The 56,065-nt window shown below is 47.7% G+C and carries 58 protein-coding genes and 2 tRNA genes (1 of these 60 running past the window's edge); 36 read left to right on the forward strand and 24 right to left on the reverse strand.

Annotated features, from left to right (window positions below; all coding sequences use genetic code 11):
- Positions 1 to 1,021 carry the 5' portion of a methyltransferase gene (locus L4D79_RS23630; RefSeq protein ID WP_428655038.1) on the reverse strand. Its footprint begins 110 nt before the window's first position, so only the first 1,021 of its 1,131 coding nucleotides appear in the window; its start codon is at positions 1,019 to 1,021; its stop codon lies beyond the left edge, outside the window.
- Positions 1,022 to 1,170: 149 nt separating this feature from the next.
- Here L4D79_RS23630 and bolA point away from each other — a divergent pair, with 149 nt between their 5' ends.
- The 10 genes from bolA (at position 1,171) to dinB (ending at position 10,780) form a co-directional block, all read left to right on the forward strand.
- Entirely contained in the window at positions 1,171 to 1,485 is a 315-nt protein-coding gene (gene bolA, locus L4D79_RS23635; protein ID WP_428655040.1) for a transcriptional regulator BolA, read from the forward strand.
- Positions 1,486 to 2,314: 829 nt separating this feature from the next.
- Positions 2,315 to 3,655 carry a Na(+)-translocating NADH-quinone reductase subunit A gene (locus L4D79_RS23640; RefSeq protein ID WP_428655042.1) on the forward strand — a complete coding sequence of 447 codons (1,341 nt, stop codon included), beginning with the start codon at positions 2,315 to 2,317 and terminating at the stop codon, positions 3,653 to 3,655.
- Between the two features lie 3 nt (positions 3,656 to 3,658).
- Entirely contained in the window at positions 3,659 to 4,903 is a 1,245-nt protein-coding gene (locus L4D79_RS23645; RefSeq protein WP_428655044.1) for an NADH:ubiquinone reductase (Na(+)-transporting) subunit B, read from the forward strand.
- A complete protein-coding gene (locus L4D79_RS23650; RefSeq protein WP_428655046.1) occupies positions 4,893 to 5,687 on the forward strand; it encodes a Na(+)-translocating NADH-quinone reductase subunit C in 795 nt (264 codons plus the stop codon). Before L4D79_RS23645 ends, L4D79_RS23650 begins: the two co-directional genes overlap by 11 nt.
- Complete coding sequence (locus L4D79_RS23655; protein WP_428655048.1) at positions 5,680 to 6,312, forward strand: NADH:ubiquinone reductase (Na(+)-transporting) subunit D; 633 nt, start codon at positions 5,680 to 5,682, stop codon at positions 6,310 to 6,312. The genes L4D79_RS23650 and L4D79_RS23655 overlap by 8 nt, the downstream gene beginning before the upstream one ends.
- A gap of 7 nt (positions 6,313 to 6,319) precedes the next feature.
- Positions 6,320 to 6,916, forward strand: a complete 597-nt coding sequence (gene nqrE, locus L4D79_RS23660) for an NADH:ubiquinone reductase (Na(+)-transporting) subunit E (RefSeq protein WP_039460611.1) — start codon at positions 6,320 to 6,322, stop codon at positions 6,914 to 6,916.
- 24 nt (positions 6,917 to 6,940) lie between these two features.
- Entirely contained in the window at positions 6,941 to 8,164 is a 1,224-nt protein-coding gene (gene nqrF, locus L4D79_RS23665) for an NADH:ubiquinone reductase (Na(+)-transporting) subunit F (protein ID WP_428655050.1), read from the forward strand.
- A gap of 140 nt (positions 8,165 to 8,304) precedes the next feature.
- Positions 8,305 to 9,327, forward strand: a complete 1,023-nt coding sequence (locus L4D79_RS23670; protein WP_428655052.1) for an FAD:protein FMN transferase — start codon at positions 8,305 to 8,307, stop codon at positions 9,325 to 9,327.
- Between the two features lie 10 nt (positions 9,328 to 9,337).
- Positions 9,338 to 9,559: a (Na+)-NQR maturation NqrM gene (gene nqrM, locus L4D79_RS23675; protein ID WP_428655054.1), complete on the forward strand. Its 222-nt coding sequence runs from the start codon at positions 9,338 to 9,340 to the stop codon at positions 9,557 to 9,559.
- Positions 9,560 to 9,694: 135 nt separating this feature from the next.
- On the forward strand, positions 9,695 to 10,780 hold the full coding sequence (gene dinB / locus L4D79_RS23680) for a DNA polymerase IV (RefSeq protein WP_428655056.1): 1,086 nt from the start codon (positions 9,695 to 9,697) through the stop codon (positions 10,778 to 10,780).
- Positions 10,781 to 11,016: 236 nt separating this feature from the next.
- Here dinB and L4D79_RS23685 read toward each other — a convergent pair whose 3' ends face one another.
- Together L4D79_RS23685 and L4D79_RS23690 are read right to left on the reverse strand one after the other, a co-directional pair.
- Entirely contained in the window at positions 11,017 to 12,477 is a 1,461-nt protein-coding gene (locus L4D79_RS23685) for an aminoacyl-histidine dipeptidase (RefSeq protein ID WP_428655058.1), read from the reverse strand.
- A gap of 132 nt (positions 12,478 to 12,609) precedes the next feature.
- A complete protein-coding gene (locus tag L4D79_RS23690) occupies positions 12,610 to 14,253 on the reverse strand; it encodes a methyl-accepting chemotaxis protein (RefSeq protein WP_428655061.1) in 1,644 nt (547 codons plus the stop codon).
- 380 nt (positions 14,254 to 14,633) lie between these two features.
- Between L4D79_RS23690 and vcdP the strand changes: the two genes are divergently transcribed.
- The 3 genes from vcdP (at position 14,634) to gpt (ending at position 17,118) form a co-directional block, all read left to right on the forward strand.
- On the forward strand, positions 14,634 to 14,723 hold the full coding sequence (vcdP, locus tag L4D79_RS29925; protein WP_489685944.1) for a small protein VcdP: 90 nt from the start codon (positions 14,634 to 14,636) through the stop codon (positions 14,721 to 14,723).
- A gap of 593 nt (positions 14,724 to 15,316) precedes the next feature.
- Entirely contained in the window at positions 15,317 to 16,606 is a 1,290-nt protein-coding gene (locus tag L4D79_RS23695) for an NCS2 family permease (RefSeq protein WP_428456020.1), read from the forward strand.
- Positions 16,607 to 16,659: 53 nt separating this feature from the next.
- Positions 16,660 to 17,118, forward strand: a complete 459-nt coding sequence (gene gpt, locus L4D79_RS23700; RefSeq protein WP_428655065.1) for a xanthine phosphoribosyltransferase — start codon at positions 16,660 to 16,662, stop codon at positions 17,116 to 17,118.
- A gap of 115 nt (positions 17,119 to 17,233) precedes the next feature.
- Here the strand turns inward: gpt and L4D79_RS23705 are convergent, their stop codons facing one another.
- Positions 17,234 to 17,536: a hypothetical protein gene (locus L4D79_RS23705; protein WP_428655067.1), complete on the reverse strand. Its 303-nt coding sequence runs from the start codon at positions 17,534 to 17,536 to the stop codon at positions 17,234 to 17,236.
- A 252-nt stretch (positions 17,537 to 17,788) separates the two neighbouring features.
- Between L4D79_RS23705 and frsA the strand changes: the two genes are divergently transcribed.
- The 4 genes from frsA to L4D79_RS23725 all read left to right on the forward strand — a co-directional run bounded on the left by frsA (position 17,789) and on the right by L4D79_RS23725 (position 22,162).
- Entirely contained in the window at positions 17,789 to 19,048 is a 1,260-nt protein-coding gene (gene frsA, locus L4D79_RS23710; protein WP_428655069.1) for an esterase FrsA, read from the forward strand.
- Between the two features lie 119 nt (positions 19,049 to 19,167).
- Positions 19,168 to 19,572, forward strand: coding sequence for a sigma factor-binding protein Crl (crl, locus tag L4D79_RS23715; RefSeq protein WP_428655071.1), 405 nt, complete (start codon positions 19,168 to 19,170; stop codon positions 19,570 to 19,572).
- Between the two features lie 114 nt (positions 19,573 to 19,686).
- Positions 19,687 to 20,877: a glutamate 5-kinase gene (gene proB / locus L4D79_RS23720; RefSeq protein WP_428655074.1), complete on the forward strand. Its 1,191-nt coding sequence runs from the start codon at positions 19,687 to 19,689 to the stop codon at positions 20,875 to 20,877.
- 28 nt (positions 20,878 to 20,905) lie between these two features.
- The gene (locus tag L4D79_RS23725) at positions 20,906 to 22,162 is read left to right on the forward strand and encodes a glutamate-5-semialdehyde dehydrogenase (RefSeq protein WP_428655076.1); all 1,257 of its coding nucleotides are present in this window, start codon (positions 20,906 to 20,908) and stop codon (positions 22,160 to 22,162) included.
- 309 nt (positions 22,163 to 22,471) lie between these two features.
- Here L4D79_RS23725 and L4D79_RS23730 read toward each other — a convergent pair whose 3' ends face one another.
- From L4D79_RS23730 to L4D79_RS23750, 5 genes are all read right to left on the reverse strand, one after another.
- Complete coding sequence (locus tag L4D79_RS23730) at positions 22,472 to 22,699, reverse strand: DUF2897 family protein (RefSeq protein WP_428655078.1); 228 nt, start codon at positions 22,697 to 22,699, stop codon at positions 22,472 to 22,474.
- The gene (locus L4D79_RS23735) at positions 22,700 to 23,410 is read right to left on the reverse strand and encodes a M15 family metallopeptidase (RefSeq protein ID WP_428655080.1); all 711 of its coding nucleotides are present in this window, start codon (positions 23,408 to 23,410) and stop codon (positions 22,700 to 22,702) included.
- Positions 23,410 to 24,540: a succinyl-diaminopimelate desuccinylase gene (gene dapE, locus L4D79_RS23740; RefSeq protein WP_428655083.1), complete on the reverse strand. Its 1,131-nt coding sequence runs from the start codon at positions 24,538 to 24,540 to the stop codon at positions 23,410 to 23,412. The genes L4D79_RS23735 and dapE overlap by 1 nt, the downstream gene beginning before the upstream one ends.
- A 14-nt stretch (positions 24,541 to 24,554) precedes the next feature.
- The gene (locus L4D79_RS23745) at positions 24,555 to 24,908 is read right to left on the reverse strand and encodes an ArsC family reductase (protein ID WP_428655085.1); all 354 of its coding nucleotides are present in this window, start codon (positions 24,906 to 24,908) and stop codon (positions 24,555 to 24,557) included.
- Positions 24,909 to 24,981: 73 nt separating this feature from the next.
- Positions 24,982 to 25,380 (reverse strand): MAPEG family protein, encoded by a 399-nt coding sequence (locus L4D79_RS23750; RefSeq protein ID WP_428655088.1) that lies wholly within the window; start codon positions 25,378 to 25,380, stop codon positions 24,982 to 24,984.
- Between the two features lie 408 nt (positions 25,381 to 25,788).
- Here L4D79_RS23750 and ompW point away from each other — a divergent pair, with 408 nt between their 5' ends.
- Together ompW and L4D79_RS23760 are read left to right on the forward strand one after the other, a co-directional pair.
- On the forward strand, positions 25,789 to 26,427 hold the full coding sequence (gene ompW, locus L4D79_RS23755) for an outer membrane protein OmpW (protein ID WP_428655090.1): 639 nt from the start codon (positions 25,789 to 25,791) through the stop codon (positions 26,425 to 26,427).
- 261 nt (positions 26,428 to 26,688) lie between these two features.
- Entirely contained in the window at positions 26,689 to 26,970 is a 282-nt protein-coding gene (locus L4D79_RS23760) for a winged helix-turn-helix domain-containing protein (RefSeq protein WP_107350603.1), read from the forward strand.
- A 30-nt stretch (positions 26,971 to 27,000) separates the two neighbouring features.
- Here L4D79_RS23760 and L4D79_RS23765 read toward each other — a convergent pair whose 3' ends face one another.
- The 3 genes from L4D79_RS23765 to narQ are packed head-to-tail and all read right to left on the reverse strand — an operon-like array spanning position 27,001 to position 29,670.
- Complete coding sequence (locus L4D79_RS23765; protein ID WP_428655093.1) at positions 27,001 to 27,342, reverse strand: DUF4156 domain-containing protein; 342 nt, start codon at positions 27,340 to 27,342, stop codon at positions 27,001 to 27,003.
- On the reverse strand, positions 27,342 to 27,968 hold the full coding sequence (locus tag L4D79_RS23770) for a response regulator (protein ID WP_428655095.1): 627 nt from the start codon (positions 27,966 to 27,968) through the stop codon (positions 27,342 to 27,344). Before L4D79_RS23770 ends, L4D79_RS23765 begins: the two co-directional genes overlap by 1 nt.
- A gap of 4 nt (positions 27,969 to 27,972) precedes the next feature.
- Positions 27,973 to 29,670, reverse strand: coding sequence for a nitrate/nitrite two-component system sensor histidine kinase NarQ (narQ, locus tag L4D79_RS23775; RefSeq protein WP_428655097.1), 1,698 nt, complete (start codon positions 29,668 to 29,670; stop codon positions 27,973 to 27,975).
- A 383-nt stretch (positions 29,671 to 30,053) separates the two neighbouring features.
- On the opposite strand from narQ, the gene napF reads away from it, so the two are divergent.
- The 6 genes from napF (at position 30,054) to L4D79_RS23805 (ending at position 34,615) form a co-directional block, all read left to right on the forward strand.
- Positions 30,054 to 30,545, forward strand: coding sequence for a ferredoxin-type protein NapF (napF, locus tag L4D79_RS23780; protein WP_428655099.1), 492 nt, complete (start codon positions 30,054 to 30,056; stop codon positions 30,543 to 30,545).
- A gap of 2 nt (positions 30,546 to 30,547) precedes the next feature.
- Positions 30,548 to 30,820: a chaperone NapD gene (locus tag L4D79_RS23785; RefSeq protein ID WP_428655102.1), complete on the forward strand. Its 273-nt coding sequence runs from the start codon at positions 30,548 to 30,550 to the stop codon at positions 30,818 to 30,820.
- Positions 30,817 to 33,303, forward strand: coding sequence for a periplasmic nitrate reductase subunit alpha (napA, locus tag L4D79_RS23790; protein WP_428655104.1), 2,487 nt, complete (start codon positions 30,817 to 30,819; stop codon positions 33,301 to 33,303). The genes L4D79_RS23785 and napA overlap by 4 nt, the downstream gene beginning before the upstream one ends.
- 87 nt (positions 33,304 to 33,390) lie before the next feature.
- Positions 33,391 to 33,858 (forward strand): nitrate reductase cytochrome c-type subunit, encoded by a 468-nt coding sequence (locus L4D79_RS23795; protein ID WP_428655106.1) that lies wholly within the window; start codon positions 33,391 to 33,393, stop codon positions 33,856 to 33,858.
- Between the two features lie 26 nt (positions 33,859 to 33,884).
- Complete coding sequence (locus tag L4D79_RS23800; RefSeq protein ID WP_428655108.1) at positions 33,885 to 34,460, forward strand: NapC/NirT family cytochrome c; 576 nt, start codon at positions 33,885 to 33,887, stop codon at positions 34,458 to 34,460.
- Positions 34,461 to 34,480: 20 nt separating this feature from the next.
- A complete protein-coding gene (locus L4D79_RS23805) occupies positions 34,481 to 34,615 on the forward strand; it encodes a TIGR02808 family protein (RefSeq protein ID WP_107350611.1) in 135 nt (44 codons plus the stop codon).
- A 35-nt stretch (positions 34,616 to 34,650) separates the two neighbouring features.
- On the opposite strand, the gene L4D79_RS23810 is transcribed toward L4D79_RS23805, so the two are convergent.
- From L4D79_RS23810 to L4D79_RS23820, 3 genes are all read right to left on the reverse strand, one after another.
- Complete coding sequence (locus tag L4D79_RS23810) at positions 34,651 to 34,866, reverse strand: hypothetical protein (protein WP_428655110.1); 216 nt, start codon at positions 34,864 to 34,866, stop codon at positions 34,651 to 34,653.
- Positions 34,867 to 34,972: 106 nt separating this feature from the next.
- On the reverse strand, positions 34,973 to 35,395 hold the full coding sequence (locus tag L4D79_RS23815) for a DUF1499 domain-containing protein (RefSeq protein WP_428655196.1): 423 nt from the start codon (positions 35,393 to 35,395) through the stop codon (positions 34,973 to 34,975).
- Between the two features lie 61 nt (positions 35,396 to 35,456).
- The gene (locus L4D79_RS23820) at positions 35,457 to 35,804 is read right to left on the reverse strand and encodes a DUF2956 domain-containing protein (protein ID WP_428655112.1); all 348 of its coding nucleotides are present in this window, start codon (positions 35,802 to 35,804) and stop codon (positions 35,457 to 35,459) included.
- A 498-nt stretch (positions 35,805 to 36,302) separates the two neighbouring features.
- Here L4D79_RS23820 and L4D79_RS23825 point away from each other — a divergent pair, with 498 nt between their 5' ends.
- Both L4D79_RS23825 and L4D79_RS23830 read left to right on the forward strand, forming a co-directional pair.
- On the forward strand, positions 36,303 to 36,764 hold the full coding sequence (locus L4D79_RS23825; RefSeq protein ID WP_428655114.1) for a DUF2919 domain-containing protein: 462 nt from the start codon (positions 36,303 to 36,305) through the stop codon (positions 36,762 to 36,764).
- 5 nt (positions 36,765 to 36,769) lie between these two features.
- Positions 36,770 to 37,180 carry a hypothetical protein gene (locus L4D79_RS23830; protein ID WP_428655116.1) on the forward strand — a complete coding sequence of 137 codons (411 nt, stop codon included), beginning with the start codon at positions 36,770 to 36,772 and terminating at the stop codon, positions 37,178 to 37,180.
- A 74-nt stretch (positions 37,181 to 37,254) separates the two neighbouring features.
- Here L4D79_RS23830 and L4D79_RS23835 read toward each other — a convergent pair whose 3' ends face one another.
- A complete protein-coding gene (locus L4D79_RS23835; RefSeq protein WP_428655119.1) occupies positions 37,255 to 37,569 on the reverse strand; it encodes a hypothetical protein in 315 nt (104 codons plus the stop codon).
- Between the two features lie 334 nt (positions 37,570 to 37,903).
- Here L4D79_RS23835 and L4D79_RS23840 point away from each other — a divergent pair, with 334 nt between their 5' ends.
- Complete coding sequence (locus L4D79_RS23840) at positions 37,904 to 38,800, forward strand: Dyp-type peroxidase (RefSeq protein ID WP_428655121.1); 897 nt, start codon at positions 37,904 to 37,906, stop codon at positions 38,798 to 38,800.
- 349 nt (positions 38,801 to 39,149) lie between these two features.
- Here the strand turns inward: L4D79_RS23840 and crr are convergent, their stop codons facing one another.
- From crr to cysZ, 5 genes are all read right to left on the reverse strand, one after another.
- Complete coding sequence (crr, locus tag L4D79_RS23845) at positions 39,150 to 39,659, reverse strand: PTS glucose transporter subunit IIA (protein ID WP_428655123.1); 510 nt, start codon at positions 39,657 to 39,659, stop codon at positions 39,150 to 39,152.
- 40 nt (positions 39,660 to 39,699) lie between these two features.
- The gene (gene ptsI, locus L4D79_RS23850) at positions 39,700 to 41,427 is read right to left on the reverse strand and encodes a phosphoenolpyruvate-protein phosphotransferase PtsI (protein ID WP_428655125.1); all 1,728 of its coding nucleotides are present in this window, start codon (positions 41,425 to 41,427) and stop codon (positions 39,700 to 39,702) included.
- Between the two features lie 54 nt (positions 41,428 to 41,481).
- The gene (locus L4D79_RS23855; protein WP_107350620.1) at positions 41,482 to 41,739 is read right to left on the reverse strand and encodes an HPr family phosphocarrier protein; all 258 of its coding nucleotides are present in this window, start codon (positions 41,737 to 41,739) and stop codon (positions 41,482 to 41,484) included.
- 313 nt (positions 41,740 to 42,052) lie between these two features.
- A complete protein-coding gene (gene cysK, locus L4D79_RS23860) occupies positions 42,053 to 43,021 on the reverse strand; it encodes a cysteine synthase A (RefSeq protein ID WP_428655127.1) in 969 nt (322 codons plus the stop codon).
- 360 nt (positions 43,022 to 43,381) lie between these two features.
- The gene (gene cysZ / locus L4D79_RS23865) at positions 43,382 to 44,155 is read right to left on the reverse strand and encodes a sulfate transporter CysZ (protein WP_428655129.1); all 774 of its coding nucleotides are present in this window, start codon (positions 44,153 to 44,155) and stop codon (positions 43,382 to 43,384) included.
- A gap of 431 nt (positions 44,156 to 44,586) precedes the next feature.
- Between cysZ and zipA the strand changes: the two genes are divergently transcribed.
- The 4 genes from zipA (at position 44,587) to L4D79_RS23885 (ending at position 50,317) form a co-directional block, all read left to right on the forward strand.
- Positions 44,587 to 45,825, forward strand: coding sequence for a cell division protein ZipA (gene zipA / locus L4D79_RS23870; RefSeq protein WP_428655131.1), 1,239 nt, complete (start codon positions 44,587 to 44,589; stop codon positions 45,823 to 45,825).
- 140 nt (positions 45,826 to 45,965) lie between these two features.
- Positions 45,966 to 47,981, forward strand: coding sequence for an NAD-dependent DNA ligase LigA (gene ligA / locus L4D79_RS23875; protein WP_428655133.1), 2,016 nt, complete (start codon positions 45,966 to 45,968; stop codon positions 47,979 to 47,981).
- 537 nt (positions 47,982 to 48,518) lie between these two features.
- A complete protein-coding gene (locus L4D79_RS23880) occupies positions 48,519 to 49,565 on the forward strand; it encodes a porin (protein WP_428655135.1) in 1,047 nt (348 codons plus the stop codon).
- A gap of 74 nt (positions 49,566 to 49,639) precedes the next feature.
- The gene (locus tag L4D79_RS23885; RefSeq protein ID WP_428655137.1) at positions 49,640 to 50,317 is read left to right on the forward strand and encodes a DUF2057 family protein; all 678 of its coding nucleotides are present in this window, start codon (positions 49,640 to 49,642) and stop codon (positions 50,315 to 50,317) included.
- Between the two features lie 56 nt (positions 50,318 to 50,373).
- Here the strand turns inward: L4D79_RS23885 and L4D79_RS23890 are convergent, their stop codons facing one another.
- A complete protein-coding gene (locus tag L4D79_RS23890) occupies positions 50,374 to 50,580 on the reverse strand; it encodes a hypothetical protein (protein WP_428655140.1) in 207 nt (68 codons plus the stop codon).
- Positions 50,581 to 51,314: 734 nt separating this feature from the next.
- Between L4D79_RS23890 and gltX the strand changes: the two genes are divergently transcribed.
- From gltX to L4D79_RS23910, 4 genes are all read left to right on the forward strand, one after another.
- Positions 51,315 to 52,739 (forward strand): glutamate--tRNA ligase, encoded by a 1,425-nt coding sequence (gltX, locus tag L4D79_RS23895; RefSeq protein WP_428655142.1) that lies wholly within the window; start codon positions 51,315 to 51,317, stop codon positions 52,737 to 52,739.
- A gap of 194 nt (positions 52,740 to 52,933) precedes the next feature.
- Positions 52,934 to 53,009, forward strand: a tRNA-Ala gene (locus L4D79_RS23900).
- 177 nt (positions 53,010 to 53,186) lie between these two features.
- The gene (locus L4D79_RS23905) at positions 53,187 to 53,690 is read left to right on the forward strand and encodes a hypothetical protein (RefSeq protein WP_428655144.1); all 504 of its coding nucleotides are present in this window, start codon (positions 53,187 to 53,189) and stop codon (positions 53,688 to 53,690) included.
- Positions 53,691 to 53,910: 220 nt separating this feature from the next.
- A complete protein-coding gene (locus tag L4D79_RS23910) occupies positions 53,911 to 54,669 on the forward strand; it encodes a class I SAM-dependent methyltransferase (protein WP_428655146.1) in 759 nt (252 codons plus the stop codon).
- A 50-nt stretch (positions 54,670 to 54,719) separates the two neighbouring features.
- Here the strand turns inward: L4D79_RS23910 and L4D79_RS23915 are convergent.
- Positions 54,720 to 54,796 (reverse strand) — tRNA-Arg (locus L4D79_RS23915).
- A 61-nt stretch (positions 54,797 to 54,857) separates the two neighbouring features.
- Positions 54,858 to 55,994 (reverse strand): flagellar assembly protein FlgT, encoded by a 1,137-nt coding sequence (locus L4D79_RS23920; protein ID WP_428655148.1) that lies wholly within the window; start codon positions 55,992 to 55,994, stop codon positions 54,858 to 54,860.
- Positions 55,995 to 56,065 lie beyond the last annotated feature (71 nt).

A 56,065-nucleotide genomic window follows, 5' to 3' on the forward strand; every position in this document is an offset into this window, starting at 1 on the left:
CAATCAGCTTGCCGCTGTCGCGTAGCACATGCTTGGCGTCGCAAAACATTTGCCAGGCAATATGGTCGGTAATCGCGGCTTGCTGGTGGAAGGGCGGATTACACAAGACTAAATCGGCGCTCTGGGCAGGAAAGTTGTCTAGGCAGTTGTTTACTTTCGCTGTGAGCTGCGATGGATTATCGAGGTTTGTCTCTGCATTCATGCGGGCAGAGGCGGCAGCCATATAGCTCTCATCGACACACACCACATTTGCCTGCGGATTAAGGCGAGCAGCCTTGATGCCGATCACACCATTACCACAACCGAGATCGATGATGTCCTGATACTGATTGCCATTTGGGATGTGTTCGAGCAGCAAGCGGGCACCGATATCCAAACTATCACTGGAAAATACATTGGCATGGTTGGCCAGCGTAATTTTATGCTCTGGGACATCCCACTGCTGCGGTGCAGGCAGTGGCTGAGCAAGCTCAGGGTTAGTCTGGCAGAAAATTAATCGGGCTTTTTTCACCGCGAGTGAGGTTTTGGTTTCACCGAGGTGTTTTTCGAACAGTTTCAAGGTCGAGGAGTGGATGTCTCGGGCCTTGGCTGCTGCAATAACCGTGCAATCAGCAGGCAGCGATTGACAAAGTTGCTGTAGTTGCCATACCAACAAGCGGTTGTTTTTCGGCAGCTTCATCAACACCAATTGTGGATTTTCTGGTAAATCAGCCAAGCAGTCGATGATATTGCTTTCAGGCAGCTGATTCTCCGCAAGGTTGGCCATACAGCCCTGCGCCGAGATGAAAGAGTCAGTGACAGTTGTGACCTTACCGTCATTGGCAAACCAGCAGCTAAGTGCCCCGAAACTGTCGTTCAGGATCAGGATAGGGCGCGCTGGGTCGAGGGTGATATCAGCCTCTTTGACGTGGTTGATCAGGTACTCGTCTGCTGCGTCCCATGCCTGCAGGGTTTCGTTGTTCCTTGCTGGGTATCGCTGCAAGATCAGCGTACGCTCATGAAGGGTTAGCTCTGGTTTCATTAACGGTTACTTTACGGTATGTTTACTCATTGGCTGGTATTTTCGCAAAACCAGCCACTACTTAAAACAAATTTTATGTCAGTCTTTATATTACTACCGCACATAAGTCGCCGTCGCAGTGTTGATATTTCCGTGGGAGAAGGTACATCATGATCCAAGAACGTATAAAAGATAAACTACAGCACGCGTTCTCGCCCCTTCATCTTGAGGTGATCAATGAGAGTTACATGCACAATGTACCGGAAGGCTCAGAGAGCCATTTCAAAGTGATTGTGGTCAGCGAACAGTTTGAGGGAATGCGCCTTATCGGCCGTCATCGTGCCGTGAACACGACCTTGGCTGACGAGCTAGCCAACCATATTCATGCTTTGGCGATCCACACTTATACCGAAAGTGAGTGGCAGAGCCAGCAAGAGGGGGCGCCAGCATCGCCGTCATGCCGTGGTGGCAGTAAGCTAGGCTGACTGCCAGCTGAATTAGAGCAGAAACCGCAACGCTTGCGGTTTTTTTTGCGCTGAAGTTTGAGACTTGGCGCATCATTTCTTTAATCAATTTCGTACTATTGCAGAGATACCACCTATTATACTCAAGCACCTTTAAACCTAAGCACCTTGAAGTTACTTGGGGATATTGGCTTGGTTACGTCATTACGATGATAAATCGGCCCGTAACTTTGCTTTTGGTGTCTATAATTGGGTCTGTCGGTTCGCGAAGCGAAAGGTTGCCACTAAAACATAAAACGAAAACAAATGGCAGCGGTATGGACCAAACCGAATGGGCTGGTGAGCCTAACCTTGAATAAATTTAGGATAATTGTCCTTTTTTATGGTGGAAATGACAGCACCGGCAAGAGGTTACTGAATCTTGAATGTTAACAGTGATTAACATCGCGACATATTTGAAACATATAATAATGGGGCATTTTGCCCCATTGTTGTGACTGTATAGTAGTTGTTGGTTTTTTATTAACTAACTGGTGCTGATGCGAAAAAAATGATAATCGCTTAGGATTGTCACTTTTGTGTGTCAGTTCAAAATAATGACCCAACAATGATATTGCGTTTAAAGAGTTAGCCGATTTTCAGTCCGATTAGCGCTGTTTGCCATGGTAAAATCCAACCAAATAGTGCTAAAATTCCGGCCTCAAAATTACTCGACACCTAAAGTGTGACGGGTGAGTGAATAGGATGTTGCGTTGCTGGTTGCGGATCAACCCGGCTTCGGACGAAGGAAAGTCGTGTCTAAATTGCGCAATAGAAAATTTTTTTTCCCGTTAATGTAGTGCAAGTGCGTATGATTACAATAAAGAAGGGTCTGGATATCCCAATTTCAGGGACTCCTACCCAGGCGATAAATGATGGCAAGGCCATCACACGTGTCGCCTTGCTTGGCGAAGAATATGTTGGTATGCGTCCTACAATGCATACCCGCGTAGGGGATGTAGTGAAAAAAGGTCAGGTTCTTTTTGAAGACAAGAAGAACCCTGGCGTTAAGTTCACTGCTCCAGCCAGCGGCAAGGTTGCAGAAATCAATCGTGGTGCAAAGCGTGTTCTACAATCCGTAGTGATTGACGTAGAAGGCGACGAGCAGATTACATTCAACAGCTATGATGCTGGTCAGATCGCTCAACTTGAGCGTTCGGTACTGGTAGAGCAGCTTGTTGAGTCTGGTATGTGGACAGCGCTTCGTACGCGTCCGTTCAGCAAGGTCCCTGCGATCGATGCTGAAACTCAGGCTATCTTTGTAACGGCTATCGACACCAATCCTCTAGCAGCTAACCCAGAAGTTGTTATCAACGAGCAAAACGATGCATTTACTGCAGGTCTGACAGTATTGTCACGCCTAACAAGCGGTAAAGTATTGGTTTGTAAGTCTGGTGCAAGTCTACCTCGCTGCAGTGAAGCCAATGTGGAAGAGCATGTATTCAACGGTCCGCACCCTGCGGGTCTGGTGGGTACTCACATCCACACGTTGTTCGGTGCAAGCATCGCGAACGTGGCATGGCACATCAACTATCAGGACGTTATCGCATTCGGTAAATTGTTCCTGACTGGTGAGCTATTCACTGATCGTGTGGTATCTCTGGCTGGTCCTGTTGTTAACAACCCTCGTCTAGTTCGTACTCAAATCGGTGCGTCTATCGAGCAGATCACAGACTCTGAAATGATGCCAGGCGAACTGCGTATTCTTTCTGGTTCTGTACTGAACGGTGTGAATGCAGCGGGCCCTCATGGCTACCTTGGTCGCTACCATCTGCAGATTTCTGCCCTTCGCGAAGGTCGTGAAAAAGAATTCTTGGGTTGGATCACACCAGGTAAAAACAAATTCTCTGTTACTCGCTCTTTCTTAAGCCAGTTCTTCCCGGGTCAGTTATTCAACATGACCACGACGACGAACGGTTCTGAGCGTGCGATGGTGCCAATCGGCAACTACGAAAAAGTAATGCCGCTTGATATCGAGCCGACTCTGCTTCTTCGTGACCTGTGTGCAGGTGACGTTGACAGTGCTCAGCAGCTAGGTGCACTAGAGCTGGATGAAGAAGATCTAGCACTATGTACGTTCGTATGCCCAGGTAAGTATGAATTTGGTCCTATGCTACGTCTGTGCCTGGACACAATTGAGAAGGAAGGGTAATTCATGAGTCTCAAGAATTTACTCGAGCAGGTTGAACACCACTTTGAACCAGGTGGTAAGCACGAGAAGTGGTTTGCGCTTTACGAAGCGTTTGCAACTTTGATGTACACACCAGGCCAAGTAACCCGTACAAGCGCACACGTTCGTGATAGCGTTGACCTAAAACGCATCATGATCATGGTGTGGTTTGCGGTTTTCCCAGCAATGTTCTGGGGTATGTACAACACCGGCCACCAGGCTATCACAGCGCTTAACCACATGTACGTGGGTGAGCAGCTAGCAACGCTTGTTGCTGGTGACTGGCACTACTGGCTAACAGAAATGCTAGGCGGCACCATGTCAGCAGACGCTGGCTGGGGTAGCAAAATGCTACTGGGTGCGACCTACTTCCTGCCTATTTACGCGGTTGTATTTGCTGTAGGTGGTTTCTGGGAAGTTCTATTCTGTATGGTGCGTAAGCACGAAGTTAACGAAGGTTTCTTCGTAACCTCGATCCTTTTCGCATTGATCGTACCGCCAACACTACCACTATGGCAGGCAGCACTAGGTATTACCTTCGGTGTTGTTGTTGCGAAGGAAATCTTCGGTGGTACTGGTCGTAACTTCCTTAACCCTGCATTGGCAGGTCGTGCGTTCCTATTCTTCGCATACCCAGCTCAGATCTCTGGTGATCTAGTATGGACTGCGGCAGATGGCTTCTCTGGTGCAACAGCACTAAGCCAGTGGGCACACGGTGGTCAGGCAGCAGTGATGAACACTGTGACAGGCGATGCAGTAAGCTGGATGGACGCGTTCATCGGTCGTATCCCTGGTTCTATCGGTGAAGTGTCAACGCTAGCTATCATCCTTGGTGGCGCAATGATCGTGTTCATGGGCATCGCTTCATGGCGCATCATCGCGGGTACGCTGATTGGTATGATCGCGACAGCGACGCTATTCAACATTATTGGTTCTGACACCAATGCAATGTTCAGCATGCCATGGCACTGGCACCTAGTTCTAGGTGGTTTTGCATTCGGTATGATGTTCATGGCAACCGACCCAGTGTCTGCGTCATTTACCAATAAAGGTAAGTGGTGGTACGGCGCGCTAATCGGTGCAATGGCTGTTATGGTTCGTGTGGTTAACCCTGCGTACCCAGAAGGTATGATGCTAGCAATCCTATTTGCTAACCTATTCGCACCTCTATTTGACAACCTAGTGGTTCAGGGCAACATCAAGCGGAGACTAGCTCGTCATGTCAAGTAATAACGATAGCATTAAAAAGACGCTAATTGTTGTTATCGCACTGAGCCTAGTGTGCTCAATCGTGGTATCAGCAGCGGCGGTTGCTCTGCGTCCACTGCAGCAGAAGAATGCGGTGCTTGATGTTCAGCGCAATATCCTTTCAGTAGCGGGTCTTCTTCAAGATGGCACGAACATTACTGAAGCATATGGCCAGTTCATCGAGCCTAAGCTTGTTAACCTGGAAACCGGTGAGTTCGTTGAGCAGTCTGAAGACGGTGCGTCAGCATCCGAATACAGCCAGCGTAATGCAGCGAAAGATCCAGCTCAGTCTATTCGCCTTAGCGGTGACCAAGATCTAGCGAAGATCATCCGTCGTGCAAACGTTGCAACCGTTTACCTAGTGAAAGATGCGAACGATAACATCGAGAAGCTGATCCTACCTGTACACGGTGGTGGTCTGTGGTCAATGATGTACGCATTTATCGCAGTTGAAACTGACGGCAACACGCTTGCGGGTATCACTTACTACGAGCAGGGCGAAACTCCTGGACTTGGTGGTGAGATCGAGAACGCGAACTGGCGTGCACAGTTCGTTGGTAAAGAATTGTTCGACAGCAACAACAAGCCAGCTATCCGCGTCGTTAAAGGTGGTGCTCCTGAAGGTGACATCCACGGTGTAGATGGTCTGTCTGGTGCTACCCTAACTGCAAATGGTGTTCAGCACACCTTCGACTTCTGGTTGGGTGACATGGGCTTTGGTCCGTTCCTAACTAAAGTTCGTGAAGGAGGCCTAAACAATGGCTGATACTAAAGAAATGAAGAAGATTCTGTTTGCGCCGTTTATCGACAACAACCCGATCGCGCTTCAGATTCTTGGTGTTTGTTCTGCTCTGGCAGTAACCACCAAACTAGAGACTGCATTCGTAATGACCCTTGCGGTAACATTCGTATGTGCGTTCTCTAACTTGTTCGTATCCCTGATCCGTAACCACATTCCAAACAGCGTACGTATCATCGTACAGATGGCGATTATCGCATCACTGGTAATCGTGGTCGACCAGGTACTGAAAGCCTTTGTTTACGATATCTCTAAGCAGCTTTCTGTATTCGTTGGTCTGATCATCACGAACTGTATCGTTATGGGTCGTGCTGAAGCATACGCAATGAAGTCTGCACCACTTCCATCACTTGTTGATGGTATTGGTAACGGTCTTGGTTACGGCTTCGTACTTATCACAGTTGCTTTCTTCCGTGAGCTATTCGGTTCAGGCAAACTATTCGGTGTGGAAATCCTGCCGCTAGTGTCTGACGGTGGTTGGTACCAGCCAAACGGTATGATGATCCTAGCACCATCAGCGTTCTTCCTGATTGGTTTCATGATCTGGGCAATCCGTATCATCCGTCCAGAACAAATCGAAGCGAAGGAGTAAGGGGAACATGGAACATTATCTTAGCCTTCTAGTTCGTTCGATCTTTATCGAGAACTTGGCACTGTCGTTCTTCCTAGGTATGTGTACATTCCTAGCCGTATCGAAAAAAGTGAAAACTTCTTTCGGTCTGGGTGTAGCGGTTATCGTTGTACTAACGATCGCTGTTCCTGTGAACAACCTGATCTACAACCTGTTGCTGAAAGACGGCGCCATTGTTTCTGGTGTTGACCTTAGCTTCCTGAACTTTATTACGTTCATCGGTGTTATCGCGGCACTGGTACAGATCCTGGAAATGGTTCTGGACCGCTTCTTCCCGCCGCTATATAACGCGCTAGGTATTTTCCTACCATTGATCACAGTAAACTGTGCAATCTTCGGTGGTGTATCTTTCATGGTGCAGCGTGATTATAACTTTGCTGAATCTGTAGTATATGGTCTTGGTTCTGGTATCGGTTGGATGCTAGCAATCGTTGCTCTTGCGGGTATCCGTGAGAAGATGAAATACTCAGATGTACCTCCAGGTCTTCGTGGCCTAGGTATCACATTCATCACCGTTGGCCTTATGGCGTTGGGCTTCATGTCCTTCTCCGGCGTTCAGCTGTAATCAGGATAATAAGGAATAAAATCAATGGATATTATTCTTGGCGTAGTCATGTTCACCTTGATTATCCTGGCTCTAGTTTTAGTGATCCTTTTCGCTAAATCTAAGCTGGTACCATCAGGTGACATTACTATCTCAGTAAATGGCGATCCGGAAAAAGCGATTACAACCGCTGCCGGTAGTAAACTGCTTAATGCGCTTTCAGCAAGCGGTATCTTTGTTTCATCTGCTTGTGGTGGCGGTGGCTCTTGTGGCCAGTGTCGCGTTAAAGTTAAATCTGGTGGCGGTGACATCCTGCCAACAGAGCTTGACCACATCACAAAAGGTGAAGCGCGTGAAGGCGAGCGTCTGGCGTGTCAGGTTAACGTGAAATCTGACATGGACATCGAGCTTCCAGAAGAAATCTTCGGTGTTAAGAAGTGGGAATGTGAAGTTCTTTCGAATGATAACGAAGCCACGTTCATTAAAGAACTTGTGCTTAAAATCCCTGAAGGTGAGGAAGTTCCTTTCCGTGCAGGTGGTTACATTCAGATTGAAGCTGAACCGCATCACATTAAATACTCTGACTTCGATATTCCTGAGGAATACCGCGGAGATTGGGACAAGTTCAACTTGTTCCGCTACGAGTCTATCGTGAAAGAGCATTCAATCCGTGCTTACTCTATGGCGTCATACCCAGAAGAGAAAGGCTTGATCAAGCTAAACGTACGTATTGCAACGCCGCCGCCAAACAACCCTGATGTACCACCTGGCATTATGTCATCGTACATCTGGTCACTTAAGTCTGGTGACACGTGTACTATCTCTGGTCCATTCGGTGAGTTCTTCGCGAAAGAAACTGACAACGAAATGGTATTCATCGGTGGTGGTGCAGGTATGGCGCCTATGCGTTCACATATCTTCGACCAGCTTCTACGTCTTAAGTCTAAGCGTAAGATGACTTACTGGTACGGTGCGCGTTCTAAGCGTGAAATGTTCTACATTGAAGATTTCGATACGCTAGCAGCGGACAACGAGAACTTTGACTGGCATGTTGCATTGTCTGATCCACTACCAGAAGATAACTGGGATGGTTACACAGGCTTCATCCACAACGTGATCTACGAGAACTACTTGAAAGATCACGAAGCACCTGAAGATTGTGAGTACTACATGTGTGGTCCACCAATGATGAATGCAGCTGTTATCGGTATGCTGAAAGATCTTGGTGTTGAAGACGAAAACATCCTACTGGATGACTTCGGTGGCTAATTAGCTACACACTGAAAAACTGGCTGATCCTACTTGGGGTCAGCCTTTTTTCGTAATAAGCGCATAATAACGGCATGCAGTTTAAGGTTATTACCTTGCATGCTACAAAAATGACTGTCTTTCATTTGGGGAGTAGTTGGATGAAGACATTGCTACACCGCGCATTGATGATGCTTGCGTTGGTATTTACCTTGTCAGCTTGTAGTGATCAACGTGAGTTGATTCACCTTAACGGTTCGACCATGGGAACCTACTATTCAATTAAGTTGATTAAGCAGGAAGGCTTACCGCCTGCCACGGATATCCAGGCAGAGATTGACCGTCGACTAGAGCTGGTTAACGATCAGATGTCGACTTATCGTAAGCATTCCGAGCTCAGTCAATTTAACCAATTTCGTGCTAACGAGCCGTTCGAGGTATCAGTCGACACGGCTAAGGTCGTGACCGAGGCTATTCGCCTTGCCAAGCTGACTGACGGTGCACTGGATGTAACGGTTGGACCAATTGTAAACCTGTGGAGCTTCGGCCCTGAAGCGCGTCCTGAGAAGACTCCGACCGAGCAAGAGCTGGCGGAGCGCCGCGAGATAGTGGGCATTCACCACTTGAGTGTCGACGGCAATACTCTGACTAAAGATATTCCTGATCTGTACGTTGATCTGTCTTCGATTGCCAAGGGATTTGGGGTTGACGTAGTCGCCGATTACTTCGATGATCTAGGCGTGGCGGATTACCTGGTCGAGATCGGTGGTGAGTTGAGCCTGAAGGGCAATAACTTGGAAGGTGTGCCATGGCGCATCGCAATTGAAAAGCCAACCGAAGACGGTAGCCGAGCTATTCAGGAAGTGATTGAGCCGGGTGATATGGCGGTAGCCACATCAGGTGATTACCGTAATTACTTTGAAGAAGATGGTGTACGTTACTCTCACTTGATCGATCCAAACAGCGGTATGCCGATTGCCAACCATGTGGTATCGGTAACAGTGCTGCACCCATCAAGCATGACGTCTGATGCGCTAGCGACGGCGTTTTCTGTGATGGGTGAGGAAAAGGCACTGGCATTGGCCAACCAAGAGCAGATCCCATTGTTGTTGGTTGTGAAAACAGAGCAGGGCTTCAAGGAATATATCTCTGATGCTTTTGCCCCTTATATGAATCAAAAGTAGAGATTGAACAATGGTTATCTATTTAACTACCTTTGCTGTGTTTTTGCTGGTTATCGCGGCGATGGCTGTCGGTTATATCTTCCAGCGCAAAAGCGTGAGTGGTAGCTGTGGCGGCCTTGACGGGATCGGCATCGCTAAAGAGTGTGATTGCCCTGAGCCTTGTGATGCGCGCCTCAAGCGTGAAGCGCGCGAAGCCCGTGCAGCTGAGTGGAAGAAAAACCAGATCATCTGATAGGGCAAGTCCTAGTCGCTTGTTTGCTCTTATTTGAAGCCCGGCATTGCCGGGCTTTTTGTTATGCTTCACACCGTTTGCTCTAGCCTCTATAATGTTACTGTATAAAAAAACAGTAACCAGGTGTAAGTTCGCATGTCTCCGTCGTCATCCCTCAAGCCAGCCAAGGCGCAGAAAAAGATCATCCACGTCGATATGGATTGCTTTTATGCGGCGGTAGAGATGCGTGACAATCCTGAATTGCGCGATATTCCCATTGCGATCGGTGGGCGCTCCGAGCAGCGAGGGGTGATCAGTACTTGTAATTACCTAGCGCGCAAGTACGGTGTTCGCTCAGCGATGCCGACTGGGAAAGCGATGCAGCTCTGCCCGCACCTGACATTGGTATCTGGCCGGATGGCTGTCTATAAAGAAGTGTCGAGCCAGATCCGCGAAATCTTCCAGCGCTATACCGATAAAATAGAACCACTATCCCTCGATGAAGCCTACCTTGATGTGACCGACTGCGAGCTGTGCCATGGCTCTGCGACCTTGATTGCAGAAGATATCCGCCGCACCATTCGCGAGGAGCTGAATCTCACGGCATCAGCCGGGATCGCGCCGGTTAAGTTCATTGCCAAAATTGCTTCGGATCTCAATAAGCCTGATGGCCAGTATGTCGTGACCCCTGATCAGATCCCTGACTTTGTCGCCGACTTGAAGCTTGAGAAGATCCCCGGTGTGGGCAAGGTCACTATCCAGAAGCTTCATGACAAAGGCCTGTATGTCGGCAAAGATGTCCAGTTGTACGATAGGCATATGTTGTTGCAGCAGTTTGGTAAGTTCGGCCAGTCGTTGTGGTCCCGTGCCCACGGTATTGATGAGCGGGAAGTGGTGGTGGAGCGCGAGCGTAAATCGGTCGGCGTAGAACGAACCTTCACGCAAAATATCAGCAGCTATGAGCAATGCTGGGAAGTGATAGAGCGCTTGTTCCCTGAATTGGAAAAGCGGCTCAAGCGGGTCCGCCCTGAGCTCAATATTGCCAAGCAGGGTGTAAAGGTGAAGTTTGCTGATTTTCAGCAGACCACCGTTGAGCATACCCAGCCCAAGTTAGACAAGGCCCAGTTTGTCGGACTGTTGAAAGAGGCCTTGACCCGCCAGCAGGACCGGGAGATCCGCTTGATTGGGATCAGTGTTGGGTTGGAGCTCGGTACCCGGGCACAGCAGCTGTCGTTGTTTTAAGAACAGGGTGTAGGTGCGGATCCTGGTTCCTAGTGCCTGGGAAGAGCAAAAAGAGAAGCTAGGAAGAGCTGATCCTAGTTCCTGGGAAAAGATAGAAGAGCGAAGAGCAGAAGTAAGTTCCAAGAATCAGAACCGCTCTTTCTAGGAACCCGCACCTAGGATCTAGGAACTTAGTCTTACAAAAAAGCGAACTCACAGGAGTTCGCTTTTCTTATCGGTTACTCAGAGAGCAACGGTTACGCTTTGACCGGAATGTTCTTCAGGATAGCAACCATTTGTTCCCAGAATAGGGCAACGGTGTCGATCTGAACTTTCTCATCCGGCGAGTGCGGGAACTTGATGGTCGGGCCGAAAGAAATCATATCCATGTTCGGGTATGGCTTCTTGAACAGACCACACTCAAGACCGGCGTGGATCACCATGATATTCGGTACACGGCCGTAGATGCTCTCGTACGTTTCGCGGAACAGGTGCATGACTTCAGAATCAGCATCTGGTTTCCAACCTGGGTAAGTACCAGAGAACTCACAGCTTGCTCCTGCAAGAGTAGCGACGGCCTTCAACATACCTTCGACATTGCTACGGCCAGAGTCGATCAGAGAACGGATCAGGCACAGTACCGTGATTTTGTCTGCTTCAGTGGTGATAACACCGACGTTCAGTGACGTTTCAACCACACCTTGGATATCATCGCTCATGCGGATCACACCGTTAGGGCAGGCGTTCAGCATGTTGATGAAGCGCTGCTGGTCTGCGGTTGCAAGCACATCAGCTGGAAGTTCAGTCGCTTCGGTAAATAGGTTGATGTCAGTTTCGACACGGCCAAGCTCTGCCACTAGCAGCTCTTGGTAGTAAGCGAACAGCTCGTTAAGCTTATCAACATTTGCTGCTGGTAGGGTAACAACAGCGCTCGCTTCACGTGGGATCGCGTTACGCAGGCTGCCACCAGTCAGAGATGTTAGGCGCAAGCCTAGCTCTTCGGCGTGACCAAACAGGAAGCGGCCAAGGATCTTGTTGGCATTGCCACGGCCGGTGTGGATATCACAGCCAGAGTGACCGCCTTTCAGACCCTTAACAACCAGTTTTACAGCTTGGTAGCCAGCTGGTGTCGCATCGCGCTGGATATCAACAACAAGCGAGCCGTCAACACCGCCGGCACAGCCCATATAGACTTCGCCTTCTTGCTCTGAATCGGTGTTTAGTAGGATGTCGCCTTCCAGCCAGCCTTCCTCAAGACCGAAGGCACCCGTCATACCGGCTTCTTCATCAATGGTCAGCAGAACTTCTAGCGGGCCGTGTTCGATATCTTTTGACGCCAGTACCGCAAGACAAGCCGCCATGCCCATGCCGTTATCGGCACCAAGGGTTGTGCCTTTGGCCGTAACCCACTCACCATCAATATATGGTTGGATAGGATCTGTTGTGAAGTCGTGGTCAGTATCTTCGTTTTTCTGCGGCACCATATCGATGTGCGCCTGAAGAACAACACCCTTGCGGTCTTCCATGCCCGGTGTCGCCGGCTTTTTGATGAAGACATTACCCACGGCATCGCGGCGCACTTCAAGACCTTCAGCTTCAGCAAATTGAATGATGTGCTGGGCGAGGGCTTCTTCATGCTTAGAAGGGTGTGGGATTGAGCAGATTTGGTCGAAGAATTGCCACACAGGCTGTGGTGACAGTTGACTGATTTCAGACACAGCAGTCTCCTTTATAAACTTTTAGTTATTGGCGAAAAATTGGTGAAAAATTAACTATATTGCAAAGTTATTCAGAACAATTAACTATCGCGGTTAACCTCAAGGATACCACTGTGCCTGAAACGGTAACAGCTAAATCTTAAAGTGGCCGATATGGCTTTCCAAGCTTTGTCCGTTTGCCAGCAATTGGGTACTGGCGGCGGCAATGTGGTCACCATGTTCAACCGTTTGGTGACTGTGTTCGGTTAGCTGGTGAAGGCTCTGGTTGATCTCTTCCGCCGCTTGTGATTGTTGGTCGCTGGCTTCGGCAATATGCTGATTGAGCGCTAATATTGTGGTGATCTGATCGCCGATGGCTGTCAGGGTTTGGGCGACCTCATCAGCATGTTCGGCCGTGCTGGATGATTGCTCCCGGGTTTTGACCAAGGCACCGCTGACACTGTTGGCTTTGCTTTGCAGGCTGGCAATGATGGTTTCAATTTCATTGGTGCTAGACTGGGTTCTGGTGGCTAGGGTGCGAACCTCATCGGCGACAACGGCAAAACCACGGCCTTGCTCTCCGGCCCGTGCAGCTTCTATAGCAGCGTTGAGGGCTAGCAGGTTAGTTTGCTCGGCAATGCCACGGATCACATCTAATACCGAACCGATAGTTTGTGAGTCTCGTTCCAGTGCGTGTGCACTGTGGTTGGCCTCGTCAAGCAAGGTCAGTAGTGCGTGCATCTCTTTGGAGGAGTTAGACACAACGGCAATGCTGTTGTTGCTGTATTGCTGGGCCTGATCGGCAGTGTCGGCCGCTTGTTGCGCTGACTGGGCGACATCTTGATTATTGGCATGGAGCTGGTTCATCGCGGCGGCAACGCTGTCGATACCTCGGTAAGCCTGATTGGCGCTGCTTGTGGTTTGGTTTGCGACACTGTTGAGCTGACTGGCAGCGGCACTGATTTGATCGCTGACCGGGGCTATGTCGCGTAACATTTCGGACAAATGGTTTGAGAAAGTGTTAAACGAACGTGCCAGTTGGCTGAGCTCATCATCGCCCTGGCAGGGTAAACGCTGGGTTAAATCGCCGTCACCTTCGGCGATATCATGCATGGCCTGGGCTGTTTCATAGCATGGGATGGTGATTGAGCGGGTGATGCGCCAAGCAAGCAGCGCACTCACTGCCAATGCGCTGAGCAGGAAGAGGCTGAATTGGCGGATTTCGTTATAGAACAGTGCACTGACATCATCGACATAGATCCCCGAGCCGACAATCCACCCCCACGGTGCAAAGCCTTTAACGAACGATATTTTCTCCACCGGGGTACTGAAGCCGGGTTTTTCCCAATAGTAATCGACAAAGCCTTCGCCCTGCTGGCGAACAGTGTTGGCCATTTCGACAAACAAGGCGGTGCCATTGGGATCTTTAAAACTGTCCAGACGCTGGCCGTTGAGCGAGGGTTTGAAGGGGTGCATCACCATCGATGGGGTCATATCGTTGATCCAGAAATAATCCTTCTGTTCGTAACGTAAAGTGGCCAGTGCTTCAACCGCCTGTTGCTTGGCTTGCACTTGAGTGAGAACACCTTGTTGCTCCAGGGAATAGTAATGACCAAGCAAGCTATGGGCACTTTCCACAAGGTGTCGGGTCTTGAGCCTTTTCTGTTCTATGATATTGGTTTGATAGTTGGCAATAAACACTATCAGTGGCAATAGGGTCAAAGTTGTCACGATAAAGCTCAGTAGATAAAGCCGTTTGCCAATAGATATTTTTCGTAGATATGAAAATGCCACCATCTTTTCCCTCGCCCGCTGCCACCGATATGTGTTTACTTGAATAAGGTATGTTGTATCCATGTTGCTGTTCAAGGGGGCGGGGGTTACACTTTGGTCTCAAAGTGGTGAAAATGTGAACTTGTGCAATGTAATTTAATTACAGAATTTGTTGTCCTATCACTCAATACTGGCAAAAGTGTGATGAACTTAAAGAAAATGCTTGAAAGTTTATTACGTCAAGGTTATAGTTGTCCCATCTTCTGAACGAAGACGAACGACACAAAATTTTGCTCTAGGATGAGCCCGAGATATCGCCTCCAAGGAACCGAGTTGAAGTCAGGCCAAGGTGCCAAGCACACACAAATGTGTGCACTCATTACTTAATAGTTAAGGTGATAAAAATGAAAGTATTTGAATCTGTAAATAAATTTTGGAACAACCGCGCTGTATACACAGGCAACTTTAAATACCCAAGCTCGTTCGGTTATTAATTCTGCGGTTTGTCCGGTTTACACGGCCGGGCAGATCTAAGTGGTCAAATTTTTTGTTCACCCCCTTTGTTTAAGAATCTCTTAAAACCGCACTTCGGTTTGTAGTTACATTCTTGACGCCACTTCTAGTTGAAGTGGCGTTTTTTTTTATCTCTTTGATTCACCTATCACTCTTTCTTTATCCTACTAATACGTGTTTTATATCACCTTATCCCATACCTTTTAGGTGTATTCGATTACATTCGGTGTTAGCTGTTAAATAGAGAACTCTTCCGCTTCATATTAACGATTGCGCATAGGTGTAAAATAGTAATTGAACGAAATGTAATCACGCTGTTAATTTATTAAGCTATTGATTTTGTTCTATTTTATTTGATATTTGTTTGAGGTGGTTGGTTTTTTATTCGGTTGCTCGCATCTATTGATGATAATTGCGTTATTTACTGGAAATTGATAATAATCGAGCATATAATCGCCGTCCAAAATAGGGACGCAATCGTTTTCTATTTCTTGAATGTTCGTGATGTGTGGAATCCGGGATACGGGTTCGGTACGTCCCCAAATTGCTTAATATCTCCAAGGAATCGAGAGCAATGCTTGAGAAACTTTTTAAACTCAAAGAGCACGGTACGGATGTTCGTACAGAGCTGTTGGCTGGTTTAACGACCTTTCTAACCATGGCATACATCATCTTTGTTAATCCGACAATGTTGTCGGCAACAGGGATGGATGCGGGTGCAGTATTTGTTGCAACCTGTTTAGCGGCAGTTGTTGGCTGCTTCATCATGGGTTTTGTGGCTAACTACCCAGTTGCACAAGCTCCAGGTATGGGCTTGAATGCATTCTTTACCTATGGCGTTGTACTCGGTATGGGCCATACCTGGCAGGTAGCACTGGCCGCGGTATTCCTTTCGGGCTTATGCTTTATTCTATTAAGCATTCTCCGTGTGCGAGAGTGGATCATCAATGCGATACCGCTGTCACTTCGCACCGGTATTTCTGCAGGTATTGGCTTATTTCTTGCGTTCATTGGCTTACAGAGTTCGGGTATTGTTGTCGCAAACCCTGCAACACTGGTTCAAGTGGGCGATTTCACCAGCTTCCCGGCGGCAATGGCTGCGTTGGGCTTTTTCCTAACCATTGCGCTGGTGCACCGTGGTTATAAAGCAGCAGTATTGATAGCGATTTTAGCAGTAACCGTGCTTGGTATCCTGTTTGGTGATATCCAATATGGCGGTATCGTGTCTATGCCACCAAGTATTGCACCAACATTTATGCAAATGGACTTTTCAGGTGCGCTTGAAGTGGGGTTAATCTCAGTCGTTTTTGCATTCTTGTTCGTCGATTTGTTCGACACAGCAGGCACATTGGTCGGTGTTGCGAATAAAGCCAACCTAATGGACAAAGACGGTAAGCTTCCTCGCCTTAACCGTGCATTACTTGCAGACAGTACTGCGACATCTGTGGGTGCGGTACTGGGTACATCGAACACGACATCATTTGTTGAAAGTGTTTCAGGTGTGGCCGTCGGTGGCCGTACCGGTCTAACCGCTGTGACGGTTGGCGTTTTGTTCCTGTTGGCATTGTTCTTTGCGCCGCTAGCAGGTATGGTGCCTGCCTATGCGACAGCAGGTGCATTGTTCTACGTAGCCATCTTGATGATGTCAGGATTGGTTAGCATAGATTGGCGCGACCTAACAGAAGCAGCACCAGTAGTTGTAGTTTGCCTGCTGATGCCGTTAACATATTCTATTGCTGAAGGCATCGGCCTTGGCTTTATTACCTATGCTGCTGTCAAAGTAATGAGCGGCAAGGGAAGAGATGTTAATATTAGCGTTTGGGTTATTTCAGCCCTATTTATTGCTAAAATTATTTTCCTATAACAGTTTATAAATCCATCCAGCGGCGATATCGCTGACTCAGAGGTTCATCGGATATGAGTAATAAGTTCATCATCACTTGGGACAACATGCAAATGTATACCCGCCAGCTAGCAGAGAAACTACTTCCTGCAGATCAGTGGAAAGGTATCATTGCCGTTAGTCGCGGTGGCTTGGTTCCATCTGCAATCTTGGCGCGTGAACTTGGTATTCGTTATGTTGATACAGTGTGTATCTCTAGCTACGACCACGATCACCAACGTGAGATGACTGTTCTGAAGCAAGCTGAAGGTGATGGTGAAGGATTCATCGTTATCGATGACCTGGTGGATACTGGCGGTACGGCGGAAATGATCCGTAAGATGTACCCTAAAGCAAAATTTGTGACTGTATGTGCGAAGCCTGCAGGTCAGCACCTGGTTGATGACTACGTGGTAGACATTCCTCAGGAAACTTGGATCGAGCAGCCATGGGACATGGCCGTGACTTTCGTTGATCCAATTGCGAAAAAATAATAGCGCTTGAGCGAGTAAACTTGAGTGAATAAAAAAGGAGCCTTGGGCTCCTTTTTTTATGCCTGAAAACTATCTTCATGACAGCAACTATCTTTTTACTTGAAAGTTATCACGGCTAACTATTACGACTTTTTGCTTTTATGTCCGATAGGGATTCGCCTTTGGGCTTGTTGCGGTAGTAGTTGTTGTAATTGATGAGATCAATCATAGTATTGCCAGTGAGGGTACATTGGCGTTGATATTTAGTTTGGAAGCTATCGGGGATCCGTTCGCCAGATACATCTAGGCATACTGGCGTTTTGGCATTGACGCCACCCGAAGCCTCGCCGGGGTTGCCCCCCAAAGAACCGCCGCTGCCAAAAGCGAGTACTGAAGAAGAGAAAAAAAGCGAAGTACATAGATAAAGGGCATATCGCATACTTACCACCGTATGAAATACTGATAGGTAAGTAAAAGCATAGCTGACTCCTGAAAATTCCCCAGTACCGCTTCTGCATCTGATAGGAATTGTCTGCCGACTCATACAGTAAGTATCTGTTGGGTGGTATACTTTAAAAAGATAAACACTATAAGCACATGCGATAACTGAACTGATATTGGGCGCTGGCGACTATGCTGAGGCTGCCATGTTCGTTTTATGCGGCGTGTGCGAATCAATATGGAGCTGAACGTGTCTGAATCGTCCAATACCAATCTTTCCGAAAAGCTCTTTGCCCCGAGGCAAACCTCCAAAGAAACCTCGAGCTTGGTGAAGTTGGCCAATATCGTCGATACCCCCATCCACAGTGCTCTTGATGGTGACAGTGAAGTCGGGTGGTACCGAGTGATGCGCCGTCCTCAGTGGATCTGGCAGGGGGTCGACCCGATAGAACTGGAAGCGATCCTTGCGCGGATGGCTAAATCTGAAGCGCCACGTACCCGTGATGACTTGCTCGACACTGTCATCGGCTACAAGCCGGGCAACTGGGTGTATGAATGGTGCCAATCGGGGGGGATGTACCACAAGGCTGCGCGAGCGTTACTTGATCAGGGCGAAAAGGAAAAAGCGGCAGAGCTGTTAATCACTGCCAGTATGTATTACAGCATCGGTGCCTACCCACACCTGAAAGGGGATGCTCTGTCTGCTCAAGCCGAGTTGCAAGCCAATCAGGCTTACCGCGATGCAATGGAAAACATGCCGCATCAAATGCGCACCATCGATGTTAAATACGAGAACAAGACCTTCCAGGCCTTCATTCATTTGCCTCGTACCGACAAGCTACTACCAACTGTGATTGTCAGTGGCGGTTTAGATACCCTGCAGTCAGACCTATTGCGCCTGTATCAAAAATACCTCGGGCCTGCGGGCTTTGCGATGATCACCCTGGATATGCCTTCGGTCGGTCACAGTAGCCATTGGTCATTGACCGAAGATACCAGCCGACTTCACCAAGCGCTGCTGCAGCAAGTTATGGATGTGCCATGGGTCGATCATACTCGTGTAGCTATGCTGGGACTGCGTTTTGGTGGCAATGCTGCTATCCGTTTGGGGTTCCTTGAGCCTGCTCGCTTGAAAACCTGTGTCAGCGTCGGCGGGATCATCCACAGTGGATTGGCCGACTCTAAGCGGTTGGATGCCATGCCAAGGATGTATCTAGACATGATTGCCTCTCGGTTGGGGAAAAATGGTGTTTCAAAGAGCAGTTTGGTTTCCCACCTTCCTGCATGGTCACTCAAACATCAGGGCTTATTGGGCCGCCGCAAAATTGATGTGCCGATGTTGGGTATTGGGCTCAAGGGCGATCCTGTGTGTTCGGAGTTCGATAACCAGCTGATTGCGATGTCGAGCCGCGGCGGCAAGGCGGTTACTTTACCGGAGAAGCCGCTGCATGATGGCTACCACCGCGCCATGACCACGGTGGTTGACTGGCTGAAGGAAAAGCTCGACTAGCGAGTCTCATTATCAAGAACTTTTCATCAAGATGTCTGTTTTGTAAATAAATTGTTGCCAAGCGGGCGGTTTATAGCTTAAATGGAATAGGTAAATTATTGCTAGGGATGGAGATGACTATGACGACCGAAAAGACTTTCCCGCCCCATGGGCGTTTGATGACGAAACTGACGGCCTTGGGACCTTATTTACGTCAGCCTCTGTCTTCTGAAGGGCACTTTTTCTTTGATTGCCTTTCAAGCTGTGTGAGTGCCAAAAAGGCGCCTGATGAGCGTGAGTTCTGGGGGTGGTGGTTCATTATTGAGGCCAATGATGAAGGGTTTGACTATCATTATGGTTTCGGTCGTTACGACGGTGCTGGCGAATGGGTGAAGGATCCGGTCCCAGCTAAGCATGAGAAAGCGGTACAGCAAACGTTAGAGGATTTTTATCCAAAATTGGAAGGTTTGTTGCAAAAAGAGTTCGAACTGACTTTATCGCCCTCAAAAGTATTGAAAGAGCCTGAGCTGGGTAGCGTCGCCTGAATATCTACCCTTATCTTAATTGAAGAAAAATGCGCCTAATTGGCGCATTTTTCTTGTGATTTATAAAGGGTATTGATACAACATCATTCTACTTATTCTTTTTGTTTTATCCCCATGGCAGAGACAAATATCCTAAATGTACAAAGCAAGGACTTGGTAACCGTAGGCTCGAAAAACGGGTCTCAAAACCAAGAGGTTAGGCACAGTTCACAGACTATCGTTGTCAAGCTGGGTACCAGCGTATTGACCGGTGGAACACTTAAGCTGGATCGTGCCCATATGGTTGAACTGGTTCGTCAGTGCGCACAGTTGCGCCGTCAGGGCCACAAGGTCATTATCGTGACATCAGGCGCGATTGCCGCCGGCCGTGAACATTTAGGATACCCCGAACTGCCCAAAACCATGGCTAGCAAGCAATTATTGGCAGCTGTTGGTCAGAGCCGCTTGATCCAAGAGTGGGAAAGCCTGTTCGGTATCTATGGCCTGCATGTGGGGCAGATGCTACTAACCCGCGCGGATCTCGATGATCGCGAGCGTTACCTTAATGCCCGCGATATGATTGTTGCCCTGCTGGATAACGGTATTATCCCGGTTGTGAACGAGAATGATGCTGTTGCCACCACGGAGATCAAGGTGGGTGATAACGACAATCTCTCGGCATTGGTCGGTATCTTGGCGGGTGCCGATAAGCTATTGCTGCTTACTGATCAGCCTGGCCTGTTTACAGCCGATCCTCGCAACAACCCTGACGCAGAGTTGATCCGTGAAGTCCATACTATTGATGAAACCTTACGTAAGATCGCTGGTGGCAGTGTAGGTGGTCTTGGTACCGGCGGCATGGCAACTAAACTGCAGGCGGCTGATGTTGCACGTCGTGCGGGTATTGAAGTGATCATCGCTGCCGGCAGCCGTCCTGATGTGGTGGCCGATTTGGCCCAAGGTATTTCCGTTGGCACCCGTTTCTTGCCGCTGGAATCACCGCTGGAAAGCCGTAAACGTTGGATTTTGGCCGGCCCTCCACCCGCTGGAGATATCGTGATCGACCAAGGTGCAGCGGTTGCTGTGCAGCAGCGCGGAAGCAGCCTGCTGTCGAAAGGGATCACCGAGGTGAAAGGCGAGTTCGAGCGCGGAGAAGTGGCGCGGATTTTCAACACCCAAGGCGAACTGCTTGCTCGCGGGATCAGTCGTTACTCCAGCCATGATCTTGCCAAAATTGCCGGCAAGCATAGCCAAGATATTTATCAGGTGTTGGGTTATGAATATGGCCCAGTTGCTGTACACCGTGACGACTTGGTAGTCATCTAACACGTATTGAAACGTAAGGGAAAAGAACATGAATCTTGAACTGATGGGCCAAGCGGCGCAACAGGCGGCCTTTGAACTAGCAACGGCAGCAACAAAACAGAAAAACCGTGCCTTGGCTGTGATTGCCGATGAGCTAGAAGCAAACCAAGACGTGATTTTGGCGGCCAACGCCAAAGATATCGCAGCGGCTAAAGAAGCCGGTATGACTGATGCGCTAGTCGATCGCTTGCTACTCAATGCCGAGCGTTTGGCTGGTATTGCCAATGATGTCCGCAACGTGATCAGCCTAAATGATCCAGTAGGAGCAGAGCTAGACAGCAAAGTGCTGGAAAACGGCATGCGCCTGAGCCGCCGTCGCGTACCGCTAGGTGTGGTGGGTGTTATCTATGAAGCTCGCCCGAATGTGACTATCGATATCGCTGCCCTGTGCCTGAAAACGGGTAACGCCAGTATCCTTCGTGGTGGTCGCGAGACGTTCCACTCCAATATGGAACTGGTTAAAGTGATCCAAATTGCCCTCGAGAAAACGGGCCTGCCAACAGCATCGGTACAGTACATAGAAAAACCAGACCGTGAGTTGGTATCGCAACTTCTGAAGATGGATCAGTATGTCGATATGATCATCCCGCGCGGTGGAGCTGGCCTGCACAAAATGTGTAAGGAAAACAGCACTATCCCTGTGATCATTGGTGGCTTCGGTATCAGCCATGTCTATGTTGATGTTTCGGCTGATCTCTCGCGCACGCTGGATGTGGTAGAAAACGCGAAGGTGCAGCGCCCGTCGGCCTGTAATGCCCTCGATACCCTGCTAGTCCATGAGAAGGTCGCTGAAGCTTTCTTGCCTCGCCTGACTGAGCGCTTGAATGCGAGCAATGTTGACCTGGTCGCTGACGAGAATGCCTACGAGCTACTTGAAGGGAAAGCCGCAAGCCTGCGCCGTGTCGCCGAAGGTGATTACGACACCGAATGGTTGAGCTTCACCCTAGGGATCAAAATCGTCAAAGATGTGGAAGAAGCCATTGCCCACATGCGCAAGCACAACGCCAGCCATTCCGATGCCATCATGACCAATGACCTGATGGCGGCAGAGCGTTTCGTCAATGCCGCAGGTTCTGCAGCGGTTTATGTCAATGCATCGACCCGCTTTACCGACGGCGCGCAGTTTGGCCTAGGCGCAGAGGTTGCCGTGTCGACCCAGAAACTGCACGCCCGTGGCCCGATGGGGCTGGAAGAGCTGACAAGCTATAAGTGGGTTGGTATTGCCGACTACCTCCCACGAGCTTAATTGATTTATCGTCGCCAGTTAATGCGATAACTGCATCGGAAGTGCTCATTTACGTTCGTAAACTCCGCGCTTCCTTTTGGTTCTCACATGAACTGACTTAGATAAAACAACAAGCAATGATGACAGAGTTGAGTAGTGTTCATTTACTATCGTAAACTCCGCGCTTGCTCTTTGTTCTAGCAAGTTTGTCTTAGGTCTCAATGGCATGCTGAATCACATGAAACCAAGTAATTTAGAACTCACTGTTCCAAATAGCTTTGTTTCAGATTGATTAGATATAAAAAACGAGAGCGTGATGCTCTCGTTTTTTTATGTGTGGTTTTTGAGGTTTTTTAGCTCTTGGTTTTTATCGTTGGCGGTTTGTTTTTCGATTAACTCGTCGAGTTCTTGCTCGCGCCGACTTTTATCGTACATGTATTTGACTTTGTCCTTGTAGCCAAATTTCATGTTAGCGGTGTATTTCAGCGCCGCAATGTTACCGACCACCACGCTGACGACAATGATGCTGATAACCCACGGGTTGAGTAGCCATTCCATTTACACCTCACAGATATTCTCTATGTACCTACTATAGAGACTATCAAGGTTTTCCAGTATGTGCGACTTTCCTGCAAGCTCTGATTGGCTAAGTGTGCGCTTGAGCAGGTCTGGCGTGAGCTGTAAAAGTAAATATTTGCTAACTGGGAAGTAGCTGATATGCCAAGGCTCACACGCCACGCCACCGCGATCGTCTGCATAGGGAAGGTAGAATCCGAAGGCGGTCATATTGGCCTTTAGCCACTGGCTAAACTCGGCTTGGTGGCCACCGCTTGCATACTCCCAGGGCTCGAGTTGTAGCTGCGTACCTTCTGGCAGACAGTTTGCTGCGTATACATCGATATCGGTCCCCCAGTGGTGGCGGCTCGCACCGGGTAGGGCTGACCAGCGCATAATCGCATGTATTTTCTCAAGCTCATTGAGGGGAGTGGGATCGAGTGGTTGGCTATTGCTATCGAGCAGTGGTCGCTTGCCGGAAAACTTGTTGTTCCAAATCAGTAACTGGCGCTCAAATGGCCGAAAGGCACTGGCGAGCTGAAGATCAAAGCCAGCCGCGTTGGCAGCCTCTTTTAACGCCTGAAAAGCCGGGAGCATTAGCTGGTGGATATAAGGGTGCCCACCATCAGGGTTCAATGAGACCAGATGGCTGGTTTCTTGCCCGGTAAGTTGCCCGGCGGTATGCTGCCGGGCTTTGCTTGGGTGGTTAACCATTAAAGGGCTTTTTCCATCACTTTTTGGTACATATCGGTGAGTTTTTCCAGATCCGCCACCTTCACACATTCATTCACTTTGTGGATGGTTGCGTTGACTGGGCCTAGCTCGATAACCTGTGCACCGGTGCGGGCAATGAAGCGGCCATCAGAGGTACCGCCAGTGGTCAGCAGCTCTGGTTTTTTGTGGTTTACTTCTTCAATTGCTTCGACCACCGCTTTTAGCAGCGTACCTTCGTCGGTTAGGAACGGGTGACCGCTGAAGGTCCAGGCCAGATCGTAATCAAGCCCGTGGGCATCAAGCACAGAGTGGACCTTGCGCTTGATATCATCGACAGTCAGCTCGGTACTGAACCGGAAGTTGAACTGAACATGGAATTCCCCCGGGATCACATTCGATGCGCCGGTTCCGGCAGATAAGTTGGCGATTTGGAAGCTGGTCGGCGGGAAGTAGGCGTTACCGTTGTCCCACGTTGTCGCAGCCAGCTCGGCCAATGCCGGCATGGCACGGTGAACCGGGTTATCGGCAAGGTGCGGGTAGGCAACGTGGCCTTGGGTGCCTTTGATATTCACATCACCGGTGATCGAGCCACGGCGGCCATTTTTAACCACATCACCCACGGCATGGGTACTTGATGGCTCGCCGACAATGCACATATCGATTTTTTCATTACGGGCTTCCAGCGTATCAATGACACGGGTGGTTCCGTTGATGAAAGGGCCTTCTTCATCTGAAGTGATCAACAGGGCGATAGAGCCTTTGTGATCTGGGTTCTCTGCCAAGAAGCGTTCGATAGCCACAATCATACAGGCCAATGAGCCTTTCATATCGGCCGCTCCTCGGCCGTGGAGGTAACCATCGATAATGGTTGGCTCGAAAGGGGCGGTATGCCATTTGTCGAGGTTGCCCGCTGGTACGACATCGGTGTGGCCGGCAAAGACAAACAGCGGCGCTTCCGTGCCGCGACGTGCCCAAAGGTTGGTGGTATCTTCGAATACCATGGTTTCAATTTTGAAACCGAGCTTTTCCAGGCGTTCAATCATCACGTCCTGGCAGCCAGCATCTTCAGGGGTCACTGACTGACGGCTGATAAAGTCTTTCGCCAGGGCGAGAACCGGGCTATCTGACATCCTTGTATCCTTCCTTAGTTTGTTTGGAAAATTTCTTGGTACTGGGCAGGCTTGAAGCCCAAGTGGTAGCCGCTGTTGTGAACCAGCAGCGGGCGTTTGATCATCGCTGGGTATTCCAGCATCAGCTCAATAGCGCTTTGCTGGTTCAGGCTGGCTTTTTGCTCGTCGCTCAGCTGGCGGTAAGTGGTACCACGCTTGTTGACCATGGCTTCCCAACCTAGCTCGGCTTCAAACTGCTCTAGCATGCCACGGTCCAGGCCGTTGGCGCGGTAGTCATGGAAGGTGTATTCAATATTTTCGGCTTCTAGCCACTTCTTCATTTTCTTGATGGTGTCGCAATTTTTGATGCCGTAAGCAATTGTACTCATAGTTATTCTGGCTGACTTTTTTTGTGAACTTGGTCTCCCTTTATAGCGGGAATAGGCGGGGGGTGCAACGGCTTCAGCTGCCATAGTCGATAGCCAGTTTAATCAGCCACATATTGGCCAAGATCCCAAGCACAAAGACGATGGTGCGCCAGGGGCTGAGCTTGAAGGCGTAGCAAATGAAATAGAGTACCCGGCTGATAATAAATAGATAAGCGGGCAGGGCTGATTCATGGGCCGGGACACCCGCTAGGTGGGCGATAAACACACAGCTGGAGAATACCGATAGGATTTCCCAGCCATTGGCCTGGGCCGCTTTTACCCTAGAAGCAGCCCCGGTGAGTTCACGGTCTTGGAGGCGTGGTTGGTTGATATCGAGCTTACCGGTTTGGCGGACCGTCAGCCATCCTCCGACGCCTGCCAGCAAATAGTTAATCAGTATCATGACGATAATGCACCAGAATGCCGGGGTCATAGCCGCTCCTTATAGCTCGGTACCTTAGAGGTCGAGGCGAATGGGTAGTGGATTGCAAGAGTATAGGAGACAGAGTGGGGGATGAATATGTATAGGCAATAGTGGGCATATTTAGGGCGGGTAAAAAAGTGTTCGTCAGGTTTGTGCAACAGTACCTGCGAGAGCCTTTTTTGTGAGGTATAAATTTCTTTTTGGGTAGGGGGAGTGACATTTTCCGACATCAGAAGGGATCTTTGATGAACGCTATATAAGTAATTGATCTGTATCAAAAGTTATTTGTTGTTGCTAATTTTTATAAATTGATTTCAATCAATACGATTGTGTTTCTAAATGGTTACATTTTGCCCGCTTAACATGAAGCCCAATTTTTCCCCTTACCGGGATTCAAAAGGAATGGAGTCAATAATAATGAAAAAGAATCTATATACCGTCGCTATCCTAGCCGCAATGGTGGCAACCCCTCAGGCTATGGCTCATAAGCAAGGTGACATCTTGTTCCGTGCCGGCACCGCGACAGTCGTACCGAACGAGAGCAGTGATGACGTGCTTGGGCTGGGTGAGTTTGGCATTGGCTCAAACACCCAGTTGGGTATCACCGTGGGTTACATGCTGACAGACAATATCAGTGTTGAACTGCTGGCGGCGACGCCATTCAGGCACAAGGTGTCCTTGAATAGCGCGGGTGATATCGCTGAAGTTGAACACCTGCCACCGACGCTGATGCTGCAGTACTATTTTATGGATAGCAGTAGCAAGTTTCGTCCGTACGTCGGTGCCGGCGTGAACTACACCACGTTCTTCAATGAAGATTTTAATGGCGCAGGAGAGGGGGCTGGTCTGAGTGATTTGAAATTGGAAGATTCGTGGGGTCTCGCAGCCAATGTAGGTATCGATTACCAGGTAAAAGATAACTGGTTCTTCGGTGCTTCTGTCTGGTATGCCGACATCAGCACTGATGTGAAATTTAATGCGGGTGGCGAAGCTCAGAAGATCAGTACCGATATCGACCCATGGGTATTTATGGTCACAGCCGGTTATAGTTTTTAATTCAGCGTGTTAGTGGTGGTTGAGGTGAGGGGCAATGCTGGTTTCGGCTAAGACCCAGAGAGTTTGGTGTTTTTGTGTGATATTTCAAGTTGTTGTTTAAACATGTATTTTTTGTATCTGGAATGACAAGTTCTTAAACTTTGTGACCTCTATCACCGAAAATAACGACCAATACAGGGAAATCCTCCCTCATATTGATCAAACTCAACACCCTGCGGGCAGAAGTCGGAATAATGAAAACCTCAAATTATGGAGGTCTCAATGGAATTGAATCCGGTTTTTGCCCGTCGTCTTTATCTTGCTCTGCTTGTTGAGCAGCTAGATCGTCCCAATGTTCCTAAGCTGATTGAAATTACCGGTTGGCCACGTCGTACTATTCAGGATGTACTTAAAGCCCTACCTGGGTTTGGCATTGAATTGGCTTTTGTCCAAGACGGCAAGCGCCATAACGATGGCTATTACCAGCTCAGTGACTGGGGGCCGTTTGATGTCAGTTGGGTTGAATCGAAAGAAAGGGATATTATCTCTTCTGTATCGTGTTAATAAAAAAACCGCATTCGTGCGGTTTTTTTATTATTTAGCGTCTTCGCAGTAGTAAGCATTACCGATTAATGTCACTGAGGTCGAGAAGTCCGGTGGGCTGTATAACGAGACCCTGTTGGCGCCAAGGTAGTGGGCTTGGTTACGAAGCTGGTTCAATGCACCTTGGGTCAGATCCCTGTCACTGATGAACCAATAGTTGTACCAGCTGCCCTGGGAACCAATTAGCGTTCCCCGTCTTTGGCAGGTGTTGGACACATCATTGCTATCCCAAGTCAGCTCGATATCATTGGCTGTCTCTAACAGTGGCGTTGTACTGCAGCCTGCCAATGCGAGACCGGATAGTAATATGAATAGTGGTCTCGCGTTGCCCATTATTGCCCCTGTGATTCCAGATAAAGCACCGTGGCGGCAGTTCTTGACTTCACTTGGAGTTTTTTCAGCAAACTCTTCATGTGAACCTTAACGGTCGCCTCAGAAATGAACAGGTTATCGGCAATTTGCTTGTTGCGATACCCCTTTGCCACCTCTTTTAGGATCTGCATTTCCCGATCCGTCAGGGTGTCAAGCAGGGAGTCCTGCTCGGTGCTGTCGGCCAAGTACTCGCGGACCAAATCACTAAAGGCCTGACCGCCACACATCGCTTGTTTCAGCAAGGCAATAAGCTGGTCTGGTTCGGTATCTTTAAGCAGGTAGCCATCGGCACCGGCATTGACCAGTGCTTTTACATCTGAGCGACTGTCAGACACCGTCAGCACGACAATACGGGCTTGGATCCCTTCTGCGCGCATGGCATTGAGGGTATCGAGACCTGACATGCCTTTCATATTCAGGTCAAGCAGGATGAGATCGGGCTCTTTTTCCTGAGCAAGTAACACCGCATCAGCCCCGTTGCTTGCTTCGCCAACCATTTCGAAGTCGCTTTCAAAGCTGAGAAGTTGGCTGATCCCCCTACGCATCAAAGGGTGATCATCAACAATCATAATTTTCCAACACGTCATATTATTATCCTTGGAATTCAGGCTGAAACTGAAGAGTGATTTCACAGCCTGTCCCCTTGGTTGTATTGATTTCCAGAGTACCGAATAGGCGCGAAGCCCGTTCGGTCATAATTGCTAGGCCATAATGATTGAGTTTTTCATTGGCCGGGTCAAAGCCTATTCCATCATCGCTGATATTGATCGTTACTGTGTCCAACTCCTGCTGGCAGGTGACGATGATTTCATCTGCCTGTGCATGTTTTATCGCATTAAGTACTGCTTCCCTGATCAATTGCAGCAAGTGTACCTGATGATGGGCATCAAGACTTAGCGATGACAGTTGGTTATCAATGATCAGTAATGCATTACTCTGCTCTTCTAATGGTTTTAGCATTTCTACCAACGCTTCACCAAAGTTTGCTTCTTTGATTGTGAGGCGGAAGGTACTTAGTAGTTCCCTTAACTGGGTATAAGCCCCGGACAGCCCTTTATCTATGTCGCTGATGATGGCCTTGGTCTGGATCTGATCTCCTTGACCTAGCTGCCTTTTTAGCAAGGCCACTTGGATTTTGAGATAAGACAGTGATTGGGCAAGAGAGTCGTGCAACTCACGTGCTATCGTTGCTCGCTCTTCCATCAATAATAATTGTTCCGACTGTTTCTGAGCTCGGTTGTAGTAGATCCCCCGAGCCAACGTATGGGAAAGGTTTTCAATCAAGTTCTTATCTGGACATGGCAGGGTGTCTTGCCACCACAACTGCCCGAGAACTTGGCCGTCGAGTTCTAGATCATGGTAATGCCAGTTATTGCCAGACGGTTTGCCGGAGATGATTTCGGTATTATTGCCACTGCTTTCTTCGATGATCAGCTTGGCGGCGGTCAGGCCTTCAATATCAAGCAGGGTATCGAGCATGACAGCAAAGTTTTTTGTGCTTAGGCGGCTTTGCGATAACTCTTGCGAGCAATCATACAGCACCTGTAGCGAGTCATTGGCTTGGCGCAGGCGGCGGGTTTTTTCATCGACTTTCATTTCCAGGTTGCGGTAAAGCTTGCCGAGCTCTGCCGCCATGGTAGTGAAGGTACCGGCTAAGATCCCCAATTCATTATCACTTTTGACATCGAGGGTGAGGTCGAATTTCCCTTCCTGTATCTGTTCGCTGGCCGTCACCATTTGGTTGAGCGGGGTGACGATTTTGCGCTGGGTAAAATGGATGGTGAACAGGGCGGCAATCAGGATCAAACTCAAGCCAAGACCACCAACGATCGAAAGAACCTGCAATTTGATGATGGAAAACTCTTGTAACTCGTAGACAAATTGGTCGATCCTGTCGACAAAATTGACGACTTCGCTGAGAAATAGCTGCTCATTACCATTTTGTAGCAAGGGGTGTAAATCTTCCCAACGGCCAATCAAGTTGTAGTAGTGCATCTTGATATTGGTTGGTACTGTCCAGTGATCCAGAGCCGCCATGGACGGCGAGAATAACGATTTCTCGAACATATCCAAATGCGCGTTGAGGTGGGGGGATTGGGTCTGGATATCATAGGCTAACCGGTAGCTTTGCATCCTCAATGAACCGGAGACATTCACCGCTTCAGCATCATTCAAGCTTGACGCTAAGGTCAGCAGGGCGAAGCTGGTTGTGACCACAGAAAGAAGCAAGATTGCTAGCATGGCTCTGGCAATCGTTGTGGTGACGGGCTTTAGAGGCCTATTTTTCACAAATTTTCCTTTTAAATCGTTATCTTAAAGATAAAGAGAAAGCGTTTTTCTTTTTATTTCTGGTCTATATTCAATAGATGGGCTGGCGATTTTCAATGCTATTGGAATAAATGTTAGCCGCCCTAAAGAAAACTTGGCTTTTTTATATTGAGAGGGCGCGCATTTGAATTTATTGATCCAAGACAAATTTAGCCCCTAATTAGCCCTTACTAGGTATTTAAGCATTTATTACGGGATTTACACTTGTCGTGTAAAAAAATGACAGCTTGTGATTATTTGTTGTAAATCATTCAAACTGTTTATTGGTACACCTTGCTTTTATAGCCAAGCTGCTGCCCGTAATCACTATTTTTATTAATAATATTTTACGAAGGACTGAGTCAATGTTTGATCGCTCCCGTCGTCGGTTACTGACACGGCGTCGCAAGCCTGACCTGCAGCGAATGCCCTGGGTGGTGGATGAAGAAACATTCACCGATACCTGTACCCGGTGCAACAAGTGTATCAACGCGTGTGAAACACAAATTATTGCCAAAAGCGACGGCGGGTTTCCCGCGGTCGACTTTCAGCATGGTGAATGCACATTCTGTTACCGCTGTGCCGAAGCTTGTCCCGAGCCTTTGTTCCAGCCGAAATCAGAGCAGCCATGGCCTTTGGTGGCGCAAGTTAATGAGGGTTGCCTTGCCTACCAGAATATTGAGTGCCGAAGCTGCGGCGATGCGTGTGAGGTAATGGCTATCCGGTTCAGGCTACAAGTGGGCGGTGTCGCCCGGCCTGAACTGGATACGTCAACCTGCACAGGATGTGGCGCGTGTGTGTCGGTATGCCCGGCATCGGCGATCACCATGGTGAATCACAATAACGAAGAGAATTAGCAATGGCATTACAAGAAGTACACATATCCAGCTTGGTTGTTCATGTAAAGCCGGAGTATCTGGCCTCTGTTAAAGAGCAGATCGAAGCAATGCCGAATGCAGAAATATACGGCGACAGTGAAGAAGGGAAGGTCATCGTGGTTCTGGAAACTGAAAATCAGGGCTATGTGACTGACACAATAGATAAAATAAATAATTTAGAACACGTTTTAACCACTTTTTTGGTGTATCACCAAATCGAACAGTTCGACTCGCAATCTGAGGATGATTCATGAAAATGACAAGACGCGCGTTTGTGAAGGCAAACGCCGCTGCATCGGCAGCAGCTGTGGCGGGGATCTCGCTTCCAGCATCAGCAACTAACTTAATCGTTAGTTCTGACGAAACCAAAATTAAGTGGGATAAAGCGCCTTGTCGTTTTTGTGGTACGGGTTGTTCAGTACTTGTCGGTACGCAGAATGGTCGCGTTGTTGCTACACAGGGTGATCCTGAAGCTCCAGTAAACAAGGGCTTGAACTGTATTAAAGGCTACTTCCTGTCGAAGATCATGTACGGCAAGGATCGTCTGCAAACGCCAATGTTGCGTATGCAGAATGGTAAATATGCTAAAGACGGCGACTTCCAGCCAGTATCTTGGGATCAAGCATTCGATGTAATGGCTGAGAAATGGAAAGAGGCCCTGAAGAAGCAAGGTCCTTCTGGTGTGGGTATGTTTGGTTCTGGTCAGTGGACTGTAATGGAAGGCTACGCAGCATCAAAAATGATGAAAGCGGGTTTCCGTTCTAACAACATTGATCCGAATGCCCGCCACTGTATGGCATCTGCGGTTGTTGGTTTCATGCGTAGCTTTGGTATTGATGAGCCAATGGGTTGTTACGACGACTTCGAAAATGCGGATTCATTCGTGCTTTGGGGTTCAAATATGGCTGAAATGCACCCTGTGCTATGGACGCGTATTACTGACCGTCGTTTAAGTAATCCGCATGTCAAAGTGAATGTGATGTCTACCTATTACCACCGTTCGTTTGAGCTGGCTGATAACGGTATGATTTTCGAACCACAAACTGACCTTGCGATTGCAAACTTCATCGCGAACTACATCATCCAGAATGATGCGGTTAACTGGGAGTTTGTGAACAAGCACACCAACTTCAAGCGTGCTGAAACCGATATCGGCTATGGTCTGCGTGATGAACATCCACTGCAGCAGAAAGCGAAACATGCTAACTCTGGTGCGATGCATGCAATGACATTCGACGAGTATAAAGCCTCTGTTGCTGAATACACGGTCGAAAAAGCCTCTGAGATGTCAGGTGTATCACAAGAGAAGCTGATTGAGTTGGCCAAACAGTACGCCGATCCAAAGACCAAAGTGATGTCACTGTGGACCATGGGCATGAACCAACACACTCGTGGTGTGTGGATGAACAGCCTTGTTTATAACATTCACTTGCTAACCGGTAAGATCTCTCAGCCAGGTAACAGCCCATTCTCGCTAACGGGTCAGCCTTCAGCGTGTGGTACCGCGCGTGAAGTTGGTACGTTTGCCCACCGTCTTCCTGCTGACATGGTGGTTGCTAATCCTAAGCACCGTGCAGTTGCTGAGAAAATCTGGAAATTGCCTGAAGGCACAATTCCACCAAAACCAGGCTACCACGCTGTACTTCAAGATCGCATGTTGAAAGACGGTAAGCTGAATGCTTACTGGGTAATGTGTAATAACAACATGCAAGCAGGCCCGAACATTAACGAAGAACGTTTACCGGGTTACCGTAACCCTGAAAACTTCATTGTATGTTCAGACCCTTACCCAACCGCCACGGCACAGGCTGCTGACCTTATTTTGCCAACCGCAATGTGGGTTGAGAAAGAAGGTGCTTACGGTAACGCCGAGCGCCGTACCCAGGTGTGGTACCAGCAGGTAGAAAGCCAAGGCGAGGCAAAATCTGACTTATGGCAGATCATGGAGTTCTCCAAGCGCTTCACCGTTGAAGAAGTATGGGGTGAAGAGCTGCTAGCGAAAGCACCGCAGTACCGCGGCAAAACTATGTACGATGTGCTGTTCAAGAATGGCCAGGTTGATAAGTTCCCACTGTCTGAAACTCAGCCTTTGAATGACGATGCGCAAGCTCAAGGTTTTTACGTTCAGAAAGGCCTATTTGAAGAGTATGCCGCATTTGGTCGTGGTAAGGCGCACGATTTAGCACCTTACGATACTTACCACAAAGTACGAGGCTTACGCTGGCCGGTGGTTGACGGCAAAGAAACCCAGTGGCGTTTTGCTGAAGGTCATGATCCATATGTACCTAAAGGTGAAGGTTTCCGTTTCTACGGTAAGCCAGACGGCAAGGCGGACATTATTTTTGCACCGTTTGAGCCAGCACCAGAAATGCCTGATAAAGAATACGATATGTGGCTATGTACTGGTCGTGTACTTGAGCACTGGCATACAGGCACCATGACTCGCCGTGTTCCTGAGCTATACAAAGCAGTACCGGATGCGGTGTGTTATATCCACCCTGATGATGCACAGGCGCGTGGCTTACGTCGCGGTGATGAAGTACTGCTTGCCTCTCGCCGTGGTGAAGTACGTTGTCGCGTAGAAACGCGTGGCCGTAACCGTCCACCTGTTGGCTTGGTTTTCGTCCCATTCTTTGATGCGCGTATTTTGGTGAACAAGCTGATTCTGGATGCGACCGATCCGCTGTCAAAGCAGACGGATTTCAAGAAGTGTCCAATTAAGATCACCAAAGTATAAATAGCTGCAAATTGAAGAGGTTGGTTGTCTGGCTGTATGTCGGACAGCCCTACCTTGACCTGATTTAGCCTGTAGGCGGAGAATACAATGAAACGATTAGTTCTAGCAGTAATGGCTGTGGGCATGATGCTGGCCGGTGCTGTTCATAGTGCAGAAGAGCTGCAAAACCCAGGTGGCATCGGTGGCCTAGAGTCATTGCGTGGTGCCAGCGAGCTGGAAGCCACCCGTGCTGCGGATCCAATGAAGCGCTACCCTCGTGACCAAGGTACGATCGATAGCGATTACGTGTACCAGCCACCGCTGGTACCACACACGATCCGTAACTACGAAGTGTCGAAGAATGCGAACAAATGTCTGGCTTGCCATAGCTGGAAAAATGCCAATGAAATGGGCGCTACCAAGATCAGCGTAACGCACTACCAGTCCCCGCGTGAAGGGCAGGTACTGTCCGATGTGTCACCGGCTCGCTACTTCTGTCTTCAGTGCCATGTGCCACAAGCTGACGCTAAGCCGTTGGTTGAGAATGATTTTGAGCGTGTCGACGCACTGCGTTAATTAGCCAGTTTAAAGAGAGGCTATCAATGAAAATGTTAAAAACCTTTTGGCGTAGGTTTTCCTCACCAAGTAAGGTCGCAGTGGGTCTGGTGCTTTTTATGGGCTTTCTGGGCGGCTTGCTGTTCTGGGGCGCGTTCAACACCGGTATGGAAGCAACTAACACTGAAGAGTTCTGTGCTGGCTGTCACGCACCGATCGTGAAAGAGATCCGTGAAACGGTTCACTTCTCAAACCGTTCGGGTGTCCGTGCAATTTGTTCAGACTGTCACGTACCACATAACTGGACAGATAAAATCGTTCGTAAGGTACAGGCATCGAAAGAGCTGGTGGCCCATGCAATCGGTACCATTGACACCCAAGAGAAGTTCGAAGAGCGGCGGGGTCATCTTGCTAACCGGGAATGGCACAGGATGAAAGAAAATGATTCGCAGGAGTGCCGTAACTGTCACGAGTTCGAATACATGGATTTCTCCGAGCAGGGCAGTCGAAGTGCAAAACAGCACTCAACGGCTCTAGCATCAGGTGATAAGACCTGTGTAGATTGTCATAAGGGTATTGCCCATAAACTGCCTGATATGAAAGACATTGAAGGTTGGCAGTAAGCTTCGGATAAGGAGAAACAATGAGTACATTAGAATCCATCTTCTGGCATGTACTGGGCTATGCGGCCATGCCTGTTATTATCCTGTCTGGCTTCGCGGCTGTAGCTGTGATTTGTATCATGCTATTGTCGTTGGGTAAGGATAAAAATATCTAGAGGCGTACCCAGCCCTCGATAAATGAAAGCCATGCTTAATCGCATGGCTTTTTTATTGCTTGCTGGTAGTACAGGCCGATAGCAATCAGGGCTAACCAGATGCTGTCAATGAGCAGCCAAGACGTGAAGTTGCCTATGAGGGCTGAGCAGTCAGCAGAGTCCAGCAATAGCAAGCCGGCTTCAAACCCCTGAACCAATAACATAGTCAGCAAACCTAAAACCCCGAACAACAAGTAACTGGCAATGCTCATTGTGATCCTCCATCAGACTACTGTTTGATTTTAGATCTAAATGAGAATTATTTGCAATGGTATTTTTACCCTATCGATAAAAACCTTGAGGTTCTAGGGATTATTGCTATTTGTTGCTCAGATACCCTTCCTTCTCCAGCATCATCCGAAAGCTATCAGCACGGTCGCGATTCACACCGAAATCGGAATAGCCGGTACGGGACTCGGAGCGGACAACAAGCTGGTTGGCCTGTTTTTTGACCTCGAAATCATCAACAAACCGGAAGATCTTGCTGGTACATTCCACCCGGAAATAATCGTCTGTCTTGCTAGCGAGGGAGGCTCCTGGCAGAGAAAGAGCCAACTGTTCAATGTGTTTCCATTGCTCAAGGCCTTTATGGCTCAGTTCGAACGGTGACAAATTGTGCGCCTCTCGGGTATCGGCAGTACTGACGCAGTTAGGCTTTTCCCCACAGGGCTGGTTTACTCTAATTGTATCGTGATAAGAAGCCGAGTCTGGGCTGCCGCACCCAGACAGCATGCCTAGCATGGCCACTAAGGGAATAAAGCGAAAACGATGTTGTTCAATCATCCGTGAGTCCTTGTCAGATTTAACTGAGTTGAAGGTAACCAATAAAGCCAAGCCAAGAGGCAACCAGCAATAACCAAGGCAACCAAGACTGTTTGTTTGCGACCTCCTGCTGCGGCGCTGTCGGTTCTGCAGTCGTGGGCTCAATGTCTTGGGCTCTATCCCTCGTTTGCTTCTTGCGTAGCTTATCGCGTTCACGCGCTTTGGCTTTTTGTTGTTTTTTGTATTGCTCGATACCGTGCTGGATCCCTTGGGCTATCAGTTTAGTTTGTTCTTTGGTTTGCCCAGGCTTCTGGGTTGAACGAGCGATCTTCATTGCTTCTGCTTGGGTTTCTGGGGACGGGGTCCCTTGGGTTTTCTTGTTTACCATCGTTAGTCCGATCCATCATTTTCTTTGGCGAGATTATACCGTCAGCAACATCAATTCGCACATCTCTGTCATTTTCATCCTTCGAAAGAGGTAGGAATCTTACATCACCTGAATAAAGAATGAACAGGTCTGTTTTTGTTATAATATCCATTAACATGATGAATATTAATAGATATTCCTGTAAATCATTAGAAAGTGAGCATATTTATTCCTGATGTGATTTCTGTAATAAAACTAGAAAATTAGTCTTTCTCATCCCACAAAATGTGATCCTTCCTACAAGATGAACTCCCAAATAGTGCGTTGAACCACAGAAATTACCACTTCGGGTGGTAGTTGTGGGCAGATAGATTAAGGTATCCCTAGTTCTGAACAGTGTTGTTATATCGGCTCCCGAAGATAAAATCATGGCCGTCACAGCCAAAGGTGAAATTGGCTGTTGAAATACCATGGTTAAACCTCCATTGCACACTAAGCAGTGAGAAGCGGGGAAAGTAAGTGTTATATCCGATAGAAGCCTTCGACAAGCATGGCTTGTTGAAACCGTCAGCCATGTTGTGGCTTTGCTGGTTGTTCAGTGCCAAGGGGTGGGTGATTTTTGTGATGGCGGGCGCAAGCCGCCAGCAAGGAGCCCAAGTCTTGGAGATTTTGTATCCGTTGCGAGATAACTTATATCTGGCAATGCTGTTGGGCCTTCCTGCACTTATCTATATGTGGATGGCTGGATACCGACACAAAAATAAAAAATTAATAAATTTAATATGGCAGCACGGGAAAGGGATCCTATTGCTGACTTATACAACAGATTGTGTTTTGCAAATGTATCAGCTGATGTTGACCCATGGGGCCTTCAGCTGGACCCGAGCGGTCAGCCTGCTGCTGACATTCTGGCTTGGAGGGTACCTGCTTAGAAGCTCTAGGGTCAGAAATACATTTGCAGACAAGCCCGTAGAGAGGTAAGTACGATGAATGATTGGGGTAAAGGGTTGGTGCTGTTCAGCGCACTGCTAAGCCCGTTAGCCATGGCCGATTGGCTATTAGATGTGAATTTTGAACTGACTGGTGCCTCTGGTAGCACCCAGTCGGTGAATACTTCGCTGTCATTACTGCCAGGAGAAGAGACTGTCTTCTTTGGTAGCAGCTTTGATAGTGATGAAAGCAGCCGAGAGTTAGTCGGCAGTGCCGAGCTATTGGAAGTCTCCGCGGAAGAAGTCAAGATCGCGTTCAAGGTCCAGGAACGGCTTGATGACGGCGGCTGGCGGACACTGGTGTCGCCAACGTTATCTACCGGCTTGAATGCTCCAACCAAGTTTGAAGGGCTGGATAACAGCGGTGATCAGCAAGTGAAGCTTCAGGTAGAAGTGACATCGGTATAAGTACTAAACGCTATCTTGCCATATTAAAAAGCCCGCGATTTGCGGGCTTTTTGCTGTCTGTAGGTTAAAAAGACTTAAACTGCAGTGTCGAGCACATTGCCGCTGCCAGTCCCCGGATCGGGGGTAATGTTTTGGCTATAGAAGTCAGGCTTGTTGGGGCGGTGATCATCAATAGCATCAGCCACTTTTTTCTTGATGATCAAGCGGTCTTCTTGGGTTTGTGCTTTGTTGTCGGCCGAGATAACAACAGTGTCAGGATCTTTTTTCGGATCGTCTTCAAACTTGTTCGCACTTGACTGGTGGGTATCAATCAGTTTTTGGGTTTGTTTGGCCTGATATAGGGTGCCTGCTACGTCTTTGGTCGGAAATGATGATGAACCCGTTTCCATGATCTTATCCTTATTATTGGTTTTAGCTAATGTGTTGTGCTTGTATAAATTTTACCCCAGCATAGCAGGTCAAAGTAGACACAAATTGAACAATTCAGAGCTTTTCAGCGATTTTATAATCGTTCTATGTGGCGGAAGGGTGAGTAAGAATCTGTAATAGTTGATATAACCGCTGACGATATACACATTTACCCTATTGATTTGTAGCGTGTAATCCCGCTCTGCTGACAATGATCAATTTTTCATGAATTATTCTCGTTATACTTTGAACATCATAATGCTGTATACCTAAGCCGTTTGGGTATCAGTGACGATAATAAGTTAGGAGAAAAATATGGCTACGGCACAACCTTTGATTTTGCCTGAAGCAGGACCATTTGCATTGTATGTTGTCATGAAGGCAACAGGTGACACCAAGGTGCTTGTAGAGCGCTGTCAGCAAGTTCACACTCTGGTTGATGAGATCAACAGCCAGCAGCCGGGTGCTGAGCTGCGGGCGAGTATTGCGTTCGGTAAAGCATTCTGGACGTCGCTGGAAAAAGGTACTCCAGCTGAATTTGATGATTTCGAAGCGTTAGGTGAAGGTCAAGTGACTGCACCAGCTACTGGTGGCGATGTCTTGCTGCACCTTAACTCAAGCCGCCATGACTTGAATTTCTACCTACTGCGCCAGTTTATTTCGCCTATTGCAGAGCATGTCGAGGTCTTGGATGAAACCTACGGTTTCAAGTACCTTGATTCACGTGATATGACCGACTTCGTTGATGGCACCGAGAATCCGAAAACGCTAGAGTCGCGCCAGGATGTTGCACTGATCAAAGAGGGTGACTTTGCTGGTGGTAGCTTTGTGATGCTGCAGCGCTTTGTCCACAACCTACCGGCTTGGAATCGCTTGAATATCCAGGCACAGGAGAAAGTGGTAGGCCGTACCAAGCCTGACTCTATTGAACTGGAAGATGTTCCGGCAGCCTCACACGTTGGTCGTGTTGATATCAAAGAAGAAGGCAAGGGACTGAAGATTGTTCGCCATAGCTTGCCATATGGCTCTGTAAGCGGCGATCACGGCTTGTTGTTCATAGCATACTGCCACACTCAGCATAACTTCAAAGCGATGCTAGAGAGCATGTACGGCCACACAGACGGCAAAACCGATCAGCTATTGCGTTTCACCACCGCCGTAACCGGTGCCTACTTCTTCGCACCATCGGTAGAAGTGCTTAATTCGCTATAGAAACTGAGTTCCTAGGTTCTGGATCCTAGTTCCTGGGAAGAGCAAAAGAAGAACCAGAGAAAATGATAAATCCTCGATCCTTGATCGGGGATTTTTTTGTTTCTAGAAGATTATGAAAGGCGGCCCTAGGAAGAGCAGGTCCTTGGACCGAGGAAAAGCAAAAGAAAGAGCTTGATAGTTATTGAGTGTGTAGTGAGTGCTACCTCCAGGACTCAGGACTCAGGACTCAGGACTCAGGACTCAGGACTCAGGACTCAGGACTCAGGACTCAGGACTCAGGACCCAGGATCTTCCCATAAACAAAAAGCGCCGCCCGAGGGCAGCGCTTTTGGCAAAGATTGAAACAATCTTACTTCTTGATGCGAAGAACTGGAGTTTCACCCACAGTTGTTGCGCCAGAAAGTTTGTTCAGCTCTTTGATTTCGTCCATGTTAGAGATAACAACTGGAGTAAGAGTTGACTTCGCTTTCTCTTCTAGAAGTGCTAGATCGAATTCGATAACAGTGTCACCAACTTTAACAGTCTGGCCTTCCTCTGCGATGCGAGTGAAGCCTTCACCTTTCAGTTCAACAGTGTCGATACCGAAGTGAACGAATAGCTCGATGCCGTCGTCAGACTCGATAGAGAAAGCGTGGTTCGTTTCGAAAATCTTGCCGATAGTACCGTTTACTGGTGCAACCATTTTGTTGCCAGCAGGCTTGATAGCGATACCGTCGCCAACGATTTTTTCTGCGAAAACAACATCTGGCACATCTTCGATGTTTACGATTTCACCAGAAAGTGGTGCGATGATTTCGATAGCACCAGCTTCAGTGTTGTCATCAGAAACCAGCTTCTTCAATTTGTCAAACAGACCCATATCGTTGCTCCTAAGCGTTTTTATTCTATCTGCAGCTATATTAGCAGATGGTCTTTTCTGCGATGAATTTTTCTACGTGAGCTTCAATCTCAGCAGCAGTAGGCATAGCAAGCGCTTGCTCAGCCATTGCTTTAACATCAGCGAAATTAGCGTTGCGGATAATCTTCTTAATGCGTGGAATCGAAATTCCGCTCATGCTGAATTCGTCCAGACCCATACCTAGAAGTAGTAGGGTTGCACGCTCATCACCCGCTAGCTCGCCACACATACCTGTCCACTTGCCTTCTTTGTGAGAAGCATCGATAACTTGCTTGATCACTGTTAGGACTGCAGGTGATAGTGGGTTGTAAAGGTGAGAAATCAGCTCATTACCACGGTCAACAGCAAGAGTATACTGGGTTAAGTCGTTAGTACCAATACTAAAGAACTCAACTTCTTTTGCCAGGTGGTGAGCGATTGCTGCTGCAGCAGGTGTTTCAACCATTACACCGATTTCGATGTTTTCGTCGAATGCCAAGCTTTCAGCACGAAGCTCTGCTTTGTATTCTTCAATCGCAGCTTTCAGTTCACGGATTTCCTCAACAGAGATAATCATCGGGAACATGATGCGGATCTTGCCGTGGGCTGATGCACGTAGGATACCACGTAGCTGGTCACGTAGGATTTCGCGGCGGTCAAGACTGATACGAACCGCACGCCAGCCTAGGAATGGGTTCATTTCTTGTGGCAGATCCATGTACGGTAGATCTTTGTCACCACCGATATCCATAGTACGGATGATCACTGGCTCGCCATGCATTGCTTCTGCAACGTCTTTGTAAGCTGCGTACTGCTCTTCCTCGGTAGGAAGCGCGTCACGGTCCATGAATAGGAACTCGGTACGGTAAAGGCCAACACCTTCACCGCCGTTACGGTTAATACCGTCACAGTCTTTAACTGTACCGATGTTGCCGCAAACTTCTACTTGCTTGCCGTCAAGGGTGATAGCTGGCAGATCTTTCAGTTTTGCTAGCTCTTCTTTCTCGGCAATGTTTGCGTCACGGATCGCTTTGAATTGGGTTACTTCAGCGTCAGATGGGTTGATAACAATCTTGTTGTTGATTGCATCAAGAATCAGCATATCGCCGTTCTTCACCTGAGCTGTAATGTCGTTAGTACCTACGATAGCAGGTAGCTCTAGAGAACGGGCCATGATAGAAGTGTGCGAAGTGCGACCACCGATATCAGTGATGAAGCCAAGTACGTAATCTAGGTTGATTTGCGCCGTTTCAGAAGGTGTCAGGTCGTTAGCAACTAGGATAACTTCTTCATTGATAGCGCTTAGGTTGACGATGCTGATACCCAAAGCGTTTTTCACAAAACGGTTACCGATATCGCGGATGTCGGTTGCACGTTCTTTTAGGTATTCATCATCCAATGACTCAAGCGTTGCCGCTTGCTCTTCGATAATGCTGTAGATAGCAAGATCAGCAGAGGCATTGTTTTCTTTAATGAAGGCTATGATTTCTTCTTCTAGCTCTTCATCTTCCAGCAACATGATGTGGCCTTCAAAGATGGCTTCCTTCTCTTCACCGAAGGTCACACGTGCTTTTTCTTTGATAACTTCTAGTTGCTCAGAAGATTTTTTTCGAGCGTCGAAGAAACGCTGAATTTCGCTCTCAACTTGGTCCGCAGTAATTGGCGCTTTGTTTAGAACAATCGCTTCTTCCTGCAAAAGTAATGCTTTACCAAAAGCAATACCAGGAGACGCCAGGATACCTGAAATCATAGCCTTACCTTAAAATATACTTGAAACTAGGGGAAGTAATAAACAGACTGCGTATTAGTGCAGTTCGTCCATTAGAGCAACTAGGTGGTCAACAGCTTGTTGAGCCTGAGTACCTTCAGCAGCGATAGTTACTACTGTGCCTTTTACTAGACCTAGAGTCTGAAGCTTGAATAGGCTCTTAGCGCTTGCGCTTTTGCCGTTTGAAGTCACTGTGATGTCAGCGTCGAAAGCTTTTGCTTCTTTAACGAACTGAGCCGCTGGACGAGTGTGTAGACCGTTTTCTGCAGTGATCTCAACTTGCTTCTGATACATTTTTCACCCCGATATAGATATTATTTATTTAATATTAACGTAACTGAAAGTAAGCTTAACCTGTTTACGCTAAGCTCGCTAACTGGGATTATAAACTACCCAACAGTTCGGTGTTTGAGATTAATCCAAGTCAATTTTTAGTGACTTTTCTCACTTTTCTAACCTCGGCCAGTTGGTTTTTTGACCTTTTATTTTGAAGCTAGAAATAAAACACACCGGATTTATATTAAAGCTACGGTCAAAATGCAACAAAAAAGCCCCCCAGAGGGAGGCTTTTGGACTGCAATTGGAGTGGTAACACCTAAAAGTGTGATCACTGTTGGGTTTCTTTGTCGGTAAAGATACCGGCAAACAGTGCTGTTGATAGATAACGCTCACCTGAACTTGGTAGCACAACAACAATGTTTTTGCCTGCAAATTCGGGACGTTCGGCGATGCGATTTGCTGCTACTACTGCAGCACCAGAAGAAATACCCGCCAAGATACCTTCTTCTTCCATCAGACGGCGTGCCATATCAATCGCGTCTTCTGAGCTCACACGCTCAACTTCGTCGATTAAATCAAGGTCGAGGTTGCCTGGAATGAAGCCTGCACCAATACCTTGGATTTTGTGAGGAGCCGGTTTGATCTCATCGCCATTAAGCGCTTGGGTGATTACTGGTGACTCGGTTGGTTCGACAGCAACGGTCGTAATTGCTTTGCCTTTCTGTTGCTTGATAAAGCGGCTAACACCAGTCAGCGTACCACCAGTACCCACACCTGAAACGAATACATCAATTTCGCCTTCGGTCGCATCCCAAAGTTCAGGGCCGGTTGTTTTTTCGTGGATTTCAGGGTTGGCAGGGTTATTGAACTGCTGGAGCAGTAGATATTTGTCAGGATTAGAGGCAACAATTTCCTCAGCCTTCTCGATTGCACCTTTCATACCTTTCGGCGCTTCGGTCAGAACAAGGTTTGCTCCCAATGCTTTAAGAAGCTTACGGCGCTCGAGGCTCATGCTTTCCGGCATGGTCAGAGTTAGCTTATAACCACGTGCAGAAGCGACAAACGCAAGAGCAATACCTGTGTTACCACTTGTTGGCTCAACAAGCTCAACACCTTCTTTCAAAATACCTTTCTTTTCGGCGTCCCAAATCATATTGGCACCGATGCGACATTTCACGCTGAAGCTCGGGTTACGGGCTTCAATTTTAGCCAGTACGTTTCCTTTGCTGACTCGGTTTAGGCGAACGAGCGGAGTGTTACCAATTGTCAGGGAGTTATCTTCGTAGATCTTGCTCATTGTTGTCGTTCCTTCGTAGCGCGTTTAAAAACATAAGACACGTTAAGCATAAACCCTAAACGTCGTTTGCAAAGTAATTTGTAGTTATATCTTATTGTTATATGGGACTACTAGGAATGAGAAACTGGTTCCAAGAGTGGGCGGGAAAATGGGGGGCTGGATCCTAGTTCCTAGGAAGATCAAGAGGAGTAAGCCTTCATATGAGCGGGTATAGGCTCAGGGAAGGGTAGAAGCCATAGTTTTATAGAATATGCGGTCTGAAATTCTGCCTGCAGGAACCTAGAACCTAGAACCTAGAACCTAGAACCTAGAACCTAGCTTCAGGAACTAGGAACCAGGATCTAGCCTCTAGGATCTAATTTAATAATTCCGATGCTGCTCGCGGTAATGGTCGACCCACATGGCGGTTGCGCCACAAACGGCAACCGGCATCACGAACAAATTGACGATCGGGGTCATGGTGCACATCAAGACCAAACTGCCAAAGCTCAATGATGTGCCGCGTTTGGTTTTCAGTGCGTCGCGCATTGTCGTGAAAGGAACTTTGTGGTTGTCAAACGGGTAATCGGCGTACTGGATACTCATCATCCAGGCACTGAACAAGAACCACAGTACAGGACCTACAGTTTGGCCAACGGCAGGGATCCACAGCAAAATGAACAGCCCGATAGCCTTAGGCAGGTAATATTTTAGTTTGATCCACTCGCGGTGCATTATCCGCGGAAAATCTTTCATGACGCCTGCGATCCCGGTATCAGGAGCCTTCTGGCCGGTCAGTTTGGCTTCGAGGTGTTCGGCAAGTAGGCCATTGAACGGCGCTGCAATCCAGTTGGCAATCGTACTGAATATGTAAGAGAAAGTGACCAAAGTAGCAATGGCAAGCAATGGCCACAGTAGGTAGGAAAGCCAGTCGAGCCAGCTTGGCAGCTGATTCATCCAACCGTCAATCCATGTACCTAGCTGGCTTAGCACCAAGCCAAAAGCCGTACCGAATAGCACGATATTAATCAGTAAAGGAAATAGCACGAAGCGTCGTGTGCCTGGCTGGGTTGCCAGCGAAATACCACGAAAGAAATAACCGGCACCACTCAACGGGGCTGTAAGTTGGGGGTGGGGCTGCCGGGATGATTGCATATAGGCTCCTTGGCAAGTAATCAGAATACATACATTGGTGATCAGTGTTGGCAATGATAGTAACGGTGATTAATAGCTATAAGCAAATTAACGCCGCTGAGAGTTGGCTGGATGATGGCAAAAACGGTCAAAGCTTGTTCATTTTTGTGCTCGGTAGCACTATCTTGCACGAATATCGACATTCGCCTTCTCATTCTGATTTGAGTTTTGATACATTAGAGTAAAGTTAAGTCCATACTGAATGTTGTAAACGACTTCACTGAAGGGCTGTCGTTGGCTTTTTAATTTGCACTTTATTGTCATAATGCCATGTCAAGTTGTGATAAAAAGTGCCAAGCTAAGTAGTTGAGGTTACACGCTGGCTTGCCAGAGGATGTAATCCAGATGTTGATTTACCCGTTATGGGTTACAAGTAAATTCAGAGTATTCATATGCAGGAATTGCGTCTGGTTCTTATTATTGTTGGTGCGCTCGCTATTGCAGGGTTGTTGCTTCACGGGTTGTGGAGCAGCCGGAAGGAAAAGCCTGCAAAATTTGGTGAGAAGCCACTGGGTAAGTTGAACAAGGCTTCCCGAGATTCGGAAGGTTTTGATAAGGATGGTGTCGGTAGCGTCAGGGTCGTTGGCTCTGAAATCGCGACTGAGGAAGCGCCTCGTCAAGAAAGGAAAGAGCCGGAATTGCACTTTGGCGCAAAGTTGGATGCTGATCCTCTGTTGGATGGGCAAGGTGTAGCGACTCCATCGCCTGCGCAGAGTGAAGCGCCTCCTGTGCCTGAGGTCAAACACATACCGATGGAAGAACCCGCGGTAGAAAATGTGGTGGCACCAACGCCTACAGATATCACTGCGCCTGCTGAACCTCAGCCTCATGTCCAAGCAGAGCCGCAAGCCGTGAAGCAAGAGCCGATCGCGCCGCAGCCTCCTATCCAGCAGCCAGCTAATAAGGCGGCTGAAAAAGTCGAGCCTGTATTAAATGTTGAAAGTGCTGAGCACGTGGCTTTCCATGAAACTGCATCCATCGAGTCAATCGAAAACGCTCAGCAAGCCGCTCAACGCATAGCGAGCCTAAATGAGGCAGAGCAGGCTGTATCAGTCCCGGAGCCAACAAATGTTGTTGAAACTGTTACTCCAGTTGAGACTGCCAATAAAGCTGAAAGGGTAGAACCTGTAGCGTTTGAGCCTGCCGTTGAACCGACCCTCGACGTCGAAGAGCCGGTTGAAGCGCCAGAACAACCCGCGGAGGCCGAAGTGCTTCCTCCTGACTACCTGGTGCTGAATATCCATGCTCGTAATGGTGAGTTATTCCGCGGTAGCCGCTTATTCAATGCCTTTGAGCAAAACCACCTGATTTTTGGTGAAAACTCAGTCTACCATCGTCATGTCGATGCTGCTGGTACCGGGCCCGCTATCTTTAGTGTTACCAATATGGTACATCCGGCACATTTCCCAGAAGGCGGTAGCGATAGCTTTGAAACTCCGGGAGTTGCGTTTTATTTGATGCTCCCTTGTGCGGTTGGTCGGGCAGATCAGAGCTTTAACGTCATGTTGCAAACTGTTCAGCGTATTGCTGATAGCCTTGGTGGTGATGTGCTTGATCATGAGCGTAACCTGATCACCCCGCACCGGATCAGTGGCTATCGAGATAAAGCCCAGCGCTATACTGTTAACTGATCAGTTATCGCCACGTTGAGTGGAACGAATACAAATTGGCCCCTTTATACGTCTTGGTATAAGGGGCCTTGTTTTTTTATATCCTTTTCCGAGCTAACCCATAGAGGGCAAAGCGACTTGGTATTAGAACAGGTACATATATGAGCCACGACATTCAGCAGCAGCTCGATGAGTTGCGTGAACTTCTCGCCTATCACGGTCACCGCTATTACGTAGAAGACAACCCGGAAATTCCTGATGTTGAATACGACCGTATGATGCAGCAGTTGCTGGCGATTGAGGCTGAATCCCCGGAGCTAGTGACCGTGGATTCCCCAAGTCAGCGAGTTGGTGGCAAGCCGCTTGACGGTTTTACCCAGATCACCCATGAAATTCCGATGCTGTCGTTGGACAATGCGTTCAATGATGACGACCTTCACGCGTTTGAAAAGCGAATGTTGGATCGCCTGTTGTCGGAATCCTCGCTGACTTACTGCTGTGAGCCGAAACTGGATGGCTTGGCGGTGAGTTTGATGTATGAAAATGGCGTATTGATCCAGGCTGCTACCCGAGGTGACGGTACGACTGGGGAAAATATTACTGAGAATGTACGTACTATCCGTTCGATACCGCTGAAACTTCGCGGTGAAGGCTGGCCTGCACGACTTGAAGTACGTGGCGAAGTCTTCATGCCGAAAAAAGGCTTTGAAGCGCTGAATGAAAAAGCGTTGAAGAAAGGCGAAAAGGCTTTTGCCAACCCGCGTAATGCAGCAGCAGGTAGTTTGCGTCAGCTTGACTCAAAGATCACCGCGACTCGCCCTTTGAGTTTTTATGCTTACTCCGTCGGTGTGGTGGAAGGTTTGGATCTGGCACCTAGCCAGTATGAGCGCTTGGTCCAGCTTAAAGGCTGGGGGCTACCTATGTGTCCGGAGATCCGCCAGCTGGCCAGTATGGATGACGTGATCACTTACCATCAGATGATCGGTGATAAGCGTGAAGCCCTGCCGTATGAAATAGATGGTGTGGTGATCAAGATTGATGATATTGCCCTTCAGCTGCAGCTGGGTTTCGTCGCTCGTGCCCCTCGCTGGGCAATTGCCTATAAATTCCCGGCTCAGGAAGAGCTCACCATATTGAACAACGTTGAGTTTCAAGTGGGTCGAACCGGTGCGATTACCCCGGTAGCAAAACTTGAACCTGTCTTTGTTGGTGGTGTGACGGTAAGTAATGCAACGCTGCACAATGCCGACGAAATTGCCCGTCTTGGCGTAATGGTTGGTGATACGGTGGTGATCCGCCGCGCCGGTGATGTGATCCCACAAATAGCCTCCGTCATTGAATCCCGCCGCCCAGCCGATGCTAAACCCATTGTTTTTCCTGAGTCATGCCCAGTGTGTGACTCAAAAGTTGAACGAGTTGAAGGTGAAGCGGTTTCTCGTTGCTCTGGCGGTCTGTTTTGCCAAGCACAACGCAAAGAAGCCTTGAAGCACTTTGTTTCTCGTAAAGCATTGGATGTGGATGGCTGTGGTGAAAAAATCATTGAACAGCTCGTTGATCGTGAGATGGTGGCCACACCCGCTGATCTATTCAAGCTATCGGCTGGCGTGGTGACTGTATTGGAAAGAATGGGACCGAAGTCAGCCCAGAAATTGGTTGATTCTTTGTCTTCCTCTAAGCTCACCACACTGCCGCGTTTCTTATATTCACTGGGTATCCGCGAAGTCGGTGAAGCGACAGCGGCTAACTTGGCTGCTCACTTCGAGACCTTGCCAGCGATTGAAGCCGCGAGCAAAGAACAACTGGTTGAAGTCTCAGATGTCGGTGAGATAGTTGCTGCCCATGTCCATAACTTCTTCCGCGAAACACACAACCTGACAGTGATTGAGGATCTTATCGAGGTGGGTATTCACTGGCCGGCGATTGAAAAGCGTGATGATGATGCTGAATTGCCCTTAGAAGGGAAAATTGTTGTTTTGACGGGCAGTTTGTCGCAGCTAACGCGAGCAGATGCCAAGTCAGCACTGCAAAACCTGGGTGCCAAAGTGACGGGAAGTGTTTCTAAGAAGACGGACTTGCTGGTTGCTGGTGAAGCCGCAGGGTCAAAACTGACCAAAGCTCAAGAACTTGGCATCGAAGTTTGGGATGAGCAACAGCTTGTAGATTTTATGGCCCGTTAAAAACGTTAAAATATAATTTATTGACGGAATTAACGTTAAGCAGCTCTAAGGCTATGTCCTTAGAGCTGTTTTTTTATGAGTATGGTATTTTTTTGTAGTTATTTTTTGACTCGAAACCAGCGGGGCCTTTTACCTGTTTTTGGACGGATAAAAGAGATGTAATCAATTACAAAGGAATGTGTCAAAATTATCCCTGCTCAATAAATTACAGGTAAAAATGACATTAAGTGTATAAAACAAAAGGTTTTTTTAGTTGTTTTTAGTTTTAGGTTGGACGGGGTTGATCCGGATCACTAATCGCCCTAAAGTTTGCACTGAGTCATATTTTTCAAACAATAAATTAAGTTCTATTTGATGTTTTTTGCTGTGAAAGTAGTCTTAGGGGTGAAGTTAGACAGCAGTTCAGCTTAAAACGAAAAAATATGAATTGGTCGGGATATCTACCCGGCTAACATATCGGGAGAGTTACTTGTTGCCCACGGCGGCCAACCTTTTGGGCACAAGTAAACACAGCTAGTATTTTTAGGAGTTTATTCCATGGATAAGATGTTCAAACGTTCTCTATTGGGTGCGGCCATTGCAATGACCGCAGTAGCAGGTAACGCAAATGCAGCAATCGAACTTGCTGGTGAGAGCGTAGTGCTTTACGGTCAGGCTGCTGGTAGCTTGCAGTTATGGCAGGCTGATGCAAAAGGTGCGGAAGACAACACTGTTGTTGAAATTGAATCTCGCCTAGGCTTGCGCGGTAAAGTTGCATACGACAACTTTGGCCCTGCTTTCATCTACCAGATTGAGACAGGCAACGCATGGAACCGTGAAGGTAACAGCGATGGCGAAGGTTCTTTCGGTGGCCGTGATACATTCCTTGGTCTTGAGTTTGATAACTTTGGTCAAGTTAAAATCGGTCGTCAGCTAGTTGCTGCTTACGATTACGTTGACTGGCCTCACTCAAACCCAGGCCTTGGTAACGTGTTCGATTGGCACAATGCCATCGGTGCTGGTTTCCAAGACCGTGCTAACGACGTAGTTCGCTACGACTCTGCTAACTGGGGCGGCTTCAAGATGCAAGCAACGCTAAGTGGTATGACAGAGACTAACGATGCACTAGTATCAAGTATCGCAGCAGGCTACACCACAGATATGTTCAATATCCATGCTGGTTACTACAACCAAGCATCATACACGAACAGTGATGGCGAAAAAGCCGGTGATGTGTCTTATGCAATCCTTGGTGGTACGTTGTGGGTAGGTGATTTCCAGTTCACTGCCGCATATAAGCCAATGTGGAATGATTTGACTGACAACAAGCAAGATGCTTACTCTGCAACAGCGCAGTACATCATGAACGATAAGTGGGTGTACAAGCTTGGTTATGCTGCAACAAATGATGCAGACAAGGCTGTAGACCGCGATGATAATGGTGTATTCACCAAAGATACAGCTTCTCAAGCAATCACAGGCCGCCTAGGCTACCTACTACCAAGTACTTACCTATTCTTGGATGTTCGTAACTACGACATGCTTGGAAATAGCGATGAGCATGATGGTACTCGCGTACTGTTGGGTGCTGAATACTACTTCTAAGATTGCTTAGAATGGTATAAACACAACTGCGGGCATCGGGATCAGATGCTCGCTTTTTTCTTCTAGGGGTAGATATGAAAAACACACTGAAAACCTTTATTGCCACTACTGCTTTATTATCTGCCGGAATCGCCAATGCGGCAGTAGAGGTAACATTTGATAAAGACTTGGAATTGCTAGTGGCTAATGGGGAGTCGATGGGACTTCTTGCCAAGAGCCCTGAATCAATAACACTGGATAACGGCGCCAATCAATTAGTGGTCCGAGTGTCGAAGCTTGTGTCATATAGCGGTGAATATAAAAAACTTATCTCAGAGCCCGTTGTACTGACTTTTGACGTCGAAGATACTGAATTGTCAGTCGGCCCAACCAGGCATATTGTTCGTGACCATCAAATCAATGGCTTCGATAAAAATCCAGAGATGAAAATTGATGAAGGTAGTAAGTCTTTGGACACTTTTCATCAAGGTATACTACTTCGTACATCAGGTATGATGCGCGATTATGTCAAAGAGCTTGACGACTATAACCTTACACAGGGATTTGTTGCCAAAGATGCAAGGCCGCAGCTTATCCTAACAAGCGCATCAGAGCCTGCCGCACAGCAAACTGTTGCGACTAAACCGCAGCAAACCCAGCCTCAGATTACGCAAGTGGCGAATGATAATGCCTTGATCCTTATGCAGGCCGATTACCTTCGTCTGACAGTTGAACAGAAACAAACCTTCCTGCGCTGGGCACAGTCTCAGTAACGCCAGAAAAGATTCTATGGGAGTGGGAAATAACGACCACTCCCCGAATCAAAGTGCTATTTAACTTTACCATTTTTCTGAATTTTGCAAATCATCAGCGGCATATATTCAACTTTGCCATCGGGAAGGACACAGTCGATCCACGGACCCGCAGCCGAAGATGCTTTTGCACCGCCAGAACCAGAACTCGAGCTTGAACTCGCCATTGCATTACCTGATATAAATAAGAATGTGGCCATTGCTACAACAATTACACTTTTCATATAAACCTCAGTTGTTCATTCGATAATGAGATAACGCCATCCTTTGCAAATATTCAGATAATTAACTCCGTTGCTTATCACTTCAATTCAGTTTATGTATAGGATAAGGGAAAGGTCAAAAAAATTTCGAAAATTAACCTAAATTTATACAAAGAATTAAGTTTGCTTTTTTGTGTTTGTATATTTTTATATTATTCAATGCTTTATTGGTCTTCTTTGTCGCTTGTGACGGCACCTAAAAATCACGTATCTTATTTTTGAGATGTGAGTTTTTTAGCATTTTAATTTTTCGTGTTTCGCTTACCTTTGATGCTGATATTATTTGTGATGGGAAATTTAGCTAAGAAAAATAATAACTATTTCATACTCTTTCGCTTGTTAAATAAAGTTTTTTGAAAAGTGATTATTATTCTTTGTTTTTGATTTTCTCTAAAAAAGTAAAAAGTTAATACTTTTTCTGTTAGTGATAGCAAAAACGTCTTTATGCGATGAATCCTTGTTGGTGATGCTGTTTTTGGGTGTCTTGATTTGTTCTCGGTAGATCATATCTTCGGGTAGCTTCAAGGTGCTTGGCTAGATATGTGACGCATTGCTGTCTAGCCTTACTTGGCAATTGAGGTGCGTTCAAGAGATAAGATTGTAGATTTGCTTAACAATGATAGAATATCAGCCATCTTTTTTTGCGGCGGTACGCTTTCGGTGCTGCTGCTCCTTCATAAACTAGGTAATGTTCAATGACGGTTAAAACTCGCTTTGCACCGAGTCCAACAGGCTTTTTGCACGTTGGTGGTGCTCGTACGGCTCTATATTCTTGGTTGTTTGCTAAACACATGGGTGGCGAATTTGTTCTTCGTATCGAAGATACTGACCTTGAGCGCTCTACACAGGAAGCGATCGACGCCATTCTTGAAGGTATGGAATGGTTGGGTCTGAATTGGGATGAGGGTCCGTACTACCAGACCAAACGTTTTGATCGTTATAACCAGCTTATTGACCAACTTCTTGCAGAAGACAAAGCATACAAGTGTTACTGCCCGAAAGAGCTGCTGGACGAGCTTCGTGAAGAGCAAATGGCTGCAGGTGTAAAACCTCGTTATGATGCAAACCATCCAAAAATTGTAGCGGCTAACGCAGCAGCAACAGAAGCCTCGCCGTTTGTTATTCGCTTCCGTAACCCGAAAGAGGGCACGGTGGTATTTGATGATCATGTACGTGGTCGTATTGAAATTGCTAACAGCGAGCTTGATGATCTTATCATTCGCCGTACAGATGGCAGCCCGACCTACAACTTCTGTGTAGTTGTTGATGACTGGGATATGGGTATTACCCAAGTAGTACGTGGTGAAGATCACATCAACAACACCCCTCGCCAGATCAACATCTACGAAGCGCTAGGTGCGCCAGTTCCTGAGTTTGCGCATTGTGCGATGATTCTGGGTGATGACGGTGCCAAGCTGTCTAAGCGTCATGGAGCCGTTAGCGTGATGCAATACCGTGACGAAGGTTACTTGCCTCAGGCCCTGCTGAACTACTTGGTTCGCTTGGGCTGGTCACACGGTGATCAGGAAATCTTCTCGCGAGAAGAAATGATCAAGCTATTTAGCCTAGATTCAATCAGCAAGTCTGCTTCTGCATTCAATACTGACAAGCTGTTGTGGTTGAACAACCACTATATCAAGACGGCTGAACCTGAGTACGTAGCAGAGTACCTGCAGTGGCACTTGGATCAAAAAGAAATCGCTATCACAGGCGGTCCAGCAATCACTGACGTGATCAAGTTGGTTGGTGAGCGTTGTAATACGCTTATCGAGCTTGCTGAGCAGTCTCGTTACTTCTACCAAGACTTCAGTGAGTTTGAAGCCGGCGCAGCTAAGAAACACCTACGCCCAGTGGCTAAGGGAGCACTTGAGTTGGCTCTGGCCAAGGTTGAAGCACTTGAAGAGTGGACAACTGAAAACCTTCACAATGTGATCAAAGAAACATGCGAAGAGCTTGAGCTTGGCATGGGTAAAGTGGGGATGCCATTACGTGTATCTGTTACTGGCCAAGGTCAGTCACCATCGGTTGATGCCGTCATGCAGTTGATTGGTAAAGAGCGCGTTGCAGCCCGTATCAAGATGGCGCTGGCATTCATCGCAGAGCGTGAAGCAAACAGCTAATCTTATTTGGCTTATGCGACAAAATAAACGGAAGGGTCATGATCCTTCCGTTTCTATTTTTGGCGTATAGAGTCGTTATGGCTGTTTTGAGGTCTGGTGTGACAAAAGTCACGAAATCATGATAGAAATGACAAACTAAAAAACTCATCTATTGACATGATTTAACTAAGTTTTTATTATCAGTTCCACAATTTGGGGCTATAGCTCAGCTGGGAGAGCGCTTCGCTGGCAGCGAAGAGGTCTGCGGTTCGATCCCGCATAGCTCCACCAAATTTTAAAACCTCGCTTTGGCGAGGTTTTTTCGTTTTAGGCTTTTTTAGTTTATCCGCCTAGCGGCAACACCTCTCCCTTCACTGATCTTTCATATGAATTAACCCTCCTTATGCTTCCTATCAATAGCGGGTTGGTATAGGTTTTTGCTTATAGTTTAAAACGGCGTTTTTTATAATGAGCAAAACAACTTTCCAACAACGTGGGCTAACGGCCCTACTCCTCTCATGCTTTGCGACTGGATCACTTGCAGCGACAGATGATTCAAGGTCCTTTATAGGAATAGGGGTTACGGACGGGACGAAATATGAATCGCCATTGGAATTTGAACCGGTATTTCGCCTAGGGGCAATCTTCGATGAAACCCATCGTTTTACAGCGAATTACTCCCATGGCTTTTCATCGGGAGTCACCAGTGTCCATTTTGCTTATGATTATTTGTACCCGTTTACCGATAGCGGAAACTGGCAGGTTTTCGGTGGTGGTAGCCTAGGGTATAAATTTGGCTTGCATGACAAGAATGACTGGACCTTTGGTGGGCAAACAGGTGTGCGGTATCAGTACAGCCCCGGCACGAGTTTTGATTTTGGCTACCGTGTTTTCGATACGCTTGATGATTGGAAAGAGCATGAGCTAGGGCAGTTGGGGAACCTATACATCAGTATTGATTTTGTCATGTAACGGCTCAAGGCCTAGCTTCATAAGTAAGTAAGACCGTTAGTCGCATTTTCTCGAAAGTTATGCGTATCCTTGTAAGCTCTTAGCCTATTCTTGAGTTGGTCAATTTATGGTTGTATGAGTTGATACCCATTGAGTGTTGGTATTTTCTAAGTCATGGAACGGCTCTATATCATTGATAAATCGCCACTAGAGCGAGCTTTCATGACTGAGAGAATCACTTATGCAGGATCTCAATAAAAAGAACACAAAATTTATTCAGCTATACAAGGATACCGCAGAAGGAAAAAACACCACGCCTGATAGCTACAAAGGCTTACCTATCCATGCTTATAAAGGTTTACATGGTCGGGTTGGAGAGCTTATTGCGGATTATACCGCCGCTGAACAATCAGATGCCTTAGACTTAGCGGCTGGTGCCGGTGCTTTATCATTGCGTATGAAAGACATGGGAGCCAGTGTGACTTCGGTTGATATTGTAGAAGAGAACTTCCGGCTTGATAAGTCACAAATCAATTTCCGCTGTGTAGACTTAAACTCCTCATTTTCAAAGCTGTTTGAAAAGCGCTTTGATGTCATCACCGCTATTGAAATTGTTGAACATTTAGAAAATACCCGGGCGTTTATTCAAAATTGCCAAAGGTTGCTGAAACCGGGTGGGGTGCTGTTTCTTTCGACACCGAATATATCGTCGAATCAAGCCATTGCAGAGCTAATTTGTAAAGGGACATATCCGTACTTCAATGAAGATTATTATGGCCATGGTGGTCATATTACTATGGTGCCGGATTGGTTATTCTCATTAACCTTGGATGATTTTGACCTTGAAGTCACACATAAGGAAAGTTATGGCATTAAGCCTGTTATTTTCTCTGAGTGGCCGATGCTCTACTTGACGTATAATTTAGTTAAGTTATTGAGGCTAAAGCAGAAGGTGCTAGACGGGGCAATCAATATCTATGTCATCAAAAGCAAAAAATAATGGCAATAAAAAAGGTTAGTCGGTACTAACCGGCTAACCTCTATAGAAACTGGCGCTCCCTGCAGGAGTCGAACCTGCGGCCTTCCCCTTAGGAGGGGGACGCTCTATCCAGCTGAGCTAAGGGAGCAACAAGCATTGCTTGATTTGACCATTATACAAAAAAATACCAATAAATTAAGTGATTACTACTAATCCTCAATCTGTTTGGTTAGCAAATCACCAGGTTGGATACTGTTGGCTAGTTCAGCCTGTTCGACGCTTAGCTCTGCCGACTTTTCGTAAACCCGGTCAACCACAAGGGTGATGTCGGTCTGGACCATGCGGTTTCTTGGGATCCCGTTCTGATCAATAAACCCAGCGCTGTGCCACAAGGCGAGTCGATCGCCTTGTTTGACGCCGTGCTTGCGGCCTTGGTTGATATGAACCGTATTACCATAATAACGAACAACTTCCGGCAAGTTGGTACGGCATGCTAAAGAGCTCTCTAGATCGAGCATCATGTTTTGGCTGACCCGCTGAATAGCCTGGCCATATGCAGACTGCCAAAAGCGTGCGCTGTTGGTATCGACCTGGCTGGTACGTGAAAACGGCCAGTTGGCGACTTCACGGTACTGGTTTTGCATCAATATTTCCCCGGTTTTACCATCAAGCAGCTGCAGTTCGGCAGCAAATTGCCGATTGATCTTATCGCTACGCAAAAGTTTTTGATCCAAGGTTGATGTTAGATCGGTGATCTGGCCATTGATGATGTATTGGGCATCATGATCTTCAGCTAGCATCACCATTTGGCTCGGATAGCCAGGGTTAATCTGAACACGGGTAGTACCTGCGACCACAAAACTTTGTGAGCGGGTTTCCAGCTGACGCTTCAATATCGAGGTAAAGTTATCCCCGAGTTGGTAAATCCCACCCAGTGAAGCATGCTGCGGAGAGCGGATGTCAAATTCCCCCAGCAGCAGGCCTTTTTTATATTGGACCTTGTGGCAAGTTCTTGCCGAGGGGAATACCTCGATCTGTGCCATTAGGTAAAGGTTGCCGCTTTTCTTTCTTGTTTTCGTTACCGTAATTTGGCGCAATTCACTGCCACTGAACTGGTAATGCTCGCGGCTGTTTTTGAGGTAGGGCTTAACGCGATTGAAGGAGGAAAGATCAGCACCGGCATAGCGGATCACCTGTAATACGGCATCTTCCAGCGCGCTCTGTCGGGCTTGCGCCTCGCTTTGCAGGACAACGGCTGAGCCGGTAACTTCATACCATGCGGCATTGGCTGGCAAGGTCATGACTAGCCAGAGGCAGCTTAGGGTGAGGAGGATCTTTTTTCTCATGTCTTCCACTTTCGGTATAAAAATTGCTTATCTACTGTAAGTTGGATGCTTACAAGTAGAAGCGAGAGTGC

This window comes from Photobacterium satsumensis, from assembly GCF_050336935.1.
GTDB lineage: Bacteria > Pseudomonadota > Gammaproteobacteria > Enterobacterales > Vibrionaceae > Photobacterium > Photobacterium satsumensis.

Coding starts and splice junctions, on each gene's coding strand:
- bolA (WP_428655040.1), top strand. CDS start 1,171: ATGATCCAAGAACGTATAAAAGATAAACTACAGCACGCGTTCTCGCCC.
- L4D79_RS23640 (WP_428655042.1), top strand. CDS start 2,315: ATGATTACAATAAAGAAGGGTCTGGATATCCCAATTTCAGGGACTCCT.
- L4D79_RS23645 (WP_428655044.1), top strand. CDS start 3,659: ATGAGTCTCAAGAATTTACTCGAGCAGGTTGAACACCACTTTGAACCA.
- L4D79_RS23650 (WP_428655046.1), top strand. CDS start 4,893: ATGTCAAGTAATAACGATAGCATTAAAAAGACGCTAATTGTTGTTATC.
- L4D79_RS23655 (WP_428655048.1), top strand. CDS start 5,680: ATGGCTGATACTAAAGAAATGAAGAAGATTCTGTTTGCGCCGTTTATC.
- nqrE (WP_039460611.1), top strand. CDS start 6,320: ATGGAACATTATCTTAGCCTTCTAGTTCGTTCGATCTTTATCGAGAAC.
- nqrF (WP_428655050.1), top strand. CDS start 6,941: ATGGATATTATTCTTGGCGTAGTCATGTTCACCTTGATTATCCTGGCT.
- L4D79_RS23670 (WP_428655052.1), top strand. CDS start 8,305: ATGAAGACATTGCTACACCGCGCATTGATGATGCTTGCGTTGGTATTT.
- nqrM (WP_428655054.1), top strand. CDS start 9,338: ATGGTTATCTATTTAACTACCTTTGCTGTGTTTTTGCTGGTTATCGCG.
- dinB (WP_428655056.1), top strand. CDS start 9,695: ATGTCTCCGTCGTCATCCCTCAAGCCAGCCAAGGCGCAGAAAAAGATC.
- L4D79_RS23690 (WP_428655061.1), bottom strand. CDS start 14,253: ATGGTGGCATTTTCATATCTACGAAAAATATCTATTGGCAAACGGCTT.
- vcdP (WP_489685944.1), top strand. CDS start 14,634: ATGAAAGTATTTGAATCTGTAAATAAATTTTGGAACAACCGCGCTGTA.
- L4D79_RS23695 (WP_428456020.1), top strand. CDS start 15,317: ATGCTTGAGAAACTTTTTAAACTCAAAGAGCACGGTACGGATGTTCGT.
- gpt (WP_428655065.1), top strand. CDS start 16,660: ATGAGTAATAAGTTCATCATCACTTGGGACAACATGCAAATGTATACC.
- L4D79_RS23705 (WP_428655067.1), bottom strand. CDS start 17,536: ATGCGATATGCCCTTTATCTATGTACTTCGCTTTTTTTCTCTTCTTCA.
- crl (WP_428655071.1), top strand. CDS start 19,168: ATGACGACCGAAAAGACTTTCCCGCCCCATGGGCGTTTGATGACGAAA.
- proB (WP_428655074.1), top strand. CDS start 19,687: ATGGCAGAGACAAATATCCTAAATGTACAAAGCAAGGACTTGGTAACC.
- L4D79_RS23725 (WP_428655076.1), top strand. CDS start 20,906: ATGAATCTTGAACTGATGGGCCAAGCGGCGCAACAGGCGGCCTTTGAA.
- L4D79_RS23730 (WP_428655078.1), bottom strand. CDS start 22,699: ATGGAATGGCTACTCAACCCGTGGGTTATCAGCATCATTGTCGTCAGC.
- L4D79_RS23735 (WP_428655080.1), bottom strand. CDS start 23,410: ATGGTTAACCACCCAAGCAAAGCCCGGCAGCATACCGCCGGGCAACTT.
- dapE (WP_428655083.1), bottom strand. CDS start 24,540: ATGTCAGATAGCCCGGTTCTCGCCCTGGCGAAAGACTTTATCAGCCGT.
- L4D79_RS23745 (WP_428655085.1), bottom strand. CDS start 24,908: ATGAGTACAATTGCTTACGGCATCAAAAATTGCGACACCATCAAGAAA.
- L4D79_RS23750 (WP_428655088.1), bottom strand. CDS start 25,380: ATGACCCCGGCATTCTGGTGCATTATCGTCATGATACTGATTAACTAT.
- ompW (WP_428655090.1), top strand. CDS start 25,789: ATGAAAAAGAATCTATATACCGTCGCTATCCTAGCCGCAATGGTGGCA.
- L4D79_RS23760 (WP_107350603.1), top strand. CDS start 26,689: ATGGAATTGAATCCGGTTTTTGCCCGTCGTCTTTATCTTGCTCTGCTT.
- L4D79_RS23765 (WP_428655093.1), bottom strand. CDS start 27,342: ATGGGCAACGCGAGACCACTATTCATATTACTATCCGGTCTCGCATTG.
- L4D79_RS23770 (WP_428655095.1), bottom strand. CDS start 27,968: ATGACGTGTTGGAAAATTATGATTGTTGATGATCACCCTTTGATGCGT.
- napF (WP_428655099.1), top strand. CDS start 30,054: ATGTTTGATCGCTCCCGTCGTCGGTTACTGACACGGCGTCGCAAGCCT.
- L4D79_RS23785 (WP_428655102.1), top strand. CDS start 30,548: ATGGCATTACAAGAAGTACACATATCCAGCTTGGTTGTTCATGTAAAG.
- napA (WP_428655104.1), top strand. CDS start 30,817: ATGAAAATGACAAGACGCGCGTTTGTGAAGGCAAACGCCGCTGCATCG.
- L4D79_RS23795 (WP_428655106.1), top strand. CDS start 33,391: ATGAAACGATTAGTTCTAGCAGTAATGGCTGTGGGCATGATGCTGGCC.
- L4D79_RS23800 (WP_428655108.1), top strand. CDS start 33,885: ATGAAAATGTTAAAAACCTTTTGGCGTAGGTTTTCCTCACCAAGTAAG.
- L4D79_RS23805 (WP_107350611.1), top strand. CDS start 34,481: ATGAGTACATTAGAATCCATCTTCTGGCATGTACTGGGCTATGCGGCC.
- L4D79_RS23810 (WP_428655110.1), bottom strand. CDS start 34,866: ATGAGCATTGCCAGTTACTTGTTGTTCGGGGTTTTAGGTTTGCTGACT.
- L4D79_RS23815 (WP_428655196.1), bottom strand. CDS start 35,395: ATGCTAGGCATGCTGTCTGGGTGCGGCAGCCCAGACTCGGCTTCTTAT.
- L4D79_RS23820 (WP_428655112.1), bottom strand. CDS start 35,804: ATGGTAAACAAGAAAACCCAAGGGACCCCGTCCCCAGAAACCCAAGCA.
- L4D79_RS23830 (WP_428655116.1), top strand. CDS start 36,770: ATGAATGATTGGGGTAAAGGGTTGGTGCTGTTCAGCGCACTGCTAAGC.
- L4D79_RS23835 (WP_428655119.1), bottom strand. CDS start 37,569: ATGGAAACGGGTTCATCATCATTTCCGACCAAAGACGTAGCAGGCACC.
- L4D79_RS23840 (WP_428655121.1), top strand. CDS start 37,904: ATGGCTACGGCACAACCTTTGATTTTGCCTGAAGCAGGACCATTTGCA.
- crr (WP_428655123.1), bottom strand. CDS start 39,659: ATGGGTCTGTTTGACAAATTGAAGAAGCTGGTTTCTGATGACAACACT.
- ptsI (WP_428655125.1), bottom strand. CDS start 41,427: ATGATTTCAGGTATCCTGGCGTCTCCTGGTATTGCTTTTGGTAAAGCA.
- L4D79_RS23855 (WP_107350620.1), bottom strand. CDS start 41,739: ATGTATCAGAAGCAAGTTGAGATCACTGCAGAAAACGGTCTACACACT.
- cysK (WP_428655127.1), bottom strand. CDS start 43,021: ATGAGCAAGATCTACGAAGATAACTCCCTGACAATTGGTAACACTCCG.
- cysZ (WP_428655129.1), bottom strand. CDS start 44,155: ATGCAATCATCCCGGCAGCCCCACCCCCAACTTACAGCCCCGTTGAGT.
- zipA (WP_428655131.1), top strand. CDS start 44,587: ATGCAGGAATTGCGTCTGGTTCTTATTATTGTTGGTGCGCTCGCTATT.
- ligA (WP_428655133.1), top strand. CDS start 45,966: ATGAGCCACGACATTCAGCAGCAGCTCGATGAGTTGCGTGAACTTCTC.
- L4D79_RS23880 (WP_428655135.1), top strand. CDS start 48,519: ATGGATAAGATGTTCAAACGTTCTCTATTGGGTGCGGCCATTGCAATG.
- L4D79_RS23885 (WP_428655137.1), top strand. CDS start 49,640: ATGAAAAACACACTGAAAACCTTTATTGCCACTACTGCTTTATTATCT.
- L4D79_RS23890 (WP_428655140.1), bottom strand. CDS start 50,580: ATGAAAAGTGTAATTGTTGTAGCAATGGCCACATTCTTATTTATATCA.
- gltX (WP_428655142.1), top strand. CDS start 51,315: ATGACGGTTAAAACTCGCTTTGCACCGAGTCCAACAGGCTTTTTGCAC.
- L4D79_RS23905 (WP_428655144.1), top strand. CDS start 53,187: ATGAGCAAAACAACTTTCCAACAACGTGGGCTAACGGCCCTACTCCTC.
- L4D79_RS23910 (WP_428655146.1), top strand. CDS start 53,911: ATGCAGGATCTCAATAAAAAGAACACAAAATTTATTCAGCTATACAAG.
- L4D79_RS23920 (WP_428655148.1), bottom strand. CDS start 55,994: ATGAGAAAAAAGATCCTCCTCACCCTAAGCTGCCTCTGGCTAGTCATG.